Annotated in this window: 56 protein-coding genes (2 of these 56 cut by a window edge); 31 read left to right on the top strand and 25 right to left on the bottom strand. The window is 59.1% G+C overall.

Going from position 1 to position 56,670, the window contains the following annotated elements:
- Together HCG46_RS24265 and fba are read left to right on the top strand one after the other, a co-directional pair.
- Positions 1–778, top strand: partial view of a class 1 fructose-bisphosphatase gene (locus HCG46_RS24265; RefSeq protein WP_023001424.1) — the 3' portion only. The gene continues 209 nt to the left of window position 1, outside the view; only the last 778 of its 987 coding nucleotides appear in the window; the start codon falls outside the window, past its left edge; it ends in the stop codon at positions 776–778.
- A gap of 10 nt (positions 779–788) precedes the next feature.
- The gene (fba, locus tag HCG46_RS24260) at positions 789–1,826 is read left to right on the top strand and encodes a class II fructose-bisphosphate aldolase (protein WP_055660946.1); all 1,038 of its coding nucleotides are present in this window, start codon (positions 789–791) and stop codon (positions 1,824–1,826) included.
- A 54-nt stretch (positions 1,827–1,880) separates the two neighbouring features.
- Here the strand turns inward: fba and HCG46_RS24255 are convergent, their stop codons facing one another.
- The gene (locus tag HCG46_RS24255; RefSeq protein ID WP_168687676.1) at positions 1,881–2,774 is read right to left on the bottom strand and encodes a LysR substrate-binding domain-containing protein; all 894 of its coding nucleotides are present in this window, start codon (positions 2,772–2,774) and stop codon (positions 1,881–1,883) included.
- Positions 2,775–2,843: 69 nt separating this feature from the next.
- Between HCG46_RS24255 and HCG46_RS24250 the strand changes: the two genes are divergently transcribed.
- Both HCG46_RS24250 and HCG46_RS24245 read left to right on the top strand, forming a co-directional pair.
- Positions 2,844–3,797 carry a DMT family transporter gene (locus tag HCG46_RS24250; protein WP_168687675.1) on the top strand — a complete coding sequence of 318 codons (954 nt, stop codon included), beginning with the start codon at positions 2,844–2,846 and terminating at the stop codon, positions 3,795–3,797.
- A gap of 2 nt (positions 3,798–3,799) precedes the next feature.
- Positions 3,800–4,420, top strand: coding sequence for a LysE family translocator (locus tag HCG46_RS24245; protein ID WP_209009608.1), 621 nt, complete (start codon positions 3,800–3,802; stop codon positions 4,418–4,420).
- 23 nt (positions 4,421–4,443) lie between these two features.
- Here the strand turns inward: HCG46_RS24245 and HCG46_RS24240 are convergent, their stop codons facing one another.
- The 8 genes from HCG46_RS24240 to HCG46_RS24205 form a co-directional block, all read right to left on the bottom strand.
- Positions 4,444–6,438, bottom strand: a complete 1,995-nt coding sequence (locus HCG46_RS24240) for an alkaline phosphatase family protein (RefSeq protein WP_168687673.1) — start codon at positions 6,436–6,438, stop codon at positions 4,444–4,446.
- A gap of 202 nt (positions 6,439–6,640) precedes the next feature.
- Positions 6,641–7,468, bottom strand: a complete 828-nt coding sequence (locus tag HCG46_RS24235; protein ID WP_023001418.1) for a carbohydrate ABC transporter permease — start codon at positions 7,466–7,468, stop codon at positions 6,641–6,643.
- Complete coding sequence (locus HCG46_RS24230) at positions 7,465–8,346, bottom strand: sugar ABC transporter permease (RefSeq protein WP_023001417.1); 882 nt, start codon at positions 8,344–8,346, stop codon at positions 7,465–7,467. The genes HCG46_RS24235 and HCG46_RS24230 overlap by 4 nt, the downstream gene beginning before the upstream one ends.
- 90 nt (positions 8,347–8,436) lie before the next feature.
- On the bottom strand, positions 8,437–9,708 hold the full coding sequence (locus tag HCG46_RS24225) for an extracellular solute-binding protein (protein ID WP_168687672.1): 1,272 nt from the start codon (positions 9,706–9,708) through the stop codon (positions 8,437–8,439).
- Positions 9,709–9,782: 74 nt separating this feature from the next.
- The gene (locus tag HCG46_RS24220; protein ID WP_168687671.1) at positions 9,783–10,853 is read right to left on the bottom strand and encodes an ABC transporter ATP-binding protein; all 1,071 of its coding nucleotides are present in this window, start codon (positions 10,851–10,853) and stop codon (positions 9,783–9,785) included.
- Positions 10,854–10,866: 13 nt separating this feature from the next.
- Positions 10,867–12,378, bottom strand: coding sequence for an alpha-N-arabinofuranosidase (locus HCG46_RS24215; protein ID WP_023001414.1), 1,512 nt, complete (start codon positions 12,376–12,378; stop codon positions 10,867–10,869).
- Between the two features lie 151 nt (positions 12,379–12,529).
- A complete protein-coding gene (locus HCG46_RS24210; RefSeq protein ID WP_168687670.1) occupies positions 12,530–13,459 on the bottom strand; it encodes a winged helix-turn-helix transcriptional regulator in 930 nt (309 codons plus the stop codon).
- Positions 13,460–13,625: 166 nt separating this feature from the next.
- The gene (locus HCG46_RS24205) at positions 13,626–14,531 is read right to left on the bottom strand and encodes a LysR family transcriptional regulator (RefSeq protein WP_055660965.1); all 906 of its coding nucleotides are present in this window, start codon (positions 14,529–14,531) and stop codon (positions 13,626–13,628) included.
- Between the two features lie 182 nt (positions 14,532–14,713).
- Here HCG46_RS24205 and HCG46_RS24200 point away from each other — a divergent pair, with 182 nt between their 5' ends.
- The 10 genes from HCG46_RS24200 (at position 14,714) to HCG46_RS24155 (ending at position 23,926) form a co-directional block, all read left to right on the top strand.
- Entirely contained in the window at positions 14,714–15,757 is a 1,044-nt protein-coding gene (locus tag HCG46_RS24200) for an ABC transporter substrate-binding protein (protein ID WP_168687669.1), read from the top strand.
- Between the two features lie 4 nt (positions 15,758–15,761).
- Positions 15,762–16,559: an ABC transporter ATP-binding protein gene (locus HCG46_RS24195; protein WP_055660967.1), complete on the top strand. Its 798-nt coding sequence runs from the start codon at positions 15,762–15,764 to the stop codon at positions 16,557–16,559.
- Positions 16,559–17,368, top strand: a complete 810-nt coding sequence (locus HCG46_RS24190) for an ABC transporter permease (protein ID WP_023001409.1) — start codon at positions 16,559–16,561, stop codon at positions 17,366–17,368. Before HCG46_RS24195 ends, HCG46_RS24190 begins: the two co-directional genes overlap by 1 nt.
- A 77-nt stretch (positions 17,369–17,445) precedes the next feature.
- On the top strand, positions 17,446–18,813 hold the full coding sequence (locus HCG46_RS24185; protein ID WP_168687668.1) for an FAD-dependent oxidoreductase: 1,368 nt from the start codon (positions 17,446–17,448) through the stop codon (positions 18,811–18,813).
- Positions 18,814–18,827: 14 nt separating this feature from the next.
- The gene (locus HCG46_RS24180) at positions 18,828–19,994 is read left to right on the top strand and encodes a CoA transferase (protein WP_168687667.1); all 1,167 of its coding nucleotides are present in this window, start codon (positions 18,828–18,830) and stop codon (positions 19,992–19,994) included.
- Complete coding sequence (locus tag HCG46_RS24175) at positions 19,991–20,767, top strand: enoyl-CoA hydratase-related protein (RefSeq protein WP_055660974.1); 777 nt, start codon at positions 19,991–19,993, stop codon at positions 20,765–20,767. The genes HCG46_RS24180 and HCG46_RS24175 overlap by 4 nt, the downstream gene beginning before the upstream one ends.
- Before the next feature lie 14 nt (positions 20,768–20,781).
- Positions 20,782–21,129, top strand: coding sequence for a ferredoxin family protein (locus HCG46_RS24170; RefSeq protein WP_168687666.1), 348 nt, complete (start codon positions 20,782–20,784; stop codon positions 21,127–21,129).
- On the top strand, positions 21,126–21,989 hold the full coding sequence (locus HCG46_RS24165) for a dihydrodipicolinate synthase family protein (RefSeq protein ID WP_168687665.1): 864 nt from the start codon (positions 21,126–21,128) through the stop codon (positions 21,987–21,989). Before HCG46_RS24170 ends, HCG46_RS24165 begins: the two co-directional genes overlap by 4 nt.
- Positions 21,990–22,002: 13 nt before the next feature.
- Positions 22,003–23,439, top strand: a complete 1,437-nt coding sequence (locus HCG46_RS24160; RefSeq protein ID WP_168687664.1) for an aldehyde dehydrogenase family protein — start codon at positions 22,003–22,005, stop codon at positions 23,437–23,439.
- A 10-nt stretch (positions 23,440–23,449) separates the two neighbouring features.
- Positions 23,450–23,926: a deaminase gene (locus tag HCG46_RS24155; protein ID WP_168687663.1), complete on the top strand. Its 477-nt coding sequence runs from the start codon at positions 23,450–23,452 to the stop codon at positions 23,924–23,926.
- Positions 23,927–23,967: 41 nt separating this feature from the next.
- On the opposite strand, the gene HCG46_RS24150 is transcribed toward HCG46_RS24155, so the two are convergent.
- The 3 genes from HCG46_RS24150 to HCG46_RS24140 form a co-directional block, all read right to left on the bottom strand.
- The gene (locus HCG46_RS24150; protein ID WP_228873401.1) at positions 23,968–24,444 is read right to left on the bottom strand and encodes a VOC family protein; all 477 of its coding nucleotides are present in this window, start codon (positions 24,442–24,444) and stop codon (positions 23,968–23,970) included.
- A 96-nt stretch (positions 24,445–24,540) separates the two neighbouring features.
- Positions 24,541–25,215 carry a glutathione S-transferase family protein gene (locus HCG46_RS24145; RefSeq protein WP_168687661.1) on the bottom strand — a complete coding sequence of 225 codons (675 nt, stop codon included), beginning with the start codon at positions 25,213–25,215 and terminating at the stop codon, positions 24,541–24,543.
- A complete protein-coding gene (locus tag HCG46_RS24140; RefSeq protein ID WP_168687660.1) occupies positions 25,212–25,937 on the bottom strand; it encodes a DUF1428 domain-containing protein in 726 nt (241 codons plus the stop codon). Before HCG46_RS24140 ends, HCG46_RS24145 begins: the two co-directional genes overlap by 4 nt.
- A gap of 100 nt (positions 25,938–26,037) precedes the next feature.
- On the opposite strand from HCG46_RS24140, the gene HCG46_RS24135 reads away from it, so the two are divergent.
- From HCG46_RS24135 to HCG46_RS24105, 7 genes are all read left to right on the top strand, one after another.
- Positions 26,038–26,697, top strand: a complete 660-nt coding sequence (locus tag HCG46_RS24135; protein ID WP_168687659.1) for a winged helix-turn-helix transcriptional regulator — start codon at positions 26,038–26,040, stop codon at positions 26,695–26,697.
- 125 nt (positions 26,698–26,822) lie between these two features.
- Complete coding sequence (locus HCG46_RS24130; protein ID WP_168687658.1) at positions 26,823–27,707, top strand: MurR/RpiR family transcriptional regulator; 885 nt, start codon at positions 26,823–26,825, stop codon at positions 27,705–27,707.
- Between the two features lie 140 nt (positions 27,708–27,847).
- Positions 27,848–29,104, top strand: coding sequence for an ABC transporter substrate-binding protein (locus tag HCG46_RS24125; protein ID WP_168687657.1), 1,257 nt, complete (start codon positions 27,848–27,850; stop codon positions 29,102–29,104).
- A 70-nt stretch (positions 29,105–29,174) separates the two neighbouring features.
- Positions 29,175–30,044, top strand: a complete 870-nt coding sequence (locus tag HCG46_RS24120) for a sugar ABC transporter permease (protein ID WP_023001394.1) — start codon at positions 29,175–29,177, stop codon at positions 30,042–30,044.
- Complete coding sequence (locus tag HCG46_RS24115; protein WP_168687656.1) at positions 30,034–30,843, top strand: carbohydrate ABC transporter permease; 810 nt, start codon at positions 30,034–30,036, stop codon at positions 30,841–30,843. Before HCG46_RS24120 ends, HCG46_RS24115 begins: the two co-directional genes overlap by 11 nt.
- 12 nt (positions 30,844–30,855) lie before the next feature.
- Complete coding sequence (locus tag HCG46_RS24110) at positions 30,856–31,605, top strand: glycerophosphodiester phosphodiesterase family protein (RefSeq protein ID WP_168687655.1); 750 nt, start codon at positions 30,856–30,858, stop codon at positions 31,603–31,605.
- Complete coding sequence (locus tag HCG46_RS24105) at positions 31,602–32,630, top strand: ATP-binding cassette domain-containing protein (protein WP_168687654.1); 1,029 nt, start codon at positions 31,602–31,604, stop codon at positions 32,628–32,630. Before HCG46_RS24110 ends, HCG46_RS24105 begins: the two co-directional genes overlap by 4 nt.
- 37 nt (positions 32,631–32,667) lie before the next feature.
- Here the strand turns inward: HCG46_RS24105 and HCG46_RS24100 are convergent, their stop codons facing one another.
- The 7 genes from HCG46_RS24100 to HCG46_RS24070 form a co-directional block, all read right to left on the bottom strand.
- Positions 32,668–32,967 carry a CcdB family protein gene (locus HCG46_RS24100; RefSeq protein WP_075283422.1) on the bottom strand — a complete coding sequence of 100 codons (300 nt, stop codon included), beginning with the start codon at positions 32,965–32,967 and terminating at the stop codon, positions 32,668–32,670.
- Positions 32,967–33,200, bottom strand: coding sequence for a type II toxin-antitoxin system CcdA family antitoxin (locus HCG46_RS24095; RefSeq protein ID WP_152507871.1), 234 nt, complete (start codon positions 33,198–33,200; stop codon positions 32,967–32,969). Before HCG46_RS24095 ends, HCG46_RS24100 begins: the two co-directional genes overlap by 1 nt.
- Before the next feature lie 254 nt (positions 33,201–33,454).
- Positions 33,455–33,850: a DoxX family protein gene (locus tag HCG46_RS24090; RefSeq protein ID WP_077294634.1), complete on the bottom strand. Its 396-nt coding sequence runs from the start codon at positions 33,848–33,850 to the stop codon at positions 33,455–33,457.
- Positions 33,851–33,861: 11 nt separating this feature from the next.
- Positions 33,862–34,326 (bottom strand): SRPBCC family protein, encoded by a 465-nt coding sequence (locus HCG46_RS24085; protein WP_055661001.1) that lies wholly within the window; start codon positions 34,324–34,326, stop codon positions 33,862–33,864.
- 71 nt (positions 34,327–34,397) lie between these two features.
- Positions 34,398–35,651, bottom strand: a complete 1,254-nt coding sequence (locus HCG46_RS24080; protein ID WP_168687653.1) for an RNA polymerase sigma factor — start codon at positions 35,649–35,651, stop codon at positions 34,398–34,400.
- Positions 35,638–36,015: a YciI family protein gene (locus HCG46_RS24075; RefSeq protein ID WP_168687652.1), complete on the bottom strand. Its 378-nt coding sequence runs from the start codon at positions 36,013–36,015 to the stop codon at positions 35,638–35,640. The genes HCG46_RS24080 and HCG46_RS24075 overlap by 14 nt, the downstream gene beginning before the upstream one ends.
- Positions 36,016–36,110: 95 nt before the next feature.
- Positions 36,111–36,632, bottom strand: coding sequence for a MarR family transcriptional regulator (locus tag HCG46_RS24070; protein WP_168687651.1), 522 nt, complete (start codon positions 36,630–36,632; stop codon positions 36,111–36,113).
- 117 nt (positions 36,633–36,749) lie between these two features.
- On the opposite strand from HCG46_RS24070, the gene HCG46_RS24065 reads away from it, so the two are divergent.
- Complete coding sequence (locus HCG46_RS24065; protein ID WP_168687650.1) at positions 36,750–36,974, top strand: DUF4287 domain-containing protein; 225 nt, start codon at positions 36,750–36,752, stop codon at positions 36,972–36,974.
- 579 nt (positions 36,975–37,553) lie between these two features.
- Positions 37,554–38,261 carry a response regulator transcription factor gene (locus HCG46_RS24060; protein ID WP_168687649.1) on the top strand — a complete coding sequence of 236 codons (708 nt, stop codon included), beginning with the start codon at positions 37,554–37,556 and terminating at the stop codon, positions 38,259–38,261.
- A 272-nt stretch (positions 38,262–38,533) separates the two neighbouring features.
- Here HCG46_RS24060 and HCG46_RS24055 read toward each other — a convergent pair whose 3' ends face one another.
- The 6 genes from HCG46_RS24055 to HCG46_RS24030 all read right to left on the bottom strand — a co-directional run bounded on the left by HCG46_RS24055 (position 38,534) and on the right by HCG46_RS24030 (position 47,123).
- Positions 38,534–39,622 carry a fatty acid desaturase gene (locus HCG46_RS24055; protein ID WP_168687648.1) on the bottom strand — a complete coding sequence of 363 codons (1,089 nt, stop codon included), beginning with the start codon at positions 39,620–39,622 and terminating at the stop codon, positions 38,534–38,536.
- A 339-nt stretch (positions 39,623–39,961) separates the two neighbouring features.
- Positions 39,962–42,985 carry a condensation domain-containing protein gene (locus tag HCG46_RS24050; protein WP_168687647.1) on the bottom strand — a complete coding sequence of 1,008 codons (3,024 nt, stop codon included), beginning with the start codon at positions 42,983–42,985 and terminating at the stop codon, positions 39,962–39,964.
- Positions 42,986–43,284: 299 nt separating this feature from the next.
- Positions 43,285–44,250 carry an ABC transporter substrate-binding protein gene (locus HCG46_RS24045; protein WP_168687646.1) on the bottom strand — a complete coding sequence of 322 codons (966 nt, stop codon included), beginning with the start codon at positions 44,248–44,250 and terminating at the stop codon, positions 43,285–43,287.
- A gap of 10 nt (positions 44,251–44,260) precedes the next feature.
- On the bottom strand, positions 44,261–45,325 hold the full coding sequence (locus HCG46_RS24040; RefSeq protein WP_168687814.1) for an iron ABC transporter permease: 1,065 nt from the start codon (positions 45,323–45,325) through the stop codon (positions 44,261–44,263).
- Positions 45,325–46,338 (bottom strand): iron ABC transporter permease, encoded by a 1,014-nt coding sequence (locus HCG46_RS24035; RefSeq protein ID WP_168687645.1) that lies wholly within the window; start codon positions 46,336–46,338, stop codon positions 45,325–45,327. Before HCG46_RS24035 ends, HCG46_RS24040 begins: the two co-directional genes overlap by 1 nt.
- A complete protein-coding gene (locus tag HCG46_RS24030) occupies positions 46,338–47,123 on the bottom strand; it encodes an ABC transporter ATP-binding protein (protein ID WP_205838667.1) in 786 nt (261 codons plus the stop codon). The genes HCG46_RS24035 and HCG46_RS24030 overlap by 1 nt, the downstream gene beginning before the upstream one ends.
- Positions 47,124–47,235: 112 nt before the next feature.
- On the opposite strand from HCG46_RS24030, the gene HCG46_RS24025 reads away from it, so the two are divergent.
- The 8 genes from HCG46_RS24025 to urtC form a co-directional block, all read left to right on the top strand.
- Entirely contained in the window at positions 47,236–48,543 is a 1,308-nt protein-coding gene (locus HCG46_RS24025) for an NtaA/DmoA family FMN-dependent monooxygenase (protein WP_168687643.1), read from the top strand.
- 483 nt (positions 48,544–49,026) lie between these two features.
- Positions 49,027–50,343, top strand: coding sequence for a cytosine permease (locus HCG46_RS24020; RefSeq protein ID WP_077294379.1), 1,317 nt, complete (start codon positions 49,027–49,029; stop codon positions 50,341–50,343).
- A 57-nt stretch (positions 50,344–50,400) separates the two neighbouring features.
- Positions 50,401–51,423: an alpha/beta fold hydrolase gene (locus tag HCG46_RS24015; RefSeq protein WP_023001373.1), complete on the top strand. Its 1,023-nt coding sequence runs from the start codon at positions 50,401–50,403 to the stop codon at positions 51,421–51,423.
- 65 nt (positions 51,424–51,488) lie between these two features.
- On the top strand, positions 51,489–52,631 hold the full coding sequence (locus HCG46_RS24010; protein ID WP_023014441.1) for a transporter substrate-binding domain-containing protein: 1,143 nt from the start codon (positions 51,489–51,491) through the stop codon (positions 52,629–52,631).
- A 56-nt stretch (positions 52,632–52,687) separates the two neighbouring features.
- Complete coding sequence (locus HCG46_RS24005) at positions 52,688–53,341, top strand: ANTAR domain-containing protein (RefSeq protein WP_168687642.1); 654 nt, start codon at positions 52,688–52,690, stop codon at positions 53,339–53,341.
- Between the two features lie 220 nt (positions 53,342–53,561).
- The gene (locus HCG46_RS24000) at positions 53,562–54,809 is read left to right on the top strand and encodes a transporter substrate-binding domain-containing protein (protein ID WP_023001370.1); all 1,248 of its coding nucleotides are present in this window, start codon (positions 53,562–53,564) and stop codon (positions 54,807–54,809) included.
- An 80-nt stretch (positions 54,810–54,889) separates the two neighbouring features.
- Positions 54,890–55,759 carry an urea ABC transporter permease subunit UrtB gene (gene urtB / locus HCG46_RS23995; RefSeq protein ID WP_023001369.1) on the top strand — a complete coding sequence of 290 codons (870 nt, stop codon included), beginning with the start codon at positions 54,890–54,892 and terminating at the stop codon, positions 55,757–55,759.
- A gap of 28 nt (positions 55,760–55,787) precedes the next feature.
- On the top strand, positions 55,788–56,670 hold the 5' portion of the coding sequence (gene urtC / locus HCG46_RS23990; protein ID WP_023001368.1) for an urea ABC transporter permease subunit UrtC. 236 nt of this gene lie beyond the right edge of the window; only the first 883 of its 1,119 coding nucleotides appear in the window; it begins with the start codon at positions 55,788–55,790; its stop codon lies beyond the right edge, outside the window.

The raw sequence follows: 56,670 nt of genomic DNA, 5'->3' as shown, positions 1-56,670 counted from the left end.
ACTCGACGTCGGTGCCCATCTTCACATGGTCGAGGTGTTGCGGGCAGCGGGTGTCCGCCAGCTTCTTTCGGAAGAAGCCGAAGAGATTATTCTTCTCAATCCGGAAGGCACGCTCGACGTTGCCATCGACCCCATCGACGGGTCCGGCAGTATCGGAACAGGCGCTCCGCTGGGGACCCTGTTCTCGATCCTGCCGGCATCGGACCAGGGTTTTCTGTGCACGGGCAGATCCGTCATTGCGGCGGGATATGTTTCGTTTGGCCATTCCACAGACCTGGGGTTCAGCCTGGGCAACGGCCTTCACCTTGCAGTCTTCGACCGCGCTACGGGCGTGTTCCGCATGTTGCGGGAGAACCATCAGGTGCCCGCTAAATCAAGAACACTGGCCTTCAACGCTTCCAACGCCCGTCATTGGCCGGATGCGGTCCGGCGCTTTTCAGATGACGTTCTGAAAGGCAAGGAGGGGCGTCTTGGCGAAAACTACAACATGCGCTGGCTGGCCTCCGCGGTTGGCGAATTTCACCGGATCCTGCTTCAGGGCGGTTTGTTCTTTTATCCCGGCGACCGGCGGCCCGGCTATGAGAACGGGCGCCTGCGTCTGGTCTATGAAGCGGTCCCGATCGCGTTTCTGATCGAGCAGGGCGGCGGCAAGGCGACGGACGGGCAAACGCCTATCCTCGACCTGATGCCCGAGAGCCTGCACCAGAACATTCCGTTGATTTTCGGGTCACCCGAAAACGTCGACATGTTCATTACCTATTGCACGGACAACACCTAAGGAGCTTTTGATGGCCCGCATCACTTTGCGTCAGCTGCTGGATCACGCAGCTGACAACGGCTACGCTGTGCCTGCGTTCAACATTTCCAACATGGAACAGGGCATGGCTGTCATGCGCGCCGCGGCCGATTGCGATGCGCCGGTCATCCTGCAGGCAAGCAGGGGCGCACGGGCCTACGCCGGTGACAGGGTGCTTGCCCGCCTGATTGATGGTTTCGCCGAAACCTATCCCGATATTCCCGTCTGCATGCATCTGGACCACGGCAACAACCTGGCAACCTGCGTGACAGCTATCCAGCATGGCTTCACCTCCGTGATGATGGACGGGTCGCTGGAAGCGGATGGCAAGACGCCTGCCAACTATGCCTACAACGCGGGCATCACCCGGCAGGTCGTGGACATGGCTCATGCGGCCGGTGTTTCGGTGGAAGGCGAACTTGGCGTGCTCGGCTCGCTCGAAACCGGAATGGGGGATCAGGAAGACGGGCATGGCGCGACCGAAAAGCTGAGCGAAGACCAGCTCCTGACCGATCCGGCAGAGGCTGAACGCTTCGTTGCCGACACGGGTGTCGATGCGCTTGCCGTTGCCATGGGCACCAGCCACGGCGCCTACAAGTTCACGCGCAAGCCGGATGGCAGCGTTCTGGCAATGAACGTGATCGAGGCCATTCACGCCCGACTGCCGAACACGCACCTCGTCATGCACGGATCGTCTTCGGTGCCGGAAGATCTCCAGGAAATCATCAATTCCTACGGCGGTGATATTCGCCCGACCTGGGGCGTTCCGGTCGAGGAAATACAGCGCGGCATCAAGAGCGGTGTGCGCAAGGTGAACATCGACACCGACAACCGCCTGGCAATGACGGCAGCCGTACGCAAGGCCCTGACGAACGATCCGTCCGAATTCGATCCACGCAAATACCTGAAGCCGGCCATGGAATTGATGGCGCAGGTGTGCCGCGACCGTTTCGAGGCTTTCGGAACAGCCGGCCACGCCAGCCGCATTCGCCCGTTGCCGCTGGAAGCGATGGCGCAGCGCTACAACTGAACAGGATGCGTTCTTGACCTGGATAAACTCGGGTTCCCACAGGGCATCGCCGAGTTACGCCAGCTCTGCGCGGAGCCAGGCGATCAACTGGTCGACGGCATTGTGCCGTGACTGTTTGGTGCCTCGGTAAACCGAGATTTCGCTTGGTCTCTTCAGGGCAACATCACAGATGGAACGCAACTTGCCTTCGTCGACCAGGCCGTCCACCGTGCGCTTCCAGCCGAGGGCAACACCCTGACCGGCAACGGCGGCCTGAAGAACAAGCGGGTAACTGTCGAAATAGATGACCTTCTTGTGGGCGGATCGCGGAACGCCGACAGCTTCGAACCAGTCCGGCCAGTCGAACCAGTCCTGCGGCACCACCCGGTGCGACAGGAGCGGCAAGGTGGAGACCTCTTGCGGTGTCAGCGGCAACGAAACGTCCTTCAAGAGTGCCGGAGCGCAGACCGGGAAGATCTCGTCGGATGCCGTGAACACCAACCGTGCCGCTCCGGCCGCCCGCCCGGTGGTCTGAAGGGCGACGTCAAATGGTTCGCGAGCTTCCGTCAGGGGTTCCAATGCGCTGACCAGTTGAAGCTGGATTTCAGGATGTGCCGCGTGGAAAGCCGAGAGACGCGGCATCAGCCAGTAGAAAGCTTCGCATAGCTGGCATCGCAGGACGATGGTATCTGGATCGCCTGTCCCGCGGATGGCGGCAACTTCCGTGCGGATTGCCCTGAGTGCTTCTCCGACAACCTGGCCCAGGCGTTTTCCTTCCTCGGTCAGGAACACCGCGCGGTTGCGCCGCTCGAACAGGCGGACACCCAGTTCCTCTTCAAGCTGACCAATTTGCCGGCTGATGGCCGTCTGGGTCAGGCCGAGTTCATCGGCCGCGCGTGTGAAACTTTCATATCGCGCAGCGGCCTCGAACGGTTTCAGGCGGGCCAGTGAGAGGTCGTCCTTATGCATGCGTTTCAGTCATGTATTTCTCGAAATTTCTCATTTTTACAAAGATAGGAGAAATGCTTCCATGCTGAAATGATATCTTTATTTCTGCCGAAACAACAAGCTGGATCGCTCCTTGCCGGGATCATTTCGATTACCGGAGCAGTGCTGTTGCTGTCCTTGTCCGACGCCTTGGTCAAATTGAACAGCGGCGGTATCGCGCTTGGGCAGTTGCTTCTGGTTCGCTCACTCGTTGCAGCCATTCTGCTTGGGCTGGCATTCGCGTACACCGGGCGCCCATCGCAGCCGCTTCTTGCGGTAAACGCCTGGGTCTGGACGCGCAGCGTTTGCCTTGCGCTGATGTGGGGCTGTTACTACGCCGCATTGCCGCTGATGCCGCTGTCACTTGCGGCAGCCTGCTATTACACCGCGCCCCTGTGGATGGCCATTCTGACATCTGTTTTTCTGGGAAGGCCCGTCGGTGTGAAAGGCACGGTTTCAATTGTCCTCGGGATGGCGGGAGTTGTCATGCTCCTGCGGCCGGGAATTGACGGCATATCTGCGGCAGTGGTCTTGCCCTTGCTGGCAGGCTTCTTTTATGCGCTTGCGGCAGTCGTCACGTCGGCCAGGTGCCGGAACGAGGCTCCGCTGGCAATGGCGTTCAACCTGAACCTGGTGCTTGTCCTGGCGGGCGGTGCCTATGTGCTGGGGCTTCATCTCTTTTCCGTCCCTGCCGGGGCAGGGTTCCTGCTGAGCGCCTGGCCAGCTCTTTCAGCTGCTGCCTGGGGTCTTCTGATCCTGCTGGGTTTGCTGCTTGCCCTCATCACGGTGGCCGTGGCATTTGCCTATCAGTTGGCACCGGCGCCACTGATCGGGCTTTTCGACAATGGTTATCTCGTTTTCGCGGTGGTTTGGGGTGTCGTCTTCTTCGCGGATATGCCAGACAGGGCAGATCTGGCTGGCATAATCCTCATCGGGTGTGCCGCGCTCCTCGCCTCACTGCCTCTTGCTGCAACCCGCCGCTGCCTGACCCCAAGGGAGAGTTGAACGTGTCTCTGGAAACCTGGCTTGCCTACACACTCGCTTGTGTCGTTCTGACCATCATTCCGGGACCGAGCGTCATGCTGGTTGTCGGGCAAACCTTGATGCGCGGCAAAACCGCTGCTGTGATGTGCATTCTCGGCGACGTTGTCGGAAGTATCGTTCTGACGGGCCTTTCCTTCGCAGGTGTCGGCGCCATTCTGGCCGCGTCCACTGTGCTGTTCCAGATCGTGAAATGGACAGGCGTCGTCTATCTCGCCTGGCTGGGTTACAGCCAGATCAGGGAGGCACGTCGCGACAGCGTTTCCCTTGAACCGGGCGTACGCACAGGGTCTGCGTGGGGCAGTTTCTGGGCAGGTACCTTGACGGCTATCTTCAATCCCAAGGCGATTGTCTTTTACATGGCCTTCCTCGCCCAGTTCATCGACCCTGCCGCGGACATGACGGTTCAACTCGTTGTGCTGACGCTGACCTCGAGCGTTGTCGTCATGGTGTTTCTGGCGGGCTATGCGTTGATCGCCGCGCGTGCGCGCAAACTTTTTCAGACACGCCTCGCCCGGCGCCGCATGGGCTATGCCGGAGGCGGGTTCATGATCGGTGGAAGCGCCTTGATGGCGGTAACGCGCTGAAGCAGAACCGTCCGCCGGAACGGTCAGTCGTCCCGGGCTTCGGCTTCACGGCGTTCAAACGACACCAGCGAACCGTCCGGCAGAACCTGGTGAATGTCGACGGGCGCGCCTGTCTCGTCCAGCTCCACGAGGCCGATCCCCGACGCGTTCAGGATCCGGCGGCCATGTGGCGTTCCAACGGGTTTGCGCGGAATGACACGCATACCACGGCGCTTGGTGAACCAGTTCAGCGGCGAACGAGGGGAAAAAGCCCATCGGTTGCCGCGATCCAGGATCTTGATCAGCTTGTCCGGCCATTTGTTCTTTATCCCGCTGCTGCAGATCTGCCAGATCTTCGGACCGTCGTCGGTTGCACCGGACAGGCTCGGTGCGGTCTGGCGCAGTTCGACGTCATAGACGAACGAGTAGTGCACATCGCCGGAGAGGATGACGAAGTGCTGGGGGGTGCCGCGGTGACCGAACACATTCAGGATCGCACTGGCGGTTCCCGCATGCGCCATCCAATATTCCGCGTCGACAGTCAGCGGCTTGCCGGCCAGCGTGAACATCTTCTGCACCGTTTCGATCAGCTTGACGCCGAAGATCGGGGCAGCGGACACAAGCAGAACGGCGTCCTTGCCTTTCAGGTGGGTCTGAAGGTCGGTGGCCGCTTCCCAGTCCAGAAGGCCAGACGGATTATGCGCATTGCGTTCTGACCGCCAACGCCGCGTGCGCGTGTCCAGAACGATCAACGGCGGGGACGTCTGCCACTGGTAGTCCCACTCCTCGTATTCAAGCAGCGTGGTGATCGCGGTCTCATGCGCCTCGGAACCGGGATCGGCAAGCGCGGCCTGCACGGGCGGAAGAATGTCCGGACCGATGGTGCGTGCCCGGTTTCCCCAGGCCTGGTTCAGAGCATAGGCGACCAACGCATTGCCGATAACCCGGCGCGACAAGGGGTGGCTGTAAGCGGCCTGCTCCCACGCAAGCGACAGGTTCCAGTCGTCGGTGATGTCGTGATCATCAAAAATCATTGCCGTCGGAAGATGCGCCATGACCCGTCTGCAGGCAGGCAGATCAGCCCGGAAATCCTTCAGCGTCGCCGTCTCTTCGGCGTACATTTCCGCGTCCTTGGCCTCCAGGCCTTCCGGCGCTTTCAGCTCCGGCATGCCTTGCCACGACGCCGGCGACCAGACCAGCAGATACATGGCCAGCATTTCGCCAAGTGTGACGAGGTGGTTGCGGGCGTGCTGGGTTGTGAAAACCGGTTTTTCGGTGCCACCGAACAGGACGTCGAACACGGTTTTGTTCTTGTAGACCCGGGGCAAAAGCGTATCGCGGTGATAGAGCAGATTACCGACATTCCGCAGTTCGTTGCCCGACGCCGGCAGGTCAGGCTCAACGCCGTCCAGCGGTTCGTCCGGCAGGCCCAGTTTTTCGACAAGCAGGCTGATTGCCTGCAACATCGGTCCGGCAACGTCGTCGGCATAAACCTGGTCACCGCTCATCACGAGCAGCGATGGCAAGGCGGGACTGCCGGCTGTGGTTTCGCCCTCAGGGCCGAGGGCCTGCCTCAGGACAAGGTCGGCTCCGGCAAGGCCGTCAGGGGTTCGCGCATGCGGCTTGCGGCAGGACCCGTGAAACAGGGAGGTGATACGGTCCGGCACCTTGAAACAGGGTAGGTCACGTCCCGGATAGCAGAGATCGGGCGCCCAAACCGTGTGATCCTGCCAAGCTGTCCCTGCTTCACCAGTCGGCTTGACGCTCAGGCGATAGGAAATCAGGACATCGATGGGGAGCGAAGTGCCCAGTTCGATATCGACGAGATGATAATAGAGGCTCTCTCCCGCCTTCAGAACCTGCCAGTCCTGATCGCCGGTTTCATAGGTCTGGTTGAGGTCCGGCTGTGCTTCGGGGAAAAACTCAAATCGAACATCGCAATGTCGGGATGTGGCGAGCCAGACGCTAACGTTGTTCGCCGTTATATGGCGCAGGATCGGTCCCGCCAGGACTATCGGGAGACCGGCTCCAACTGTCATTCTGAACTCCTCATCCGTCTGCCAAACACACACGGTGTGAGTGCTCAACTGTCTTCGTCATGCTGATCTTGTTGACGTAGACATATGAACTGCGGCGCCTGCATCCAAGTGCCAGCAGAAGACCGATTGCCCCGCGACATTGTTCGCGGGGCTGAGGAGGTACAGAAAACCGGAAGAGGAAATGCTCTCGAAAGGGCAGGCTTCAGCCTTTCACGCCCGAGGAGATCATGACGGCTTCCGTCACCTTCTTCTGGAAGATCAGATAGGCAACGGCGACGGGCATGGCACCCAGAAGCGCGACGGACATCAGACGGGCGTAATAGACGCCAAAGGCATCGTTCACCTGGGTGATCCCGACCGGGATCGTCATCTGGTTCTCCGTTGTGATGACGAGGAAGGGCCAGAGAAACTGGTTCCAGGCCATGATGAAGGTGATGATTGCCAGAGCGGTCGTGATACCCCAGTTGAGCGGCAGGTAGATCCTGAACAGCAGCGTATAGTCACCGCCGCCATCCAGGACGACGGCCTCGCGCATTTCCTTCGGTACGGCGTCAAAGAACTGCTTGTAGACGATGATCACCACCGGAACGATGAGCTGCGGCAATATGATGCCGGCCCAGGTGTTTATCAGGCCCATGTCGTTCATCAGGATGAACTGCGTCACCACAAGCGCCTGCGAGGGCACCATGAAACTGGCGAGCACCACGCCGTAAAGCAGCCTCCGGCCGGGAAAGCGCATCTGGGAAATGGCATAGGCGCACATCATGCCGGAGACAATGACAACCAGCGTGATGATCACGGATGTGCCGATGGAGTTCCAGTACCAGTTGAGCAGCTTGGTATCGAACAGAACGTCGATATAGGAGGTCAGGTTGAACTCGTCGGGAATGACACCCGCGCCTTCGCTGACGACCCTTTCCTCGGTGCGGATCGAGGTGATGAACGCCCAGTAGAGTGGGAAGATCCAGATGGCCGCGGCCAAGAGGCTGCCGATGCCCAGAACCCAGTTTTCCAGTTTGCGGGTCTTCATTGCTTGTTCCCTCCCGCGCGCAGCAACTGAAACTGCAGCACCGACACGACCACGATCAGCACAAACAGAACAAGGGCGATGGCAGAGGCATAGCCGCCGTGGTTCAACTGGAAGGCTTCCCGGTAGACCATCAGAAGCAGAACGTAGGACGAATTGAACGGCCCACCGGACGACAACAGGTAGATCTGGTCGAAAATCTTGAGCTGCAGGATCAGCTGAAGGGTTAGGACAAGAGCGGTTACCGGCCAGAGCAGGGGCCAGGTGACCTTGGTGAACAGTTGCCAGCGTGTCGCCCCGTCCAGTGCCGCTGCTTCATAATAATCGCTGGAGATGTTTCGAAGGCCCGCGATGAACAGAAGCACGTTGAAGCCATTGGTCCACCAGATGGTCACCGTGGCGACTGTCGGCATGACCCAATAGGGGTTCTTGAAGACAGGTACCGGTTTGCCGGTAAAAAATGCGAACACCGGCTGCAGCACGCCAAACTGGAAGTCCAGCATCCAGGCCCAGATTTGCGTCACCACCGACACGGGCAGAATGTAGGGAAGAAAGAAAAGCGCGAGGATCAGCGCCTGAAGCGGCCCCTTGAGGCGCGTGATCATCATTGCAATGGCAAGGGCCAGTGCGGTCGTTGGAACGACGGTCAGGAGAACGAAATAACCGTTGTTCTTCAGAGATGTATAGAAGAGGTTGTCGGTAAGCAGCCGTTTGAAATTGGCAAGGCCGACCCATTCCCCCGGACCGATCAGGGGCGCGTTGGTGAAGCTCAGCTCGATCATCCGGATCGTCGGATAGAGAAAGACCAGCACGAAGGTCAGGACAAAGGGCGCGATGAGCGTCATGGCGACCGCCACTTCCCTGCGCCGGTTGGTAATCATGGCCACTTGAGTAATCGTCCTTTTCTCGCCACAGGAGACGCCAGCCGCATATTGTGTGCGTGCGGCAGGCGTCCCGGGCAAAGCCTTCGTCTATTGAAGCTTCGACTGAAGCTCGTCTTTCATCTGCTGTGCTGCCTGTGCAGGCTCCAGATAACCATGCATGGCGGGCGAGATGATGTTGATGGCTGCGTCATAGACAGGCGAGGCTACCCCTGCGATCGGCGACCTTGGGTCGTAGGCCGCGGTTTCGGCGAGTGACGAATAGGTGGCGTTGGGTTCCATTTCCCCGAATTCATCGCTGGTCGCGACAGGCTTGTAGGCTGGAATATGTCCTGCCCCGGCCCAGGAGATCGAGTTCTTCTCCATCCAGCCGATTGCGGTCATCACCGCCGCGCGTTTTTCCGGGCTCATTTCCGTTCCCTGAGGAATGGCGAAGGCGTGGGAATCCGCCCAGGTGGCCGTGGTTCCAAGCAGCGTCGGAATTTGTACCGCACCCCAGTCGAACCCGAGCGTTCCCTTTTTCGCCATGTCGACCATGGTCGGCACTTCCCAGACGCCGTTCATGTGAAAAGCGGCCTTGCCGGACGTGAACAACGCAACCGAGGCTTCGTATTCGGCCTGCTCCGGCTGCCAGCCCTGCTTGTGCCAGTTGGTCATGATTTCGATGGCATTGGCGGCCTTGTCCAGATTGTCGCCTGCCAGAACCTCGCCATCGGTGATCAGCTCGCCGCCTTGCTGCTTGAGCAGGGTGAAGAAGACCCGGTAGGTGCCGCCGTCGTCACCCGTTGCGTAGGAGACGGGTGCTTCGGAGCCGTTTTCCTTGGCAAGCGCAAGCGCTTCCTCGAAATCGGCGAGGCTTTCAATGCCGGTCAGGTTGCCCTGATCATCGAGGAAGCGGGATCCTTCGAAATAACTCTTGTTTACGTAGAGCACGATCGCGTGGATATCGAACGGCACTGCGTGGAGCTTGCCGTCCGCATCGCTCGCGGCGGCAATGGCTGCCGGGAAGAAGTCATCCTTGCTGAGACCGGCGGCGGCAAGATCGTCATCACTGATCACGTCCAGCACATTTTCTTCAAGCCCGAGCGGCATGCGCGACAGGTGATAGGTCATCACGTCCGGGCCCTGGCCAACGGCAACGGAAGTGCGCACCTTGGTGTAGAAGGGCACGCCCCATTCCAGAGTGGTTCCGTTGATCTTGATGTCCGGATGCTCTTCGTTGAAGCGTGCGATCAACGCTTTCATGCGAACGCCGTCACCACCGCTCAGAAAGTCCCACCAGGTGATGTCCTGCTGGGCAAATGCCGGCAGGCTGGCAAGGCTCATCGCCCCCGCTGCCAGAAGTGTCTTAAGGTATTTCATCGACTCTTCCTCCCGTATGAAAAACCGGCATTTCCCATCAAGGCCGGTTCAAAGGTACCAGGCAGACAGAGGGTCTACCGAATACGCTGGTCCTGCTCGTTGAAGACCAGAACCTGTTCCGGCGTGCAGGTGAGCTTGATTGCTTCACCGCCCCCGGCATGGCGGCTGCCGCGCCATTCAACGACAATCTCGCGGCCGTCCGGCATATGCGTGTGCAGGTAGGAAACACCTCCCAGGTCCTCCGCCATTTCCACGGTCACGGGAATGCCCGTGTCCGCGCTGGTCAGGTGTTCCGGACGCAGTCCGATGGTGACCCGGCTGTCGGCCGGAAGATCGCCGGAAACTTTCGCCAGCAGGACTGCATCCGTTCCGTTGATGGCAATGCGCAGGCAATCGCCTTCCCGGCCGAGCACTGTTGCCGGCAGAAAGTTCATGGCCGGCGATCCGATGAAACCGGCGACGAATTTGTTGTCGGGGTCGTCGTAGAGATCAAGCGGCTTTCCGGCCTGCTGCACGACACCCTGTTTCAGGACGAAGATCCGGTCGGCCAGTGTCATGGCCTCCACCTGATCGTGGGTGACATAGATCATCGTCGCGCCGATCTGCTTGTGCAGCCGGGCAAGTTCCAGCCGCATCTGGACGCGCAATTCCGCATCCAGGTTCGACAGAGGCTCATCAAACAAAAACACCTTGGGCTGGCGCACGATCGCCCGTCCGATCGCAACCCGCTGACGCTGGCCTCCGGACAGTTGAGACGGTTTCTTCTGCAGATGTTCCTCAAGCTGGAGGATGCGGGCCGCTTCCATCACCTTGTCGTGCACGTCCTGTTTCGGCGCCCGCTTCAGACGCATGGAAAAGGCCATGTTCTCGAAGACGGAAAGATGCGGATAAAGCGCATAGGACTGGAAGACCATGGCAACGCCGCGTTTGGCCGGTTCCTGCCAGGTCACATCGGTGCCTTCGATCGAGATCTTGCCGCCGCTTGTGTCCTCAAGGCCTGCGATCATCCTCAGCAATGTCGATTTTCCGCAGCCGGAGGGACCGACAAAGACCGCGAATTCACCCGTCGGAATGTCCATGCTGACATCATGGATCACCCCGACCGGGCCGAAGACCTTGCGTATGTTGCGAAGCTGAACCCCCATTGCATGGATCCCCTCAGCCGACGCTCAACCGCAGGACATGATAGGAAAGCGGCGCAAGCTTGCCCTTGAGCTGACCATCCTCCACGCCAACACCTGTCCCCTTGCCGGGAACCACGTTGTCCGGCTTGTCCGGACCGTTGGTGTCATTGAGGCCGTAGCCTTCCATGGACAGATGTTCGGCCAGGGACGGCGAGCCGAAACCCGTCAAGGATACGTCGAGATCGGCCGTTTCGGTCAGATGCCGGTTCAGGACGAAAAGCGTCAGTGTGCCTGCTGCCTTGTCGTGTACCCCGGCAACGTCGAGGTAGCAGACGTCGTCGGCAACGGAGCAGTCGTAGGTAGGTGCATCCACGGCAACGTTCAGTGCATCACCGCGGCCGTAAAGAGACGCGAACTGATAGGGGTAATAGATGGTCTGACGCCAGGCGGGACCGCCCTTTTCCGCCCGGATCGGGGCGATTACGTTGACCAGCTGGGCAATGCAGGCAATACGCACACGGTCGGAGCGGCGGATGAACTCGTTGAGCAGGCCGGCGACGAAGAGGGCGTCCTCGAAGTTGTAGTTCTCCTCAAGCAGCGGGGGTGCTTCCGGCCAGTCCCATTCCTTGATGCGGCGGCTGTCGTCCTCGCGGATGTGGTACCACACATTCCACTCGTCGAAGCAGATATGGACGTCGTTCTTCGCACGCTTCTTGGACTTCACGTAATCGATGACACCGCCAATGGTCTGGATGTAGCGGCCGGTTTCCTCGATCTTGCCGAAGTAGTTGAGCGTGTCCTTGCTCTTGTTGCCGAAATACTTGTGCAGCGAGATGTAGTCGACGTTCTCGTAGCACTCTTCCAGGACTTCGCGTTCCCATTCGGGATAGGTGGGCATGCGGTCGTTTGAACTGCCGCAGACGACCGCCTCGATTGTCGGGTCAAAGCCTTTGAACGCCTTGGCCGTCTCGTTGGCCAGCCGGCCGTATTCCGTGGCTACCTTGTGGCCGATCTGCCAGGGGCCGTCCATTTCGTTGCCGAGGCACCACATCTTGACCCCGTAAGGATCCTCGCGGCCATTGGAACGGCGCAGGTCGGACCATTGGGTGCCACCGGGAAAATTCACATATTCCAGGAAGTTGCGTGCCTCTTCCAGACCACGCGAACCCAGGTTGACGGCCAGCATCATCTCGATGCCTGCCTGTTCCGCCCAGATTGCGAAATCGTCGATGCCGACCTGGTTGGTTTCCTTGCTGCGCCAGGCAAGATCGAGGCGGACGGGGCGCTTGTCCTTCGGGCCGATACCATCTTCCCAGTTGTAGGCGGAAACGAAGTTGCCGCCCGGGTAACGAATGGCCGGGATCCTGAGGTCCTGTACGAATTTCAGCACGTCCTTGCGAAAGCCGTTGGCATCGGCCTGCGGATGGTCAGGTTCATAAATGCCGGAATAGATCGCCCGTCCCATGTGTTCAATGAATGCGGAATAAAGCCGCTCATCGATGGAACTGATCCGGAAATCCCGATGCACGGTGACGCGTGCCTTCATTCGCATTCTCCCAGAAATATATATCGAATAAATCGATATGAATCTTTATTTCTGATAAGAATGCGAGCTTGGCGAAAATTGTCAACTGGACAATGTTGTTGCGGTGCAACCAGAAGTGAATGTCCCCACGTCTTTTCAAGTGCAGTTTCGGTCAATTGCGGGTGTGCAGCCGCAAAATAATGTCCTGATCGTAATTGCCGAAACCGCGGCCGAAGACGTTGATTCCACCCGGGTGCCGTCCTTCGGCCTTTACCTCGATCTTCAACCGGACCGACCGGTGTTCATCGAGCTGGAGGTCTTCCGTCTTGATATCGGAGATCTTGTGACCATCCACGAAGGTGCCGTTCCTGCCCACGCTCCAGGTCTTCAGCATGCCGTATTGCGAACCGGAAAGCTTCCACCAGTCGGGTGTGTAGGCCCCGCGCTTGTCGCCGAAATCACCCGGGGACGTCCAGACGCCGATCTCCTTGCCGTTGATCGACAGGACGATGTCGGAGGGCCAGTTGCTCATGGTGCCCGGCACCTCGGAACTCACCTCCATCACGACGTCCAGACCGTCGATCTGCTTGCCCGTCAGCTTGGCGTTGTTGGGGAACTGATATTCGACGAAGCCACTGGTAAACCACAACAAAGCCGTTTTCATCCGCTCCGGATCCATGAAAGTTTCCGGCACATCGAGAAGGCCGATGATCCCTTCGGTCGAGCAGATGCCGCAAGGAGCAGTGACGAGGCTGTTGGTGTAAAGGCCGAGCGGCATCGATACTTCGATCTGGTTCGGCTCGATGCGTTCTTCCGACGAGCGGAAGGCCAGGATGATCTCATCGTAGATGGCGAAGGTCGTCTTTTGGCTGCCCTTCTTCGCCCGCTGCACTTCCGTTCGCACCAGGCCAGCTTCTTCCAGAACCTGGATGTGGGTGGAGACGGAGGATTGCGGCATGCCGGAAGCTTCCGAAAGCGCGTTGATGTTCATCCCGGGTGTCCGTACCAGCTCCTGCAACAGGTGCAGGCGAGGCTGGGAAGCGATCGCCTTCATGGCGACCTTGTCCTTGACGGGATCGACGATCAGAAAATTTGCGCGCATGGGTTGTTCCTGGCTGTAAATCTGGAACAGTTATTTGTATCGCTTTTTTCGATAATTACAATTGCTGTTTCACTGCGCCGGTTCGCAAGACCGATTTTAGCCAATCGGAAAAAAAAGCAGTTCACGGACAACAGGTCTTCAGCTGAGAGGCAGTGTTCTTGCAAACTCAGGAATCCAGCCGCAGCTGGGTGAGGGCGCGCTTGATTTCGTTGCCGAGCAACCGTTCGGGCGGCGAGATGCCGGAAGAGGCGGACATGACGACGCCAATGCGCAGGTTGGACAGGATGTCATGCATCAGCGGCACGAACCGGAGAATGCCCTGGTCGATTTCGTCGATGAAACCGATCTTGGTGTAAAGGCCGAGGCCACGGCCGGCCAGGATCATCTGTTTTGCCACGTGCAAGGTGTCGGTAAAGCAGTTGGTCGAGAGAGCGGAGGACATGCCCGAGATTGCCTGGTCGATGATCGAATTGCGACCGCGCGCATCCACGGTGCGCACCATTTTCTGGCCGGAGAGTTCCTCTATGGCAAGGTTAGTTCGGCCTGCGAAGGGATGGTCGGATCGCATGATGATGCCGATCGGCGCGGTCTTGTCGGAGATTACCCGAACGTTTGGATGCAGATCGAAGGTGAAGGTGATGCCGATATCGGCGATCCCGCCCGCGACAGCGGTAATGATCTCGTCCGGCTGCGCGGTGGTGATTGAATAGGTGACCTGCGGATAGATCCGGTTGAAGTCGAGCAGGATACGAGGCAACAGGCCGTAGGTTACGGAATCGATGGCGGCAATGTTGAGGTGCCCGGACCGAAGGTCGCGGATATCGTCCAGCATGGTGCGGGTGCGTTCATAATCCTGCAGCGTCTTGCGGCAGTGTTCCAGGACGATGGCCCCCGCATCGGTCAGCGTCACGCCTTCGGGGGTGCGCTCGAACAGGCGAACACCCATCTCGTTCTCGGTGCTGATGATCTTCCGGTTCACCGTGGTGGAAGACACGTTCAAAACCGCAGATGCCTTGCGGATGGAGCCCTGGCGGGCGACTTCGTCGAAATAACGCAGAAAATTCGAATGCACGATGTCCCCCCGGACAGAGTGGCAAACAGTGCATCACAAAGTGCGGTGCATTTTATGCATCACCGTTAGCATGTTTTTGCACTTTTTGCACCGTGCATCTTCCCGTTAGAGTTCACTGTGAAGTCGGCAAGGGGAACAGTCGGCCACAAACCGCCCAATCTCAAATGAGGGGGACCAACAGTATGTCATACCTATTCTCGAATGGATTGAACCGCCGCTCGATGCTCAAGACCATGGCCGCGGGCGCTGGTCTGGCAGGCGCCGGAACACTTGTGAATATCGTACCAGGCTTTGCTCAGGACACCTTCAAGGTCTCCATGCAGCTCGGCTGGCTGGCCGGTAACGGCAACCTGGGAGAAATCGCGGCCGACAAGCTGGGCTATTTCGCGGAAGAAGGTCTTGAATTCGAAATCGTGCCGGGGGGGCCGAATGTCGATGGTGTGGCGTCCGTCGCTTCCGGGCGATCCAATCTCGGCCAGGTGTCTTCCAGCCCCTCTCTCATGCTGGCGCGCTCGGCGGGTATTCCGGTGAAATGTATTGCCGCCGGTTACCAGCAGCATCCCTACACGTATTTCTCGCTCAAGAAGAACCCGATCAAGACACCGCAGGACATGATCGGCAAGACCATCGGCACCCAGGCGACCGGACGGATCCTGTTCCGCGCGCTTCTGGCCAAGAACGGCATATCCGAGGACCAGGTTGAACTGAAGGTCATCGGCAGTGACATGGCGCCGCTGCTGACGGGGCAGGTCGATGCGATTACCGGCTGGAAGACAAACGTCAACGCGCTTTCGATCCTTGGGGACCAGCGTGTCGACATGTCCCTGTGGGATGCCGGCATCCAGCTTTATGCCAACCCCTTCTACACCACGGACACTGTGCTGAACGAGCATGGCGACAAGGTGCAGGCCATGGTCCGCGCCATCTCGCGCGGCTGGGGCTGGGTTCGTGAGAACCAGGAAGAAGCCGTCAACTATCTGGTCGAGCGCCTGCCGAACCTGGACAGGGAAAGCGAACTGAAGGCGGTGCCGCTGGTGGTCGGATATTCCTTCAACGAAAAGACCGCCGAAAACGGCTGGGGCACCATGACCCGCGAAAACTGGCAGGCCCAGATCGAGACTTACGAAAATCTCGAGCAATTCGCGAACGGGGCGCCTGCCGTCGACGATGTGATGACGCTGTCGGTCCTGGAGAGCACCGCAGACAGCCGCCCGAAGGTCGGTTAAGGCCATGGAAGCGGTATTGGAAAATCTGGACGCAGGCACGTTGGTGCCTGCAGCCAGCCTGCGCAATGCCTGGGTCAAGTTCGGTCAGTTCACCGCGATCCAGGACATCAGCCTGGAGATCGAGGCGGGAGCCTTCTATTCCATTCTTGGTCCGTCGGGGTGTGGCAAGTCGACCTTGCTCAGGCTGGTGTCTGATCTCATCCCGCCTGCATCCGGGGACGTGTCGATCTTCGGCAAGACGACCGAGGCTGCCCGCCTGGCACGGGAATTTGCCTTCGTGTTTCAGGACGCGACACTGCTGCCCTGGCGCACGGCCTTGGAGAACGTCCAGCTTCCCCTGGAAATGGGGCAGAGCCGCGGGATCCAGATCCCCGTCAGCGACAAGTCGCCGATGGAGTTGCTTGAGCTGGTCGGGCTCAAGGGCCGCGAACACGCACTGCCGCACGAGCTTTCCGGAGGCATGCGCCAGCGTGTGGCGATTGCCCGTGCACTGGTCTGCAAGCCGAAGCTGTTGCTGATGGACGAGCCCTTCGGTGCGCTCGACGAGATGACCCGCGACCACCTGAATCTTCAGCTCCTGAAGGTCTGGGAGGAAACCGGCGTGACGATCCTGTTCGTAACCCACTCGATCCCGGAAGCGGTCTTTCTGGGGCAGAAGGTGCTGATGCTCAAGGCGCATCCGGGCCGCCTGCACGAGATCGTCGATATCGATCTGCCATATCCGCGCACCACCGAGTTGCGGGATACGGCGGAATTCACCCGATACTCCGCGCATTTGCGCAAACTTCTGGAGGCGTGCTGATGACTGCCGTCGACGAAACGATGGGCATGCCGGTGGATGATGACGCTGCCGAAAAGGCCATGGCGCGCAGGGCACGGCTGACTGCTGTCGCGACCCCGGTGCTGACTGCGGTCGGCCTGATCGCCACCTGGGAAATCGGCGTCCGGGCCTTTGGAGTGCCGAGCTACATCGCCCCGGCTCCGAGCGAAGTCGCAACAACGCTGGTAACCGAATTTCCGCAGTTGATGCGGAACTTCTGGCCAACACTGTTCGAAAGCGTGCTCGGCTTTGTCGTCGGCAATGTGGCTGCAGTGCTGATCGCGATCGCCTTCGTGCACAGCCGGATGGTGGAGCGGGCGTTCTTCCCGATCGCGGTGTTCATCAACACCATTCCGATCCTCGCCATTGCCCCGATCCTGGTTCTGATCTTCGGAGCCGGACTGACCGCAAAGGTCGTCATCGCTGCCCTGATCTGTTTCTTCCCGACACTGGTCAACATGGTACGCGGCCTGCAGTCCGTCAGCCCTCAGGCACTGGAGCTGGCACGGATCCTGTCCGCCTCCAAGTCGGAAGTGTTCTGGAAGATCCGCCTGCCGTCTTCGCTGCCGTTCCTGTTTTCGGCACTGAAGATCGCAGCCACCACCTGTGTCATCGGCGCCATCGTCGGGGAATGGGTTGGCGCGGATGTCGGGCTGGGTGCGTTGATCATCGATGCCACGTTCAATTTCCGCTCCGCCTTGCTCTACGCGACAGTCTTCCTGTCGTCGGGCCTGTCGGTGTTGATGTTTGCCGCTGTTTCCATTGCCGAACGCATGATCGTGCGGTGGTGAAGCGGATCTGAACCAAACGAAAATCTGAACTGAAACCGGGCCGTCGCTTGGCGGCCCAACGGGAGGAGTGCGCCGAAATGAGCACCAACACAACGCAGATTTCCTTGACCCGCAATGAGCAGGTTCCGGTCGTCGCAGACTGCGACGTGGTCGTCATCGGCGGTGGCCCCGCCGGCCTGAGTGCCGCCGTATCGGCCGCCAGAAACGGCTGCTCGGTGACCCTGCTCGAGCGTTACCACCACCTTGGCGGCATGGCCTCCGGCGGAATGGTTCTGGTGCTCGACGACATGGTCAACGAGGGCAATGAAATCGTCACGACGGGCATCGTCAACGAATTCGTCGACCGGATGTCGGCTCAGGATGGCGCAGTTTTTCCGCCGCCGGAAGATTGCCTGACCAACTGGGAAATGTGGAAGAAGTGGTCCCGTTGGGGCTGCATCGATTTTCACAAGACCGGCATGCCTCAGCCGATCATTCACGCAGTTGCCTTCGACCCCGATTGCTGGAAACGGGTGAGCCTCGACCTGGCTCGTGAGGCAGGTGTCAATTTGCGCCTGCACTCCTGGTTTTCCGAAGCAATGGTGGAAGACGGCCGTGTGACCGGCGTGATCTGCCAGACCAAGCTTGGCCGTCAGGCGATCAAGGCGAAGATGGTGATCGATGCCAGCGGCGATCTGGATGTTGCATCCTCCGCAGGGGCGTCTTTCCAGACCGGACAGTACATCGTCACGACCGTGTTCCGCCTGTGCGACGTCGACACGGACAAGGCAGAAGCCTTCGAGTTCGAAAATCCGAAAGAATACAAGGCTCTGGACCGTCAGGTGCGCCGGGTGATCGGTGGCGCCTGGGGCATGTGGTGGCTGAAGACGCCGCTGCCGGGCATCGTCTGGTGCAACTGCCCGCACATGCCGGGATATGACGGTCTGTCGCCGGAACACATGCTGGCGGCGGAAGTCGAAGGCCGTGAGCGCATGATGAAGCTGCTTGCCTTCGTGCGCGCCAATCTGCCCGGTTTCGAAAACGCCAAGATGCTGGGTGCTGCGGAACAACTCGGCATTCGCCAGACCCGTCTGTTGCAGGGTGAATATGTGGTCACCCGCGATGACGTGCGCTCCCGCCGTCATTTCTCCGACAGCGTCTGCCGGGGCAGGGACTACTACACGCCTTACAGGGCGCTGCTGCCCAAGGGCATCGACAACATGATCGTTGCCGGTCGCCACTACTCGGTTGAGAGCGAAGCCCAGAAGCTTTCGCGGGAAATTCCGCCGTGCATGGCGCAGGGCGAAGCGGCCGGCGTCGCCGTTTCAGTCGCTCTGGAACAGAACTGTGCACTGCGCGACGCCGACGTTGCCACGATCCAGAAACGCATGCGTGCCCAGGGCGCCGACCCCGGCGACATCCCATCAGCAAATGCGCTCGTCGAAGGCACCGTCGCGGCAGAATAAAAAGGATAACAAACGTGAATACCCAAGCTTTCCCACTCTCCGGTGTCCGCATTCTGGACTTCACCCAGGTCATGCTGGGGCCATGTGCAACCCAGATGCTGGCCGACTTCGGCGCGGACGTCATCAAGATCGAGCGCCCCGGTGCAGGCGACCTGTCGCGGCACTTCTTCGACGTGCGGTCGGAAGAGGGCATGAACAATGCCGTCTTCTCGTCGCTGAACCGCAACAAGCGGTCTGTCGAGATCGACACCAAGTCCGATGAGGGCAAGCAGATGGTGTACGATCTGGTGCGCAACGCGGACGTGGTCGTCGACAATTTCCGCGCCGGTGTCATGGACCGTCTGGGCTTCGGCTATGACGCGCTCAAGGCGATCAATCCCCGCATCATCTGTGCATCCGGAACGGGGTTTGGCGAGAAGGGCCCCTATGCCCACAAGGGTGGGCAGGACGTTCTGGCCCAGGCGATGAGCGGTGTCATGGAAAAGACCGCTGACCCGTCTATCGAGCGGTCCATCTATCCCACCACCTTGTGCGACTATACGGCAGGCATGCACCTGGTTCAGGGCATTCTGGCGGCCTTGCTGGCACGGACGAAGACCGGTCGCGGCCAGAGGGTCTCCGTTTCGCTCTACGATTCCATGATTGCGATGCAGATGCAGGAAGCCGCACAGTGGACCAAGCACCGCGAAGTGCTGAACTGGGCCGCAATGCCCTTGACCGGTGTCTTCGACACCACTGACGGTGCTCTGGTGGTGGTCGGTGCCTTCAAGGCTAATCCGTTGCGCGACATCTGCACCGCGCTTGGCATCGAGGACCTTTCACCCACCTATCCGGACCTCGCCAGCCAGCGTGCCAACAAGCCCTATCTGCAGGACCGGTTCCGGGCCGTCTTCGCAACGGACACGACGGCGCACTGGATCGCCAGGCTGGAAGAGCAGGACCTGCTTTGCGCACCCGTGCGGGCGCTCGGAGAAGCACTCGAAGACCCGCAGACCGCCATCAACGGCATGCTGCTGGATTTCGACCATCCGGTCCTTGGCCCCGTGAGGGTCGTGGGGTCACCCGTGCACTTGAGTGAAGCACCCCTGAAACTGCGGCACGCGCCGCCGCGCCTGGGTGAACACACCGACGAAGTCATTGCGGAGTTCGGCCTGCAACAAGTGGCAGGGGCGGCGGAATGAGTGTCCTTTTCACCCTCGAAAACCATGTCGCCCGGGTTGTCATAGACCGCCCGGAGCGCATGAACGCGGTCGACAGGGCAACTTCGGACGAGCTGGAAACCATCTGGCGGAAGATCGAAGCCGATCCGACCGTGCGCTGCGTGGTGTTGACCGGTTCGGGTGAACGCGCCTTTTCCGCCGGTGCGGACCTGAAGGACAGCAACGGACTGAGTGGGCTTGAATATTGGGCGTCCGCAAACCCGCTTGGGTTCGGCGGCATCGCCCTGAGGCGCTCCTTGAAGGTGCCGGTGATTGCCCGCGTCAACGGTCTTGCGCTCGGCGGCGGCATGGAAATGGTTCTCGGCTGCGACATCGTGATTGCCAGCGATACGGCCAGGTTCGGCCTGCCCGAAGCAAAGGTGGGCAACCTTCCGCTGGCAGGCGGGATGACGCTGCTTCAACGTCTTGTCCCACGCAATATCGCTGTCGGACTGATGATGACCGGCCGGATGGCAAGCGCGGTGGAGATGGAGCGCTACGGGCTCGTCAATGCCGTCGTGCCGCAGGACGAACTCGATGCGGAAGTGGACCGCTGGATTGCCGACATTCTGGCAAGTGCGCCGCTTTGCGTGCAGGCGATCAAGGCCACAGTACGCGAAACCGGTGAAATGCCGCCCGACCAGGCACAGGCCGTGCGGTCTCCCGAACTGATCGCCGCCCTAACGTCAGAGGATTCCCTCGAAGGGGTTCGGGCGTTCCGGGAAAAGCGCGCGCCGGTCTGGCAAGGCAAATGAGTTGAGAGATCAAGATGGCGCTGATCATCAAGAGCGAATGCATTGATGTGAAGGACGGGATCTGCACCACGTCCTGTCCGGTCGACTGCATCTATGAAGGCGAGCGGATGTTCTACATCCACCCCGAAGAATGCATCGAATGCGGCATGTGCGAGAGCATCTGCCCTGTCGACGCGATCCGCTACGACGACGAGGCGACCGGTGCGGACCGGGCGTTCATCGAGATCAACAAGGATGTGTTCCAGGGTCCGGACGGAGGGCTGGTTTCGCCGGGTGGCTGGACCAGGGGCGATACGCCTTTCCGCGATCACCCTGCGGTGCGGGATTTTTTCAAACGCGATTTTGAGGAACAGACGACATGAAGGGGATAGTTGCGGCGGTGCCGACACCGCTCGATGCGCATGGCGCACCGGTGAAAGATACCTTTCTGGAACATTGCGCCTGGGCGCTGGCCAACGGGTGCGATGCCCTGAACATCCTGGGAACGACCGGTGAGGCGAATTCTCTCGGTCTGGCCCATCGCAAGCAAGTGATGGCCTGGGCGGCCGAGGCCTTTGACACAAGCCGTCTTATGGTCGGCACGGGTCTCACGTCCCTTGAGGACACGCTGGACCTCACGCGCGCAGCTGCCGACATGGGCTATGGTGTCGCGCTGGTCCTGCCGCCGTTCTACTACAAGCCTGTCACCGAAGAGGGGCTGGTTGCCTGGTACGAAGCGCTGGACCGGGCACTCGGCGCGACACCGATCGAGATCTATTTCTATAATTTCCCGCAGATGACGGGCTTGAAGATACCCGCGGATGTCGTCGAGCGTCTAGCAAAGACACATCCGAAAAGGTTCACGGGCATCAAGGATTCTTCCGGCGATCTCGACTATTGCCGGGAGCTTGTCCGGCTGCTGCCAGACCTGAAGGTGTTCCCAAGTTCTGAAACGGCACTCGCGGAGGGGCCTGGAGCCGGGTTCGCAGGTTGCATTTCCGCCACCGTGAACATCAGCGCGCCCCTTTGTGCGCGGCTCCTGCAGGATCCTGCAGACAAGGCAGTGGCTGGCCGGGTCGCCAGCATACGGGCGGACATTGCTGCCCACCCGCTGGTGCCTGCGGTCAAATATCTTGTCGGCCGGCGCGCTGATGAAAGTGCCTGGAACCGCGTCCTGCCTCCCTTTCAACAACTGGACGATGCCGCATGCGGGTCTCTCGACCGCATTGCCGAAACCCTTTGAAACCGGAATTCCAATGACAAAGCACGATAATCTGATCGGCGGCAAATGGCTGCCTTCCAACACCTATTCCGAAAACCGCAATCCTTCGAACACCGATGACGTCGTTGGCCTTTATGCCCAGGGAAGCGTTGACGATGTCGATGCCGCCGTCACGGCAGCGCGCAAGGCCGCGCCGGGCTGGGCAGCGGCAACGCCGCAGACACGCCATGATCTGCTGGAAGCGGTTGGGCGAAAGCTGGCGGAACGGGCCGAAGAATATGGCCGTCTGCTGTCGCGCGAGGAAGGCAAGACGCTGGCGGAAGGCATCGGCGAAACCATGCGCGCCGCCCAGGTTTTCAAGTTCTTTGCCGGTGAAGCGCTGCGCGTGACCGGCGATATGCAGGCCTCCGTGCGGCCCGACATCGACGTTGAGGTTACGCGTGAGCCGGTCGGTGTGATTGGCCTGATCACTCCGTGGAACTTTCCCATCGCCATTCCCGCCTGGAAGGCAGCACCTGCGCTGGCCTATGGCAATTGCGTGGTTTTGAAACCGGCGGACCTGACGCCGGGCTGCGCTCATGTGATCGCAACTCTGCTGGATGAATGCGGCTGTCCGCCCGGTGTCTTCAACCTGGTCATGGGGCGCGGTTCTGTTGTTGGCGAGGCCATCGTCACCCATCCGGATGTTGATGCGGTTTCCTTCACCGGTTCCGTTGCCACGGGAAGCCATATTGCCGAAGTGTGCGGACGGCTTAAACGCAAGTGCCAGCTTGAAATGGGTGGCAAGAACCCGATGGTGGTGCTGGATGACGCCGATCTGGATGTCGCCGTTTCCGCATGCCTGAACGGGACATTCTTTTCCACCGGCCAACGCTGCACCGCGTCCTCGCGCATGATCGTGCAGGCGGGCATTCACGACGCTTTCGTTGAGAAGCTGCAAACAGCGATGCTGGCCTTGAAGGTTGGGGATGCGCTCGATTCCGCTACCCAGATTGGACCGGTGGTCGACGAAAAGCAGCTCTCTTCGAACCTTGCCTATGTGGACCTCGCCCGCAAGGAAGGAGCAAAGGTGATTGGCGGCGAGCGGCTCGAACTTGCCGTGCCCGGCTATTTTCAGGCCCCGGCACTGTTTCTCGAGACGACCAATTCCATGCGCATCAACCGGGAAGAGATTTTCGGTCCCTGTGGATCCGTCATCAAGGTGGCCGACTTTGAGGAAGCCATTACAGTTGCAAACGACACCGAATTCGGCCTGTCAGCCGGTATCTGCACCACAAGCCTGAAACATGCCCGCGACTTCAAGCGGCGTGCCAGGGCCGGTATGGTGATGGTCAACCTGCCGACCGCCGGTGTTGATTTTCACGTTCCCTTCGGCGGCACCAGGGGATCGTCTTTTGGGCCACGTGAACAGGGCCGCTACGCGGCGGAATTCTTCACCACGGTCAAGACCAGCTACCTGTTTGCAGGCTAGGAGAAGCACATTGGGCAGCAATTCCGGCAAATGGCGCAACCGGTTTCTCGGGCTGTGCGATCACATCGCACAATGGTCTGAAGATCGCGACTTCAAGGTGGGCGCAGTCATTGTCGGACCTGGCCAGGAAATCCGCGCGACAGGTTACAACGGCCTGCCGCGCGGGGTCTCCGGAACGGACGAAACCCGTCTCGACCGCCCGAGCGGTGAAAAGTTCTTCTGGGTGGAACACGCCGAACGCAATGCGATCTACAACGCAGCCCGCGCCGGTGTAGCGCTTGCCGGTTGCACCCTCTACGTCAACCGGTTTCCCTGTGCGGACTGCGCGAGGGCGATCATTCAAAGCGGGCTGTCCTGTGTGGAATGCCCGCCCAGACCGTCGCATGACGGCAAGCTCGATCACAGTTTTGAGGTTTCCGAGATCATGCTCAAGGAAGCTGGAATAAAGATGACGCTCGCTAAGCCGACTGCCGGCGGCTCCAGCTAAAACCGGGAGTTCCTTGGGTGGGCGGGCCGGTTTGGTGGTGTTCAGTCGCCCCGGCGGGCCGCTTCGATGGCAGCTACGTCGATTTTCTTCATCTCCATCATTGCGCCAAAGGCGCGCTTTGCTTCGCCGCCGCCGGCAGCCAGGGCTTCCATCAGCGTGCGTGGGGTGATCTGCCAGGAAATGCCCCATTTGTCCCTGCACCATCCGCAGGCGCTTTCCTCGCCGCCATTGTCGACAATGGCGTTCCAGTAACGGTCGGTTTCTTCCTGATCCTCGGTCGAAACCTGGAAAGAGAACGCTTCGCTGTGCTTGAATGTGGGGCCGCCGTTCAAGCCGAGACAAGGAATGCCCAGCACGGTAAATTCCACGGTCAGAACGTCGCCCTCTTTCCCGGAAGGATAGTCGCCGGGGGCGTGGTTGACGGCTTTCAGAGCACTGTCTGGAAAGGTTTCAGCGTAAAATCGTGCCGCGGCCTCGGCGTCTTTTTCGTACCAGAGGCAAATCGTGTTCTTTGCAATCGACATTGTTTCCAGTCCTGGAGTTATACCGTCGCCCCGGATGGCTGTACTCAAAGATCCAGAGGCGACATGACATTGTTTGCGGAAAAGCCCGCGTCAGCCCGTTCTACGTTTCGCTTGTTCGGCGTCCGCCGCCTGCCAATGCTGCATGTGATCTGCCATGGCCTTCTTGAAAGCGGGGCGGGATGTTGCCCGTTCGACATAGGCTGCAAGATCCGGATGGGCATCAAGGGCCTCTTCGGCCGCGACCACGCGCAGCACGTCCACCATCGCGATGTCGGCGACGGAGAAGTCACCGGCGAGCCACTCCTTGTCGCCCAGAGCCTGCTGTAGCGCAGTCAGCTTGGTATCCATGTCTGCCTTGGCGTGAGCCGTGACGTCGGCTGCCGGAGGAGGGCCAAAGAATTCCGGGACCCGCTCGGCCAGGATCATGCTGACCCAGTGCATCACCGACAATTCAACCGTGTTCAGCGCGGCGAACAGCCACTGCCAGATTTCCGCTTTCCGGTCGTCCGGCAGCAACGGGGTGCCTTCGCAAAGGTAGACAAGGATCGCTCCGCTTTCGAAAAGCGTCTGCTCACCGTCCTGGATTACGGGCACTTGCGTAAATGGCTGCAGCTTGCGGTGTTCGGCGCTCTTGGGGTGTGCGGGCACGGTCGCAACCTGGTAGCTGCGACCAATCTCCTCCAAGCCCCAGCGGACCCGTAGATCCCGCACGAACCCGCGTGGAAACTCCGGCAGCCAGTCGAAGGTGTAGAGGGTAAGGGTCATGCGGCTTTCTCCGAGTCGAAGAGCGGATCGAAGCCGGCCCACATCATCCGCATTCCGTCGAAAGGCATTGCGGACATGTCCATGTCGGCCATCCCCGCTTCCATTTCTTTGGCAGCGGCATCACATGTGGCGCGGTCCGGCCAGGCAACCCAGCTGAAGACGGGCACTTCGGTGTCTTCCACCTTGGAGGCCCGGTAGAAATCGGTCTTCTGGCCGCGCGGTACATCCGTGCCCCAGTTTTCGATCATCCCGAGAGCGCCGAATTTCTCGAACATCTTCCAGCCTTCGTCCGCCATCTCGGCGTAGGCCTTCTTGTTCGTTTCGGGCACTGCCAGCAGAAACCCCTGATAATAGCCAGCATCGCTGTGTCTGCCTGCCTCGTAGACAGGGGCAAATCCGCCGAAGATCATCCGGCTGCCATCGAACGGCATTTCCGGAATTTCCTTCATGGCAGGGTCGTTCTGCATCTTTTCCCAGGAAGCATCGGCAGCAGCCTTGTCTGGCCATTCGATCCAGGAAAACACGATTGCCTCGTCTTCCTTGGCGTCGACGGCGCCGTAGAAGTCCGTAACCTTGCCCTTCGGAACATCAACACCCCAGGTTTCGATCATGCGGGTGGCGCCGTAGGATTTGAACAGAGGCCAGGCAGCGGCGATGTGGTCGGCATATTTCTGCTTGTTTGCGGCCGGCACAGCCGCTACCGCACCTGTGAAATAGGACATGGCGATCATTTCCTCCTTTTTGTCGGGATGATGGGAACATCCCGGTTGCAGCATTATCGTGACAGCGTTAGTATGAAAAAACAACTGCCAGTATGAAAAAATGACCAAAGAGACAAAAACAACAACGCGCCTTCGTTATGACGAGGGGTGCCTGGCCGCCCACGCCCTGAACCTAATAGGTGACAGGTGGGCTCTGCTCGTTGTGCGCGAGCTTATGTTTTCCGCTAAACGCTTTCAGATGATCCGCGCCGGGTTGCCGGGCATAACCGCGAGTGTTCTGACTGGCCGTCTTGCACAGCTTGTAGAGGTCGATGTTATCGAACACGACGAGCGACTGGGGGTGTATTCCCTGACGGAGGCGGGCCAGGCTCTGCTGCCTGTGCTGGAAGCGCTGTGCCGGTGGGCGTTGCTGGTGCCCGGTCACGATCCGACGCGTTTCATCAGCCCGTCTGCCTTGATGATATCCATGGGTGTCAACGTCGTTCCGGAGGCTGCGGCGCAAACAGACGCGCTTGCCGGGTTCGATTTCAAGGGCGAGGCATTCGAGATGCAGCTGATCTCCGGCAAGGTTCACACCAAGGCGGTTTCCCGTCCTGACGCGCCCTTTGTGCTTTCCGGCAACGGCAACCGGATGGCTTCAGCCGTTTATGGCTCAGTTCCGCTTGCGGATCTGATCGCCAAAGGCGTGGTCGAGGTGTCGGGAGACGCGTCCCTTGCTGCTGAATTCGTCTCGCGGTTCAAACTGCAACGAAAGACCTGAGTTGGCTGGACGGCTGTCCGGCGGTGCGAGCGCCTGTACCGGCGTCTGTACCGGCTCCGGGGTTTGTAATAAAAATTTCATCGAACTGTAGCCTGCAATTCAAATTGCAAAACTAGAACGATGGCATGTCAAAACCTGTGCCATCCTCCGGTTTCCTGTCCGATCTCATCACCCGCAACGCCTCCCGGCTGACGGGGTCCGATACCCGTCTACTCGATGTGCTGGTCAAGGACCCGATCCGAGCCGCCATCGAAAACGGCAAGGAAGTGTCCCTTCGCGCGGGCGTGCATCCCGCTGCAGCGGTGCGTCTGGCCAAGCGGCTCGGCTTTGAAGGTTATCCGGAATTTCGAGCCTACCTGCAGGCAAATCTGGTTGAGGAAGGCAACGACTTCGAGAACCCGGCCGCCCGCATGGCGGCCCGGCTGGTGCGGGCGGGAGAAGGGCAAGTGCTGTCGTCCGTGCTCGACAGTGAAATTGCCGCCCTCGAGGCCTTGCGTACTGCCGTCCCCGACAGCGATATCCGCGCCTTCTCCGAAGCCCTGCGCGATGCCCGCAAGATCTTCATTTTCGGTCGCGGTCATGCCGCGAGCCTGTCCTCGCTGATTGCCCTGCGCTTGCAGCGCTCCGGCTATGATGCCGCCGACCTTGGCGACCGCACCCATCACTTTGCCGAGATGCTGAACAGGCTCTCACCGGACGATGTGGTCTGGCTGCTCGCCTTCCGCCGCCCTTCTCAGCAAATCAGCGATGCAAACGGGATTGCGTCCATGCGCGGCGCGACAAGGTTGGCGCTGACGGACCTGCTCGCGGCCCGGTTCGACCCCGCGCCCGATCATCAGATCTGCGCCTCGCGCGGTGAGGCGGGCGAATCCCAGTCGCTGGTTGTGCCGATGACCATTGCCAACGCGGTCATTCTCGATCTCGCCGGTATCGATGGCGGTAGATCAATCCGGTCCCTGGAGGAATTCAAGGCATTTCGTCAATCACTGCAGCCACGCTGGCGCAGATGAGTTCGCCAGCAATCCTGCCCCTTCCCGGAAGCGGGGCCGGACACGGAATTCGCTGAACAAACCAAAAAAGACCGCCGTTGGAACCGGCGGCAAAGTCTCGTGCGCAAACGGAAATAGTTCACTCTGACAAGGATGACTCCATGTTGAAGAATTTGAAGAAAGTGCTGTTGGCGGGCCTGATCGGCCTTTCTGGCAGCGTCGGTGCCGCGCAGGCGGACGTCACGGTTGAATTCTGGCACAGCTTCGATGGGAGCGGCGGCGAAGCGCTTGGCGAGATCATCGAGAACTTTCAGGCTGCCAACCCTGATATCAAGATCGATGCCCAGTTCATCGGCAACTACAATGATATCGTCGCCAAGCTCCAGGCTGCCATCCCGGCGCGCCGGGCGCCGGACGCGGTGATCATGGAAGTTACCCGGTATGGTCTCTTCGCTGACCGCGGCGTGCTGTTGGATCTGACCGAAAAGGTCAACAACGACCCGCTAAAGGACGACCTGTTCGATTTTGCCCGCGAAGTCGGCGTCTTTGAGGGCAAGAACTACATCGTGCCGTTCAACTCTTCCACGCCGGTGCTCTACTACAACAAGGAGATCTTCGAGCGGGCCGGCTTTACCGAAGAGCCGGCGCTCAAGACCTACGACGATCTTCTGGCGGTATCCAAGCAGATTACCGAGAAGCTGGGCGACGAAGGCATCACGGGCATTGCCGCACCGGGCCAGTTCGCACGCTGGGGTCTCATCATGGACAACGACAGTGACCTGATCGACAGCAAGACCGGCGAGATCCTGATCGACAGCCCGAACACGATCGAAGCCTATGAATGGATGGCCTCGCTGGTACATGAGCACAAGGTTGCTTCTGCCGACGGCGTGACCAAGGAAAACAACGGCAGGGATGCCTTCCTGGCCGGCAAGGTCGGCATCATGTTGAATTCAACCGGCAACTACGGCCGCTCCAAGAAGGCGCTCGGCGATAACCTTGCCGTTCGTCCGATGCCTTGCAACAAGGTGTGTGCCGTGCCGATCGGTGGGGCAGGTATCGGCATTCTGTCGTCAGCCGACAAGGAAACCCAGGACGCCGCCTACAAGTTCATCAGCTTTGCCGCCTCACCCGAGTCCAACGCCACCTGGTTCTCCGGCACCGGCTACATGCCGATCAACAAGAATACCGCCAAACAGCCGCTGGCCGCCGCCGCCGTTCAGGACAAGCCCGGCATCACGGTTGCGATCGACCAGCTGGACTTCGCCCGTGGCCGTCCGCGCCCGCCGGTGGTCACCTGGATGCGCGCAACCGAATACGACATGTGGCAGGCCATGGCCCTTGGTCAGCGTGATGTCACGGAAACCTTGAAGGATTTCGCGGACCGCACCCGAAAGGAAGCCGAGCGCACCAACTGATCGCCCGATTTTCTTTCGACATCAGCACCGGGCTTCCAGAAGAAGCCCGGTGTCTCCGGAGCACTTTCCGATGCTGTCCCGCCTGACACCCTATATTCTGGTGCTACCGCTGATCTCCTTCATCGCGGTGTTCACCTACATTCCGATTGCAGCCAGTCTCAATCTCAGCTTCCGGGAATGGGATTTCCTGTCGCCGACGATGCCCCTTGTCGGCTTCGAAAACTACCGGCTGCTGTTCTCGTCCCACGAGTTCTGGAATTCGCTCAAGGTGACTGCGATCTTTGCCGTCATTTCTGTTCCGATCCGGCTTTGCCTTGCGCTTGTGGTTGCAAGTTACCTGGTCCGGGAGGCTCTGCCGTCCCGTATTCTGCGCGGCGCGCTGTTCCTGCCGTCAGTTACGTCCACCGTTTCCATCGCGGTGGTGTTTTCCTGGCTGTTTGCGACGGACTACGGCATGATCAATGCCTTCCTGCAAACTCTCGGCTTCGGCAAGGTTCCCTGGCTTCAGGACCCGCAGCTCGCGCTCTGGGTGCTGATCATCGTCAACACCTGGAAGCAGCTCGGCTACGATATCGTCATCTACATCGCCGGGCTTCAGGCAATCCCGCAGGAACTTTATGACGCCGCCGCCGTCGATGGCGGCAGGAAAGGCCGCGTCTTCCGCCGTGTAACCGTTCCGCTGGTAATGCCGACAACCTATTTCCTGCTTGTCGTCTCGGTGATCGAGGCCTTTCAGGTGTTCACCGTCGTGGACGTCATGACCAAGGGTGGTCCGGCGGGGGCCACCGACATGCTGGTCAACATGCTCTACCGTGTCGGCTTCACGCTGTTCGATATCGGTCAGGGCTCTGCACTGGCCGTTGTGCTCTTCGTGCTGCTGATGGCATTGGCCCTCTTCAAGGCACGGGTTCTGGGCCGGAGGGTGCATTATGAAGCCTGACAGCCGCATCCTCGCAGCGCTTGCACTGATTGCCGGCCTTCTGTTCCTGTCTCCGGCGCTCTATTCGGTCTTCATGTCGTTCCAGACGGTGGACGCCTATTACACGGGCAAGTTCGAGTTCACACTGGAGAATTACGAGCTGGCCATCGGGCAATACCATTTTGCCCGCTATCTGCTGAACAGCGTCGTCGTATCGGGATTGGTCACATTCATTGCCCTGACGGTGTCGACAATGGCCGCATTTGCCTTTGCCAGGTTTCGTTTTCCTGGCGGCAACCTGCTGTTTGCGGCCGTGGTGGCAACCCTGATGATCCCCAGCCATATCTCGCTGATCCCGAACTACCTGACCCTTGCAAAGGTGGGGCTGCTGGACACCTATGCAGGGCTCATTCTTCCGGCGATTTCCAACGGCTTCGCGGCTTTCTTTTTGCGGCAGTACATCCGCGGCATTCCGATCGCCCTGGATGAAGCGGCCTATATGGACGGAGCAACACCGCTCAAGGTGCTCTGGCGGGTGATCGTGCCGATTGCCCGCCCGGCCATATTCTCCATGGGGCTGTTCATCTTCATCACGGAATGGAACAGCTACATCTGGCCGCTGGTGGCAGTTGGTGATGAAGACCTCTACACGCTCCAGATCGGTCTTGCGCGTCTCTACCGGGTCAATCCGGGCGAAGACGTGGTCAATTGGCCGCTGGTGATGGCGGCTTCCACCATCACAATTCTTCCCGTCCTGCTCGGTTTCATATTCGTCGAACGGCACCTGGTGCGTGGCATCACCATGGGTGCGGTCAAGTAAATGGAAGTTTCAATGACACGTATTGCATCTCATCGCGGCGGCACCCTGGAGTTTGGCGACAGCACACCGGCGGGCTTCGAAGCCACTGCGCGGATGGCGCTTGAGGAAGTCGAATTCGACCTGCACCCGACGGCAGATGGCGCCATCATGGTCCACCACGATGCGACACTCGAGCGAACGACCGACAGGTCCGGCGCGATCTGCGATCTGCGCGAGGCCGAGGTTCGCTCGGCAACGATCGATTACGGCGCGGGAAGCCATCCTCTGTCCCTCCAGGAGCTCTGCGCGATTTACCGGCGCAGTGCCGTTGGCTTCCGCTGCGAGATCAAGCCTGGTCCGGATCGCAGACCCTATGCCGACTTCGTTCCGAAGGTGGTCGCAATGCTTGCCGCAGAAGACATGCTGGAGCGTACGGTGTTTTCCTCCTTTCTGGTCGAAACACAGGACGAGCTGGCCAGGGCAACAGAGCGGCCAAGACTATGGCTTGTCAGCCCGCCGGTTCTTCAGCAACTGGGAACCGCAGGCACGCTCGAAGTGGCAAAGGCTCACAGGATCCCGGAAATCGGTGTTCATGTCGATTGCGCAGATGAAGAGTTGATGACTGCTGTCGAGAACGCCGGACTTCAGTTCGGCTGCTGGGCAGCACATACCTGTGCGCAAATCGAAAAGACGCTTCGGCTCGGTGTGAAGGTTTTCACCACCGACCGGCCCAGCCTTGCGATCGCGATCCGGAACCGCTGGCAGGGGGAGGGGCGGTCATGAGCGGGATAGAACTGACAGATATCCGCAAATCCTATCCTGGCGGGCCGGAAGTTCTGCATGGCGTTTCGCTGGATATGCAAGCCGGGGAATTCGTCGTGATCGTCGGCCCTTCGGGCTGCGGAAAATCCACGCTGCTACGCCTCATCGCCGGCCTGGAGAAATGCGATCAGGGCGATATCCGCATCGGTGGCAAACGCGTCAATGACGTTGCGCCGCAGGATCGGGACATTGCAATGATCTTCCAGAATTACGCCCTCTATCCGCATATGAACGTGCGCCAGAACATCGCCTTTGGTCTGGAGTTGCGCGGCGTCGCCAAATCGGAGCGCAACGCCCGGGCAGAGGAAGTAGCCAGAACGTTGAAGCTTGATCCTTATCTCGACCGAAAGCCGGGCGCCCTGTCCGGCGGCCAGCGTCAGCGGGTCGCGATGGGTCGGGCCATGGCGCGCAACAGTTCCATCTTCCTGATGGACGAGCCGCTGTCCAATCTGGATAACGCCCTGCGGGTTGCCATGCGCTCGGAAATCAAGGAGCTCCACCGGCAACTGGGGGCGACTGTCGTTTACGTAACCCACGATCAGGGGGAAGCCCTTTCCCTGGCGGATCGGATCGCCGTCCTGAAAGATGGAGATCTTCTGCAGTTCGACACGCCCGGCACGATCTATGACCGGCCGGCGAACCGCTTCGTCGCCGGGTTCCTCGGAATGCTGCCGACGAATTTTCTGCCCATTGAAACCTTGCCCTTCTGGTCCGACAGAACAGGCCTCACTGTCGGCATGCGGCCGGAGCATATGAAGGTACACACCTCGTCACCGGACGTTCCCGCGATCCCCGCACGGATTGTCTTTTCGGAGATGACCGGTGCCAATCTGGTCCTGCATTGTGAAAGCGACGTAGGCAGGTTGATCGTGACCGCCCCGCGGCATGACATGACCTCCGGAGGCGAAACCGTCTGGATCGGTTATGACACCGATCAGGCCATCTACTTCGATGCCGCATGTGAAAGCCGGGTGGAAATGGCTTGAGCGGTACGGTGTCTTTTGAAACTGGTTGAGCCGGTAATCAGAAGCCCTGGAACAGGGTGTCCAGCGCGCGGGTAATTTCCGCAAAGTTCTCGTCGAGGCTGCCGATCGGGTCTCCCAACTGGGAAACCGCCACGGCGGCGAGGAATTGGGTCGCCATGACGTATTCCTCGCCCTCCCAGCCGAATGTCGGGTTCAGGTAGGCCGCGGGCGCCGGTGCGCGAGACCTGGGCAAAAGCGGCACGACGACGCGTGTGTTGAGGCTTTCCAGAAGGTCCGCCTGCACATCCAGCACCAGAACGCTGTCCGGTTTCAGCCGGTAGAGCTGATTTCTGGCCATTAAAACAGGCGTCTCGCTTCAAGCGGCAGGCCGTGTTCGTCGACAAAGTCGTTGGAGCTGTTCAGGGCTGCCCTGTTTTCCAGTTTCCACCGTTCCGCACGGGCTTGTGAAACCGCGCGCCGGATACCTTCTTCGGCTGCCTGGGAAATATTCACGCCCAGTTCCTTCGCCGAACCGACCAGCGTCATATCAATTGTCAAATTGGTCGCCTTGCGTGCGTGAACGCGTGCCATCGTGTTTCCAAACCATTCATATCCGGTACCCGGATAATAGCCGCATGCTTACGCATTTTCAATGCGCATCATAAATGCGCATTATCACACTGAGAGACCGATGGCCTCGAGAAAGACCTGTCCAACGCGAAGCGCCCTTACTGTCCGGGCAGACGAGTATCCTTTCACGAAGGGCCACCGGGAAGGGGACAAGGCCAGTGAGCGGCAAGAGTTTCCCTTGGACAGGTCTTTCTCGATTGATCGGGAGTGTCAGTTCAAGTCCATCCCCGTAACGGGAACAGCCTGCGCAGGTCCGGAGCGCGTAACCACAGGCCACCCCACATGAATAGGCCCAGATAAAGACTGAACAGCACATGGCTGAACAGGGGTGACCCGGCCCGGATTTGGGTTGCCATGGCACCGCCGAGCAAGCCCATCATCAAGATTGCTCCTAATACGCTGGTGCGCGGAATGAGGTAAAGAACAAGGCAGGCCAGTTCGATCAAGCCAATCGGAAATGCGTACCCCGCAGGCCAGCCAAGTTCGGCCAGCGTGTCTTCGGCAACAGGCAGATGGAGCAGCTTCGGCGCAATGGAAGCGCCCAGCATGAACAGGGCGAAAAGGCCCGTCAGAATGCGGCCTGCCCAAAGCATGGTTGTCCCGTTACTCATTTCGCGCTCCATCAGATTGACTTGGCAAGTTCTTCAAGCTGCTTGGCAGCCTTGCCCCAGCCTTCGTGAAACCCCATCCGTTCGTGTTCTTCCCTGGCTTCCTTCGTCCAATGAAGAGCCTGAGCGTGGTAACGGGTCCTGCCCCCCCCCAGATCTTCAAAGGTTACCTCAGCCACCATGAAGGGGCGACCGGTTGGTTTCCAACCAGGATGGAATGCGTCGGTGGTGACCAGACGTTCGTTTGGAACGACTTCCAGAAAGACACCGGTATTTGGGAATTCCTCGCCGTTTGGACCATGCATGCGACAGGAAAACTCGCCGCCAGGCCGCAGATCAATACGGGCATCGGAGACATACCAGGGCTTGGGACAGAACCACTTTTCAAGCAGTTTCGGCTCCGTCCAGCAACGCCAGAGTTTTTCTCGCGGAGCATCCAGGTCAAGGATCAGTTCGAGTGCATGCTGTTGTTCTGACATCTGATTTCGTCCATTGCGCTGTTGTTGATAGCTCAAGGACGAATGAAGGAGGGCACGTGCGACAAATGAGTTCAGTTTTTTTCAAGGCCCATCATCTGGTCGAGCTGTTGGCGAATATGAGCGGCTTCCGCGACCGTCCCGGCAAGTGAAATGGCCTGATCAAATGCGCAGCGTGCCTCGCTTGTCCGCCCCAATTGCTTGAGCAGCGCCCCACGCGCGCCATGATAATAGAAATATCCGCGAAGTTTGACTGCGAGCGGTTCGATCATCTGCAACGCAGCTGCGGCCCCTTCCGTTTTCGACACCGCAACGGCACGGTTGAGTGTGACAACGGGAGATGGCGAGCGACGCTCGAGTGCGGCGTAAAGCTGTTCGATCTCTTTCCAGTCGGTGTCTTCCGGTGTCGCGGCACGCGCATGCAGAGCAGCGATTGCCGCCTGTATCTGATAGGGCCCCGGTCCGCGGCGGAGCATCGCCTTGTCTATGAGGACAAGGGCTTCGGCTATCATGGGCCGGTTCCATAGTGATCTGTCCTGATCTTCCAGGAGGACCAACAGGCCGTTTGCGTCAACTCGCGTCTCTTGACGGGAATGCTGCAACAGCATGAGCGCAAGCAGTCCCATGAGTTCAGGGTCGGAGGGAAACATCCGCAGCAGCAGCCTGGCCAGGCGAATACCCTCGTGGCACAGCCCCGAGCGCTCGCCAGCCGGATCAGGGTCGCTGTAGCCTTCGCTAAAGACGAGATAAATCATCGCGGATACAGCCGCCAGGCGGTTTGCCCGCTCTGCCTGATCGGGTGTCTCGAACGGCACGCCAGCGTCGGCTATCGTCGCCTTTGCACGGGTGATCCGCTGCCGCATCGCGTGTTCGCCGACCAGAAATGCCCGGGCGATGTCACCAACCGGAATGCCGGATACGATGCGCAATGCAAGCGCGATCTGCTGGGTAGCCGGCAGCTCCGGATGACAGCAGATAAACAGAAGGCGCAGGATGTCATCACGGTAGTCCGCCGTATCGAGCCGTTCAACCAGGTCCGGTTCGGCATCCTCCACGTTCGACAGAACGTCTTCGGGGGGCAGACCGGAGGTCCTTGCCCCGCGTTTCAGCACATCCAGCGTCAGGTTGCGGCCGACGGTGATCAGCCATCCTTCCACGTTTCGTGGCGGTCCGTTGTCCGGCCAGTTTTTCAAGGCGCGCAGGCAGGCTTCCTGAAAAGCTTCTTCGGCCAGATCCAGATCACGAAAATACCGGAGCAATGCGGCCATCACCCGTGGCCGCGAGGCAGTCAATTTGCTGTCAATCCATGTGAGATCAGGCGGTTGCATTGTCGGTGTCAGTCGTGGTTCCCGGGTGGAAGCTCTTGACCGGCCTCAGTTCATAGGCTCCACCGGGGTTGGCTTCGGTAAGGTCTCTGGCAAAGTCCAGGGCCTGCTGCTGATCCTCAACCTCGACCAGATAAAAGCCGAGCAGCTGTTCCTTGGTCTCCGCATAGGGGCCATCGGTAACGAGATTTTCCTTCTTGTGGAGGGTAGAGGCCGTATTGGTGGGCATGAGGCGGGCAGCCAGCTCATACTGATCAGCCCATTTCTCGTGGACGACCTGCAGCCGTTTCATGACAGCAGCGTCTTCCTCGTCACTCCACGCGGAGGTGACCTCTTCATCATTATAGCAAAGCAGCATGTACAACATGAAAAACGGTTCCATAGTTACAAGGACGGTTCTGACATTCGAATTGCGACATTACGGATAGTTTTTTGGCAAGAGCAGTAAGGCTGTTCGGCCTTTCAGCTCTTGCGACCGCTTCCCGGTCCTTCCAGAGCCTTCGTCAACTTCCCCAACAATGCCGAAAGCGTGCTCTGTTCCTCATCTGTGAGGCAGTCGATCAATCGGGCTTCGTGAGCCATGTCTTCCTTGAAAGCGGACCGGATGAGGTCCATCCCCTTCTTGGATAGGCGGACGGGAGAGCTCCGGCCGTCTGCAAGGTCCTTTGGCCTTTCGATCAATCCAGCCCTTTCCAGGCGTGCCAGAATGCCGGTTAGCCCTCCTGAGGTGAGCATCAGGGAATTGAACAGTTCCGTAGGGCGAAGCTGGTAAGGTGATCCGGAGCGCAGCAGCGTCGACAGCACGTCGAATTCCCGGCTATCGAGGCCGTGTCTTGAGAAAATGGCCTCGATGCCCGGCCGGGCCAAATGGGTGATCACCCGCGCGCGGCCAAGGATTGCCATGCCGCGCGTATCAACCTCCGGCAACTCCAGCTCCCATTGCCGACGTCGGCGTTCAACGTGATCCGTATCGTTTTTGCTCATTCTCGATTTTATCTTGCGTGCGAGACAATTCAGTTTATCTTTCGCGCAAGATAAATCAACCCGGTGACGTCAGGTGCTTGGTCTCGGGCGTCGCATACATCACGAGAGGAGAGTGCGGTGGCTGAAAAAGATCAGGTCGCCAAGGTGAAGGGGCCTGCGTCGTACTTTCCGTCTATCGAAAAGAAATACGGCAAGCCTATCGGCGATTGGCAAGCTCTCGTGCGTACCCAGGCCGGAAAGAAGCACATGGAAATTGTCGACTTTCTGAAAACAGAGCACGGACTTGGGCACGGACATGCAAATGCGATCGTCGCGGCCACGCTCGCTGAAGACAAGAAGTGATCGATTGCTTGAGTGGTGATGCGCCTGTTTTCAAGTGCGCGCCGCTAAAGACGAGACCGCCTCCGCCATCCAGGATGTCGCCAGCGGAGCGACAGGCAAAAGCCGGCCAGTCTTCACCGATTTGTTTGTTTGCTGGTTGTGCTTCTCACGCATTTTAAGTGCCACGCGGAAGTAGGTAAGACTTTAGCGTTTAAGAGGCGGTTTGAAGATATATTGCCAGTCGAATTCTCCGGTTAAATATTTGCCTGGAGAAGTGTTTGATCATAATCAAAACCTACATGAAAAAAACAATAAAACAGAGGTGAGTTCGACTGTAATTGCATTAAATATGTTCGTCCGTGTCGAGCGTTGCTTTTGGTGAAGGCTTTTGTATTCAGAATAAAAAGAAGAAGTTGCGGCGATGATATCTGTGCGATTAGATATAATGATTTATGTCACTGATTTTTTCCCCGGTGTAGACTAATTGCCCTAAAATGTTGGCTGGAATTTAAAATCCATTGATCCTTTTTAGCCGAGTCATGACTTGAAATTCCTTTACGTAATCAATAGAGCTGGTCATGGTCCTTCGGGAGACGTTCAATGTCCAAGCATTTGCGTTACTTATTTTTTATAGGTCCCAGGGACAAATTGCCTAAACCCTTGGAAAATTCATTGGTTCGGGAGCTGCCGGGTCTCGTTGTGCAGGTTTCAACTGACTGGGATGTGCTGGTTGAAAAGGCCGAACAGGAAGGGATTTTGCCTTCTCTGATCCTGGTTGATGAAGCCTTTGGCGCCACGAATGCCGATTTGTTGCAAGTGTTCCAGGACTCGTATCCCAATGCCATCCTGTGTCTAACCTTTAACGGTGAGTACACGTCCAGGCTGCACATTCGAAAATGTCTGAAAACCGGTATCATCAATAACGTCATACCCATGAACCTCCGGCTGGATCTTTGGCTCTATGCGATCCAGATCATGCTGCATGGTGGTTCCTACATGCCGCCGGATCTTGTCGAACTTCTCGAGATCGACAGGAGCGTGCAGCTGGAAAAGGCGCGCAAGGCGACTGCTGCCACCGGCGTGTCCGGGGCGCACATCGTAAGTTCGCTGACACCCCGAGAGCGGGAAGTACTGGAGTTGATCGCACGAGGGCAGCAAAACAAGCATATTGCTGCAAATCTCTCGCTGTCGGAGCACACGATCAAACTTCACATTCACCACATCATTTCGAAGATGGGCGTATCAAACAGGACTGAAGCAGCCGCCGCATATCTTCAGATACATCGATCCGCCGGCGGTCACGGTTAGGCTGAAATTCGAAAACTCTGCCAACGACCGGGAATGGTCCAATCTGCTGAATGTAAATTGGCAGAAACAAGTCTATGGATGCTGCCGAGTCCTGGTGTGAAGATTATTGAGAATTGTATCTATACGTATGGTTATTTCATATGGATACAACTTGCCTCATGCTGCGGTTGTCCGGCGGCATTGAGAGCGGGGTCGCGGTGTCCGTCACGCCTCGTTGTTTCATTGGTCCTTTTTCAGGGCGCTCCTGACGGGCTTTGCCGCTTCGAACCCGGTCAGGCCGGGGCGGCCAGTCTTGCTAACCGCTCATCGCGGAAGGAGACAAGGCGCCTTGCGTTTTCATCCCACAGGACCAGCTTCACGCAGCCAAGACTCTGACGCAAAGTGAGCCGGCTGACATTGCGCAGTTCCGGATGTTCCTTGAGGACTTCAGATAGCCGGTAGAAGGGAATTTTGGGAGACAGGTGGTGCACGTGGTGGATGCCGATATTCCCGGAGAACCAGCGCAACAGGGGCGGCAGGTCGTAGTGTGAACTGCCTTCAAGCGCAGCATGTTGGAAATCCCAGTCACTTTCTTCAGACCAATGGGTCTCTTCGAACTGGTGCTGGATATAGAAGAGCCAAACGCCGGCGCTGGCTGCCATCAGAGTGATCGGGACCTGCACAAGGAAAAACGTGCTTGCGCCGACCAGCCAGATCATCAGCGCAAACGGTGCCGCGATCCCGAGATTTGTAGCAATTGTCGACACCCAGGGCTGCATTCCGGCGCGCATCAGGCCATAGGGAAGCCGGTATTGGGCGACGAACAGCCATGCTGGTCCCAGTCCGAACATGACGACCGGATGCCGATAGAGCCAGTAGCGCAGGCGGCCCCAGCGGGACAGGGCTCTGTATTCGCGCACGGTCAGCGTATCGACGTCACCGACGCCGCGGCGGTCGAGGTTTCCTGCGGAGGCATGATGGATGGCGTGAGTTCGGCGCCAGTAATCGTAAGGGGTAAAGGTAAGTACCCCGATGACCCGGCCGATCCAGTCGTTCATGCTGCGCCGGGCGTACAAGTTCCCATGGCCGCAATCGTGCTGCAGGATGAAAAGCCGGACCAGAAACCCTGCCGCCGGGACCGTCAGGATCAATCCGAACCAGTAGCCGTGCACGACGAGTGTCGCGGTAATTCCCCACAGTGCAATGAAGGGGAGGACCGTGATCGCGATCTCGAAACTGCTGCGGCGCGCACTGATGTTCCGGAATTTGGCAAGAGCTGCGATCCAGGACCGGCTCTGGCGATCGGCAGTCGAATTTTTCAGCGACGAATTTTCAGAGCCTTGGCGGAGCTCGGCCGCGGTATTATTAGAGGTTACGGTCATTCATGCGGCCTTCCACGCAGTATTCCGGAGTTTGATCGTTTCTCCAGGAATGACGTCCGTGGATATCGAGCAGCGATTAAACCGACGTTGCCGGTCAAGTTGGTCTGCAGGTTTTCTGCCGCATCTACAATCATATTTTTGCATTTACGGAAAACTATTCAGAAAAATCGACGGAAGATCCGCCGATTATCAAATTCATTTCAGAAATTCGACGTCTCGCGCCAGCGTGAAACGGAAGTCAGCCCAACCGGAGGCGGTCAGCGATTTCGGGAGCTGTGCCTGAGGCCGGGGACCTTCGGGCCGTCAGCCCGAAGGTGTTTTTCCGATGATGTGGGAAGGTCAGGTCCTGGCCAGTTGGGAAATTTTCATGTTCGAGGCATCTCCACGCGAGAATTGCGTGAACATTGACATGACGGATGCGCGGATTGCGTCTACCTGCGCAGGTGAATAACGCCTGGCCTGGTAGCTCATCAGCACGCGGATGGCACGGTTGCCGTCGATGACCTCTTCCATCACTTCAAATTGCAGTCCGAGATGGGATTCATGCTTGTCCGGGTCGACCTGGCGAAACGCGATGGTACCGCCATCCGGCGCTGGCAGGTTGCCGTTCAACTTGTTTTGCGCATGGATCTGAATGAACACATCGAACAGGTGGTCCATTCCAGGCGTCATGCCAAGGGCATCTTCCACAAGGTCGATCGGAATGTCGGTAAAGGGCATCGATCCGTTGATCATGTCCTTGATGTTGCCGATCAGGGTGCCGACAGTCGGATCGTTTCCGAAGCGAACCCGGTGGGCGACGACAGTGGTGAAATAGCCGATCGTGTCGAAATAGTCGGGGTCCGTACGGCCCGCGGCAGAGGTGCCGATCACCAGATCGGACAATCCCCCAAGGGCCTGAAGCGCGGCGGAAATCGCGCCATAGACGACGTTGAAAAGGGAAGCGCTGTTTTCCTTGGCAATGGCATAAAGCCCCTCGGAAACGTCGCTCTCCAGCCGCATTTCAACCCAGCCGCCTGCGACCGAACAATCGTCAGTGGCGGGTTCATCGAGGAGTTTGGGTTCGTTGGTGAAGAGAACCAGTTCCCTGGGTGCATCACCGAGCATGTCCGTCCAGAAGGCAAGGTGCCGGGCATTGACGCCCAACTGCACCTGCTTGCGGGCAAACTCGTGAAAAGGTGCTGGTTCGTCCGGCCATTCGGGCGCAACGCCAAGGCTGCGTGCGCGGTAGGCTTCAACCAGTTCGTCCATCATCAGGTTGACGGACCATTCGTCGAGCGCAAGATGGTGGAACAGGAACGAGAGCACTTGCCGACCTGTTTCCGGATCGGTGAGAAACCGCAACCTGACCGGCAATTCCTTTGCAAGGTCGAAGCAATAAATGGCTTCGGCATTGCGGTCCGCACTGGTGCTTTCCGTGCTGGTCCAGAACCATTTGTAGGTCGCCAGTTCCTCAACGGGAACAACCTTCTGCAAGACATCACCTTCCTCCGTTTCGAAGTAGAGAGTCCTGAGGGCGGCATGCCGTTTCATCAGGTCACCAAAGGCGGCTTCGAAAACGGTTTCGTCCACGGGGTCGAGAAAATCCAGGGCAAACGGCAAGTTGAAAATCTCGCGGTATCCAAGCGCGGAATAGATCTTCCACAGCGACATCTGCGCCAGAGCAAGAGGTGTGGCAGCGTCTCTGGCCTTGCCGTTTCTGATCTCGACGTTGTGGTTCCCGACGCTTTCGCCGGCGCCATCGACCAGTGTTGCGTGCCGGGCAAGGCCTGCTGCTGTGGGGTTGCCGAAAAGATCGTTGAAACGAACCTCTATGCCATGATCATGAAGCAGGCGGCCGATGATCCGGGTGGCAACCAGCGAATGTCCGCCGAAATCGAAAAAGTCGTCATCTGGTGCGAGATCTGCAACAGCGAGCGCATCCCGAAACTCCTGCAGGATGGCCGCCTGAATGGCAGTCACGTTGAGGGAGGTTCCTTGTCCTGCGTGGAGAGAAGCGTCAGAAACACGGGCACTTTCGCTCTGGAGAAGCTGCTGGCTCACCGCGATTGAAAGAACCTCCGGGTTCCGGAGATAACCGGAAAACAGATCCAGCACCAAACTGCCGGCATGTCGCCTGATCCTCTGTCCCGTGACCAGTTCAAGAATTGCCCTGCCTTCTGTGTCAAAGTCCACGGCCAGCTCGAAATCGGGGTGCGCTTCATATGTTGGCAGGGGTATCCGGTCAAAGGCGAGTGTGTCTGTCGGGACGATGGTTTTCGGATCGGCGAGCCGATGGATCCAGACCTTTGGAAGGTCTGCTGCCAGTGTGTTGTTGTCGTGTTTTTCCGATCTGGAAATCGCATTCAGATGAGACAGAACTTGCCGTTCACCCTCTTCGGGAGCCATGTCCCGTCCAACCGAAACAGCAAAGCTGTCGGAACGGGCAAATCCGCCGCAAGGATCAGTCAGGCTGTCTGTCTGCCGTGCCGGGAAAATGGCTTCGATCCGTTCGTGACCGCCGAGCTTGCACAGGAACTGCGCGAAACGAACCCCAATCTGTGCTAGCAATGTGGTGTGGTCCGAAGAAGGGTAACCCTGGTCATGATGGAGGACAGGTTCGAGCAAGGTTCCGAACCTCAGCGCGAGCCGGTCGCCCGTTGGCAGAAGACCAGGTGTTCCGTTGAAATCGATAACGGCCGTATCAGCCAATCCTTCGCCCCGTCGCAACCAGGTGACCGGCGCAAGGCCGGGAAAATCAGGCTCGAATTGCTTCACTTGACGCGGCGCCGGTGCAGCAATGACCTTGCTGTCATAGGCTGCCCGAAGACTTCTCAGGACATCTTCCGGTGAACAGACCTCCTCGAGAATTCGGTGCATGAGCAGGCCCAGGATCACCGCTTGACCGCAGAGGATCAGCAGCGCCTTGAAAGGGGGTTCGGCTTCGCTGTCCCAATGTGCTTTCTGGGCGGACAGGACAAGTGAAACGGCTTCCTGCTGGTTTTCAGCTTTGATGATTTCAAGTGTTCCGTCCGGCCCGTGCGAGGGGGACTTCACGAGTTCTCCCTCGTCACTGAAGCAATAGCGCATCGCCAGCTCGGGAAGGGCTTCGACCATCGCGCTGACGGCGCGGGCGAGGCGTGCGATATCGGGTGTGCCACCGAGCCGGTAGGTCTGGGCATGTCGCAGCACCTTGTCCGGATCTTGCTGTTGCGCCAGCCAGATCCGTTCCTGATGCTGCGTGACGGTGTGCGGCTCCCGGCCTTTTTCCGGCAAACGGCCAGCCGGAACGGCAGGCTGGGTTGACCCGTCCAGGGATTTGAGTTCCGCGTCGAAACGCTCGAACTCGGTTGCTGTCAACAGGCGGTCGAAACCTCCGGTCATGTCAGTCTCCCGATACTCATGTGTCGTGCTGATTGCTTGCCTTGGGAGCTCGTCCGCAGCCATTCAGACCGACGACGCGGGGGCTCACTGAGTAAGCGGATATGAGTTGCATTTGTTAGCAGGCACAGCCAGCGGGAGCAATTAAACTTGTATCAAATACTCATGTTTTTTAAGTCCGGGTATCCAGGTGGGCCGGATATGATTTCTGGACGGGAGAAGGCAAGACACCCGGGCAAGCACTCGGTGTGCCGCCCGGGCCTGTTCGATGCAGAAAACCGATAGACGGAGCAGTTCCGGTTTTACTGCGTCGCCTCGTTCCAGCCTGCGATCGCATCCAGCATGTGTTCAGCGCTTGGAACGCTCGGGGTAATCACCTTGGCGGGGTCGACAAACAGGATCCGGTTTTCCCTGGCCGGTTTCATGAATTGATCCCAACCGGGAACAATCTTGCTCAGCGAAGCACGGGTTCCGGCCTCATCGCGGCCGCCGGCCATGTAGCTGTTGAGCAGGACAAGAACATCGGGATCGAGCTTGCCGAATTCCTCCGCACTCAAAGGCATGAGCATCATGGAACCGCCTGCCGGAGAAGCGCCACTCGGCGCGCCGACTTCCAGACGGCTGTATCCGAGATCTTCCAGTGCCTGAACCATCCCGGAGGAATCGCCCACAACATTGAGCTGGTCGGTCAGAAAGACGGGAAGGTAGGTCCTACCGGCAGGATCGAAGGGCAGTTTGGCGCGCAGATCTTCCACGCGCTTTTCATAGGCCGCCTTGCGGGCGGCAAAGACATCTTCCCGGCCGACGAGAGCTGCGAGGTCTTCCTCGACATCAAAACCGTAGACCTTCGAGCTGCCGACATTCTGCAGATAGACCGGCGCGACAGTGGCCAGTTGATCGGCTTTGCCGGCATCCAGTTCGCTCGCGACGATCAGATCAGGTTCCAGCGCTCTCAGTTTTTCAAGGTCGAGCTGCCCGACGGGGCCGAAACCCTTTGGTTTTGTTTTGCCTTCGCCGAGAACGGTGTCAATGAAGTCTACCGCGATAACGAAGCTGCCGTCGTCCGCCCGGCCGAAGCTGCCGGTAAGATCGAGCCCGAGATCCATCAGAGGAATGCCGAGCAACGGCTCGTGCATGACGACGATATGTTTGGGCTGCTCCGGTATCGTGACCTTCCGGCCCGTGTCGTCGGTGACTGTGCGCTCGGCTGCAAGGACCGGACTTGTCGCCAGTAGGGCTGCGATTGCGTAGGAGACGAGAAAACGCATGAAGATCCTTTCAGTGTGACTGGAGTTTGCGCAGCGCCTGCAGACGCAGCGCGAAGATGAAGAGCGGCACGCCGACCATCGTCAGGCTGAGACCGAGCGGCATTGGCAGGGAGCCGCCAAGCCCGCGTGTCAGTGCATCGGCGATCAGGACGAGGATCCCGCCCATCAAGGCGGACAGGAAAAGCCGCGCCCGGGCGACGGCCGGTGAAAGAAAGCCGGCGATGTGAGGTGCCAGCACGCCGAGAAAGACCAAGGGCCCAACCGCCGTTACGGCAGCGGAGCTCAGCACAACGGCAGTGAGCAGGATCAACGGGCGGGAACGGCCAACAGGTTCGCCCAATGCCATCGCCATTTCGCTGCCCAGGTCATAGGTCGCCATGGCAGGGCCGAGAACGAAGATTGCCGCGAGGCTGAGAACGAACAACGGCGCAAAGGCGGCGATGACTGTCCAGTTGGCCTGGAACAGCGAGCCGGCCAGCCACTCGGAAAGGGCGATGGAGGTCTCGGTCGGCAGATACAGGATGAGAAGCGATCCGAATGAGGACAGGACCGTCTCGATTGCTATCCCCGTCAGGACGATGGAAAGGCCGCTGGATCGCTCGCTGCCGACAAGCCATAAAAGCAGACCGGCAACCGTCAGCCCACCGGCGAGCGCAGCAAGAACCACAAGGCTCTTGGGTGCCGCCGGCAGGAAGACCAGCAGCAACATGATCATCGTCATCGACCCCTGGCTGAAGCCGAAAAGTCCCGGGTCAGCCAGCGGGTTCCTGGCAACCGACTGAAGCATTGCCCCGGCAAGTGCGACCGCCCAGCCGACCATGAACCCGAGCAGGATCCGAGGCAGGCGGACCGTCCAGAGGGCATAGTTCTCCGCACCCGGCAAACTTTCACCGGCAAGCGTTCGGAAAAGATCGGTTAGCCCGGTGTCCGTCAGCCCGAGGCCGGTGGCAAGAGCTGCAAGTGCAAGCGCAGCAGCCACAAGGCAGGCTCCGGCAAGCAGATTGCCGGTCCTCATCTGAAGTCCGCCGGTCAGACGCAGAACCCGTTTGCCGTCGATTGCTCTACCGCCTCTGATCATGAGACCTCCCGGCTACCGGAGGAGAGATAGAAGCGTTTGACGATCACGATGAATACGATCCCGCCGATCAGATCCGTAACCAGGCCGGTGTTCACGACGTAGGGGTAAAAGGCTTCCCGAGCGATGAGGTCCGCAGCCAGACCGACAATCGCGCCCACGATCAGGGAGGCCGGCAGGGCGTGAACAAGATTGTTGCCCATGAAGGGGCGCACGATATGTGGCACGACCAGCCCGACGAAGCCGATCGGACCGCACACCGCAACCGCGGAACCGGACCCGAGCACGGCTGCTCCGATGGCAAGACGTGAGACAAGAGGAACGTTGACACCAGTTGAGGCGGCCTTGTCGGCGCCCAGCAGGATCAGGGTCAGCGGCCGGGCAAACAGCAGCAGGATTACGACGGAAAAGGCCCCGATCCACCAGAACATGGCAAGGCGATCGATATAGACGTGGTTGATATTGCCGGTTACCCAACTCAGGAAATCGGCGCGGCGGGCCGGGTCGGACAACAGCAAGGCGTTGGTCATGCCGGTGAACAGCATGGAAACCAGGGCGCCGGACAGGATAAGGGACAATCCGCGCGGGTCGTTCCGGCGCCCTGCGAGCCGGGCAACCGCAAGGCTGGAGAGAAAACCGGCAAGTGCTCCGGCCAGTGCCGCAACGCCCTGCAGCTCGGCGCTGGCGCCGAACAGGAGCGCACTGGCAACCAGAAACAGAGCCGCACCAGAATTGACGCCCAGTGTGGCCGGGGAGGCCAGGGGATTGCGCACCAGGCTTTGCAGGACGAAGCCGCTGGCCGCGGCGATGCCGCCGGCATAAATCGCAATCAGGGTGCGCGGCAACCGCTGGAACAGAAAGACCGCGTCTTCGTAACTTTGAGCTTCGAAACGCTGGAGCGCGGCAATCAGGTTCGGCAGATCGGCCGCGTGGAAACCGAAGAACAAATGCACCACCAGCACGATGGCAAGCATTGCAAGGATGAGCAGAAGGTGGAGACTACGCCGGTCCATCAGGCTACCGATGTGTGCCCAATGCGCTCCGGAAAGCAGACGAGGCGCCCATTGCGTGGAAAGATCTGGGTCCTGAGGCCGAAGACCTGTTCGATGTTGTCACTGGTGACCGTGTCCGCAACCGGTCCTGCCGTAATGCACCGGCCTGACTGCATCAGCACGACCTCGTCGGCGAAGGCGGTGGTCAGGTTCAGGTCGTGCAGAACGGCAATCACCGTCTTGCCGTGGGTTTCGATCAGCTCCCTGACAAGTTCGAGAACGGCGAACTGGTATTTCATGTCCAGATGATTGACTGGCTCGTCCATCAGGATGACATCGGTATCCTGTGCCAGAACCATTGCGATCCAGGCGCGCTGACGCTGACCACCGGACAATTTGTTGACGGGAAAACCAGCCCGGTCGCTCAGGCCGACCGTCTCCAGAACCTGTTTGAAGAGATCACGATCCTGCGCCGACGGACCACCCGTCAGTGAATACCGCGAATAGCCGGCAAGCTCGATCAGCTCGCCAAGTGTCATGTAATCCGGGCAGAAGCAATCCTGAGGCAGATAGGCAATCCGGCGGGCAAGAGCTTTCCGGTCGATGCCATGGAGAGGTGCGCCTTCCAGCAGAATGTCGCCGGCGCTGATCGGCAGGAAGCTCATGATGGCTTTCAACAGGCTGGACTTGCCGCACCCGTTCGGCCCGACGATCGCCGTAAGCCGGCTTTTGCTGAACCGGACGGAGACATCACTGAGCACATTCAAGGGTCCGTAAGCCGCGCTTACGTGTCTCGTCTCCAGCAATTTCGACCTCTTGACCTTCTGCAATGCAGAAGTCTTTATACTATCCGAAACGAGCCAGCAAACCCAAAGCCAGCCCTCCAACTCGTTTCCAATCCAATCAAGAGCGGATTTGATGACCCCCTCAAAGAAATTGCATATCGGCATGTCGCTCGCCCCGACATGGCTCAGCGGCGACGCGTGGCGTCGTGCGGACAGTGGCGTGGAAGGCCTTTACGGCAGTGATTTTTATCTCGACGTCGCACTGCGCGCGGAGCAGGCCAAACTGGACTTTGCGTTTCTGCCGGACTCGCTGTTTCTGAACACCGGGCTGCTGGCATCCGGCACCGGGTTTGCCAGCCTTGACCCAACATTGCTGCTGGCCTCGATCGCGCGCGAGACGTCGAAGATCGGGCTCTTGTCGACAGCGTCGACGACCTTCTTTCCACCCTATATCGTCGCCCGGCAGATCCAGTCGCTGAACTGGCTCAGCAACGGACGGGCCGGCTGGAACATCGTCACTGCGCTGGACGGCAACGCGAATTTCGGTCTGTCCGAAATGCCGAGCCCGGAGGAACGCTATGCACGGGCCGCCGAATTTACCGAAGTCGTCCGGCTGCTCTGGGAGAGCTTTCCTTATGAAGCTCTCAAGCTCGACAGGGAAAACGGGCTGTTCGCCGATGCGGAACTCGTCAAACCGGTCGACCACGAAGGTTCGTTCTTCAACGTGAAAGGCCCGCTCAACTTGCCGCGCTTCGGCAAGACACGGATACCGCTTGTGCAGGCAGGGGCATCGGGCGCAGGCCGTGACTTTGCCTCCTCGGTGGCGGACGCGATCTTCGCCTCGACACCGGACAAGGCTGCAGCCGTGGACTTGCGGGCCGATTTGCGCAAACGGGCCGAACAGCGCGGACGAAAGGGCGACGATATCCGGGTTTTGCCGGGGTTGAGCCTTTACCTTGCGCCGACCAGGGCGGAGGCCGAGGAGCTCTTTGCCGAAACCAACGCACGCGTGAGCCGGGACAGGTGCCTGGCAACAGTTCTGGAAATGACCGGGCTCGATCTTTGCGACTGGTCGGCAAAACGACAGGTGAAAGCCACGGACCTGCCCCCGCCACCGGAAACGGTGCGCAGCCGCACCCATTCGCAACTTCTGCGGCGGATGATCGAGCGGGACGAACCGGCCGTCGAAGACCTGTTGCGCCGGCCGGAGGTTATCGGCTCGGCCCATTGGCTCGTCGTCGGCACACCGTCCGATGCGGTCGCACAAATCAAGGATTGGGCAGCGGCAGGTGCCATCGACGGTTTCGTCGCCTTTCCGGGCGGATCTCAGGACGCGGTACGCTTGCTCCTGGAACAGGTGGTTCCTGCATTGGGTGATCTGGGCCTTTTCCGGAAGGACTATTCAGGCTCGACCTTCTTCGAGCATCTGACCCAGGAATAGGCATCGAGACAAACGCAGAAGCGCGTCACCGCAGGCGGACTACGAAGTTGAAGAGGCCGATGTTGCGCCATTTTCGAAAACTGGTGTCGGGGCTTGGCGAAAGAAAATTCCAACCCCTGACATCGCGAAACAGCAGCCCGAATAGAGTGCTTTGATGTTTGTCTGACGGGCGCTTATGTGATGAATGTTCCGTAATTAATTGAAATTAATAAGAAAAATCTTTTAGGTGGTTGGTCAAAAATTCGGCAGAAACCGTGTGTCGATTTTGTTGACAGAAGTAAAACCTCTCGATAACGTTTCAATCTCCAAGTGATTGGAACGTGGCAACGGGGCCACTTTAAAATTCGCAGGCGAAAAGGCCTCTCTATGTCTTCGGAAACGAAGCTGTAGGGAGGCCTTTTCTTTTGCGCTCAGCGATGTGCCGCGTGAGAAACCCCGAACAACTGCCGGGGCGCGGCAGAACAATAAAAATGAGGGGTAAAAATGAGCAAGTTACACGGCGAGGCGGAAGCCTTGGACGAAGTGGATCATGTTCTCGGAGAAGAATATGAACACACGCCGGTCCCGATGTCGGCCCGCAGGAGCACCTTTTCGGTCACGACTGTCTGGATCGGTTTTCCAATGATCATCACCGGCGCCATGACCGGGTCCCTCCTGGTTCTGGGCATGGGCTTCACAAATGCGGTCTGGGCCATGCTCCTGGGCAATCTGATCATGTTTGCCTATGTCGGCCTGCTGGGGGTTCTGGGCACGCGCAGGGGCATGAATTTCGCACTTCTCGCCAGCGTGGTCTTCGGACGGAAGGGATACATGCTTGCCTCCGGCCTGCTGTCGACCTTGCTGCTCGGCTGGTACGCGGTGCAAACCGGCATCACGGGATCCTTGATCAGCTCGGCCTACGAGCTGAACTATGTCGCGATGACCGTGATCGCCGGCCTGCTTTACATCGGCATCACCTTCGTCGGCGTACACGGGCTTCACCTGATCGGGCTGGTGTCGGTGCCCTTGTTCGTGCTGCTTGGCGGCTGGGTGGTTGCCGACAGCCTGTCGACGACAAGCTGGGCGGAAATCGCGGCTTATCCCGGCAACAACGGCGCGGCGACCATGTCGATGGGTGTCGGATTGACAGTGGTCATCGCCCTGTTCATCGATGCCGGGACAGTGACAGCGGACTTCAACCGTTGGGCAAAGGATACCAAGGCATCCGTCATCGCAACGTTCAGCGCCTTTCCGTTCGCCAACATGTGCGCCATGCTGGTCGGAGGGATCATGACGGCAGCCCTTGCGGTTCCCGATGCCAATCCCTTCGGCACGGACAACATGTTCGGCTACATGAACGGCAAGCAGCTGACCTTTCTCAGTGTCCTTGCCTTCCTCTTTCTCTACTGCAATCTCGGCTCTGTCTGCGCTCATTGCCTTTACAATGCCGCAACCGGCTGGTCGCGTATTCTCAACAGTCGCATGCGGTTGATGGCGGTTGTCCTTGGTGTCATCGGCATCGTCATTGCCGCCGGCAACGTCTGGGCATTCTTCATTCAGTGGCTTTCCCTGCTCGGCATCCTGGTTCCGCCCATCGGCGCGATCATTCTGGTTGACCAGTATCTGCAGCGCCGCAACGCCACGATCGACCGTGACTGGCGCCCAACCGCATTCGCCGCCTGGGCGGCAGGTTCCATCGTTGCGGTGATCGTCGAGTTCTATGCGCCGCAGTTTTCGACGGCAATTTCCGCAGGACTTGCCGGTGGGGTTGCCTACCTCCTGTTCAACCGGATGCCAGAGGCCGCAAGGGCCGGTGCCTGACCCATTTCCGGCGGCTCAGGCCGCCGGACAATACCAAAAACCAGAGGATAGCCTTCCATGGCGGACTACGAAATTTACGAACTGGGTGACTTCACCTTTCAGAGCGGCGCAACGCTTCGCGAGTGCAAGCTCGCCTACAAGACCTTCGGCAAGCTCAACGCGGCCAAGGACAACGTCATCGTTTACCCGACCTGGTATTCCGGCCAGCACGTCGACAACGAATGGTTGGTCGGCAAGGGCATGGCGCTGGATCCCGATGAGTATTTCATCGTGATTCCGAACATGTTCGGCAACGGCTTGTCATCTTCGCCGTCCAACACGCCTGAGCCCTACAACGCGGCGCGGTTTCCGAAAGTGACCGCCTATGACAACGTCCGCGCACAGCACCAGCTCATGACACAGAAGTTCGGTGTCGAGCGCATCAAGATGGTCACGGGCTGGTCCATGGGGGCCCTGCAAACCTTCCACTGGGGCGCGATGTATCCCGACATGGTCGAGCGGATCGTGCCGTTTTGCGGGTCCGCCAAATGCTCCCGGCACAACTTCGTGTTCCTGGAAGGGGTGAAAGCGGCCCTGACAGCCGATGCCGCCTTTCTGGAAGGCTGGTACGAGAAGAAGCCGGAACGAGGGCTTCGGGCGATGGCGCGTGTCTATGCCGGTTGGGGGTTCTCGCAATCCTTCTACCGGGAAGAGCTGGACCTGAAGACGCTTGGATATTCCTCGCTGGAGGATTTTCTGGTTGCGTTCTGGGAAGGATTTTTCCTTCCCAAAGACGCCAACAACCTGCTGGCCATGCTCTGGACCTGGCAGAATGGCGATATCAGCGCCAACGACATCTACCATGGCGATTACAAGAAGGCGCTGGGGGCAATACAATCGAAGGCATATGTGATGCCCGGCCGAACGGATCTATACTTCCCGCCGGAAGACAGCGAAATCGAAGTCGCGAACATGCCGAATGCGACGTTGATTCCGATTGAATCCATATGGGGACATTTTGCAGGTGGGCCGGGCACCAGCCCGGTTGATGTGGCGTTTCTGGACGGGAAGCTGAAGGAAATACTTGCGGGTAGTGCCTGACAGGCAAGGCCAGTCCGGCCGGCCGCTTTGGCGGCCGGCGCAGGACTGAAAGGGGAGAGTTTGGGTTGACCAGTTCATGCAAAACTTCCGAACCGTGGCGCGTCGGTGTGCTGTTCTCGCAGTCCGGCTACATGTCGGTGATCGAGGAAACCCAGTTGCGCGGGACGTTGACGGCGATCGATGAAATCAATGATAGCGGCGGGATCAACGGACGGCCCATCGAGCCGATTATCTATGACCCGGGTTCGGACTCGCGCAACTACGGGCTTCTTGCAAAGAAGCTTATGGTCGAGGACGGCTGCAGCACGATATTCGGCTGTTACACCTCGTCCAGCCGCAAGGCCGTTCTGCCCGTGGTTGAGCGACTGAACGGCCTGTTGTGGTATCCGACGCTTTACGAAGGCTTCGAGTTTTCCTCCAACGTGATCTACACGGGAGCAACACCCAACCAGAACAGTGTCCAGCTGTGCCGGATCCTGATGGAGCTCTACGGAACGCGGTTCTATTTCGTGGGGTCGGACTACATCTATCCGCGCGAATCCAATCGCATCATGCGGGAGCTGATCCGCAACAATGGCGGCAGTGTCGTCGGCGAGAGTTATGTCCGGCTGGGAGCGGACAGAAATTCCTTCGTACCAATCATGCGCGAAATCCGGCAGGTGCAGCCGGACGTGATCTTCTCCACGGTGGTCGGCAACACGACCACATATCTCTACCAGGCCTATGCCGATCTCGGCATCGACCCGAGGGTGATGCCGATCGCCAGCCTGACGACCACTGAGGCCGAGATCCGGGCGATGGGATATGATGTCGGCGACGGCCATCTGACCGCCGCTTCCTATTTCCAGGGTGTCGGTAACGACCGCAATGCGACCTTCATCGACCGTTACAAGAAGCGCTACGGCGAGGACGAGCCGACCAACATGTGTCTGGAGGCGTCCTATTTCCAGGTGAATGTCTTCGCCAAGACCCTTGCCGAGACCAACTCCATGGACACCTCGATGATCCGCCAGTCGGTCATGGGATCGGAATTCGATGCCCCGCAGGGCGAAGTTTCCATCAACCCCGTGTGGGGCCATGCCGACCTGTGGACCCGCATCGGCCGCGCGAACCGCAGCGGCCAGTTCGATATCGTTTTTGAATCGCCCTCCAGCGTGAAGGCGGATCCTTACTTGATTGGGTACGGCCGATGCCTCGAATACAGCTGACACAAACCTCCCGAAGAACCTGGACAAACAAGCAGACAACCGGGGAGACACTGGAAATGGACACAACCGCGGCGGCCAAGACCAAGCGTCCGCTTTCGCAACGAACGTCGGCAGCGGCTGCCATGCGCAAGAACGCCACCGCGACAACTCCGCATCAGAACCTCAGGATCGTAGTAATCGTCGAACCCGATGCGGATGGCGAACGCCTGATCCGGGAGTTGCAGCGCCTGCGTTGCGAGGTGCGCCATATCTGGCCGATCCCGCCTCAGTTGCCTGTCGATTGCGATCTTGTGTTCTGCACGCTGGTCGAGGACATGCCCAAACGTATCCCCTGGTTGCCGGGAGAGCCGGAAGCCGGTCTGGTGTTGGTGGATCGGGGTGTCAGCAATCTGGATCTCAAGCTGATCCATAATTGCGCCGCCCATGGCGTGCTGCACTATCCGGTCGTCCAGCGCGCGGTCCAGACTTGTGTCGCTCTGGCGCGCGAGCACTTCCTTTACGAGCGTCGACTAAGAAACCGGATCGATAAACTTGATGAAAATCTCAGAACAATGCGCCTTGTTGAGCGTGCAAAGTCTCTGTTGGTTCGCGTCAAGAATGTAAGCGAAGAGGAAGCTTACAACTATTTGCGCCGACAGGCGATGGAACGGCGTGTAACTATTGGCGCAGTTGCAAATGCGATAATTGACTCGCACGAACTTCTTAGCTAATCTTTCAGAGTTATTCGTGGCAACAGCGCCACGTACATCCGGGTAAAAGAGCCCCACGGTTTTCGTCTTGGCGGAACGTGGGGTTTTTTGTTGTCTGAAATTCAGACATTTCCCTCAGCGGCACCATAGCCGCGTTCACAAAAATCAGAGGCGACGATGCCCCGAACGAGCTGCCGCAAGGCAGGGCGGACGGGGCTTTTTTTGTTTATGGAGCAGCAACGTGAAAACCAACAGGCGCAATTTTCTTCTCGGGTCGGCGGCTTTCGGGGCAGCCGGTCTCGGCACCTTCCCGCATATCTGGAGCAAGAACAGCGGACTGGCGCGCGCCGCCGGCGGCCAGATCAAGGTGGGGGTTCTGTTCTCCCTGACCGGGACGACTGCGATTATCGAAGAGTCGCTCAACAAGGCGACGATCATGGCGATCGAGGAAATCAACGCCGCCGGCGGTGTGAACGGCATGGAGATCGTTCCGGTGGTCGAGGACCCGGCTTCTGATCCGGCGACTTTCGCGGAAAAGGCGCGCAAGCTTGTCCTCCAGGACAAATGCGTTTCGGTCTTCGGCTCCTATACCTCGGCCAGCCGGAAGGCCGTGCTGCCCGTGTTCGAAAAGCGGGACAATCTCTATTGGTATCCGACCCTCTACGAGGGCCGCGAGTGCTCGAAGAATGTCATTTACACAGGTGCTGTTCCCAATCAGCAGCAGGACGAGTTCGTGCCCTGGCTGGTGAAGAATTTCGGCAAGCGCTGGTACCTGATCGGGTCGAATTACATCTATCCGAAGGAAGAGAACAACTACTGCAAGAAGTTGCTGGCCGAACTTGGAGCCGAAGTCGTTCACGAGGAATATGTGCCGCTCGGCCATTCGGAATTCTCGTCCGTCATCAACAAGCTGAAGGCGGAAAAGCCGGACGTGATCTTTTCGACGGTGGTCGGCGATTCCGTTGTCGCCCTGCACCGGCAGTATCATGCGGCCGGTCTCGACCCGGAAAAGATGCCGATGGCGAGCCTGACCACCTCGGAAAACGAAGTGGCGGCGATGGGCGGTGCCGCTGCCGCGGGGCATTTCACCTCCGCACCATATTTCATGGTCTGGGATTCACCGGAAAACCAGAAATTCGTCGAGGCCTACAAGTCCCGCTGGGGCGGCGACAAGGTCACGCATTTCGTCTCCGAGCCGTCCTATTTCCAGGTGCATCTGTTCAAGCAGGCCGTCGAGAAACTGTCGCCGGACGATATCGATCCGACCACGATCCGCGAGGCCGTCAAGGGTGAGCAGTTCAACGCGCCGCAGGGACTGGTCAAGATCGAGGGCGAGAACCTTCATACCTGGCTGAGACCGAAGATCGGCCAGTGCAAGTCGGATGGCCAGTTCGAGATCCTGCAACAGTCCGCCGACTGGCTCGAGCCCATTCCCTACAAGGCCTACGACGGCCAGGTCTGCACCGCTGACGGTCTGAAGAGCAGCTGACACGCGCAAACGGGCGGCGTGTCGTCACGCCGCCCGGCTTTTCCGTGACCTGATGTTTTCCAGACCTTGAAGGCTTGCAGATGGAACTTGTCGTCTCCCAACTCCTGACCGGTCTCAGTATCGCTTCGATCCTGATGCTGGTCGCCCTTGGCCTCGCCGTCATCTACGGCGTGACCGGGGTCATCAATCTTGCGCATGGCGAATTCGTCATGCTGGGCGCCTATTGCGCCTGGTTTCTGCAGTCCCAGCTTGGCATGGGATTGCTGGAAAGCCTGATCCCGATCTTTTTCATTCTTGCGGTGTTCGGTTGGGCCGTGGAAGCCCTGGTCATCCGCCATCTCTACGACCGGCCGCTCGACACCATCCTGGCGACCTGGGGCATTGGCGTGATGGCGCAGCAGGCGATCCGGCTGATTGCCGGCGGCGAGCTGCGTTATGTCGAGATCCCGGCGTTCCTCAGTGGCAGCGTGTCCCTGTTCGGTGCAAGCGAGTCCGCCTACCGGCTGTTCATCCTGGGTCTTGCGCTTGTCCTCTTCGGGCTCACCTGGGTCATCTACCGGCGCACCAGCTTCGGGCTGAAACTGCGCGCGATTACCCAGAACCGGGAGATCGCCTCCAGTTTCGGCATCAATTCCGCCCGCATCTACCGGTCGACCTTCGCCTATGGCGCCGGCATCGCCGGTCTCGCCGGTGCGCTCGTGTCGCCGCTGAAGAGCGTCTCTCCGGAAATGGGGACGACCTACGTTGTCGACGCCTTCATGGTGGTTGTCCTTGGTGGTGCCCAGAGCCTGCTCGGCACTGTCGCAAGCTCCGGGATCCTGGGTGAACTTTCGGGTTTCCTGGCCTTCCACAGCAACGACACCCTGGCCAAGGCGCTGGTCCTGCTGGCGATCGTCATCCTCATCCGCTTTCGGCCCGAAGGCCTGTTCTCGACCCGTGTGCGCTCGTGATCACGGCCGGAAAAAGGATCGCAATTCAATGAACCTGACTGGAAAATCAACAGCACGGCTGGTGCTCTATCTGGCGTTCTGTGCAGCCATCTTGCTCGTGCCGTCCGTGCTGGACGATGCGTTTCTCCTGAACAAATATTCCCGCTACCTGGTCTTTGCCATCCTGGCAGTCTCGCTCAGCCTCTCCTGGGGCTACGCCGGAATTCTCAATCTCGGCCAGGCAGCCACCTTTGGCCTGGGGTCCTATGCCATGGCCATGGGCCTCAAGCTTCGCACCGTGCCGGTACATACCGGCAGCGAAGGGCTTCCGGACTTCATGGTCTGGAACAATGTCACCGAACTGCCCTGGTTCTGGGCGCCGTTTCACTCCATGACCTTCGCCATTCTGGCGGGCCTCCTGATCCCTGCCGCCTTTGCTGCGCTGCTCGGCTGGTTCATGTTTCGCGGGCGCATCACCGGTGTCTATGCGTCTATCATCACGCTGGCCGTTCTGGTGGTGGTCAATCTCCTGATCATCGATCAGCAGCGCTACACCGGCGGCTTCAACGGCATCACGGATCTCGCCCAGTTCGAAGTGGCCGGTTTCTTCTTCGACGCCTATTCCGCGACAACCTATTACCTGGTCGCGCTGTGCCTGTGTGCCGTGCTGCTCCTGTCGCTCGCGGTTACCCGCAGCAAGACCGGCATGATCCTGCAAGCGATCCGTGATCAGGAAAACCGGGTCCGCTTCTTCGGATACGACGTCGCGCTCTATCAGATCTTCGTCTTCTCGCTGTCGGCCGGCATCGCCGGTCTGGCAGGCATGCTCTACACGATCGTGATGGAATTCGCCTCGCCGACATTCCTTAGCGTGCCGCTCAGCCTTTCCGTGGTGATCTGGGTCGCCGTGGGCGGCCGGCAGAGCCTTCTGG

Origin of the sequence: Labrenzia sp. PO1 (assembly GCF_012273635.1) — a bacterium.
In the GTDB taxonomy this organism is placed as follows: domain Bacteria; phylum Pseudomonadota; class Alphaproteobacteria; order Rhizobiales; family Stappiaceae; genus Roseibium; species Roseibium algicola.
This window is presented reverse-complemented; position numbering and strand designations above follow the sequence as displayed.

Excerpts from the sequence above, each read along its gene's own strand:
- HCG46_RS24235 (WP_023001418.1), bottom strand. The coding sequence starts at position 7,468 with ATGAAGACCCGCAAACTGGAAAACTGGGTTCTGGGCATCGGCAGCCTC.
- HCG46_RS24215 (WP_023001414.1), bottom strand. The coding sequence starts at position 12,378 with ATGAAGGCACGCGTCACCGTGCATCGGGATTTCCGGATCAGTTCCATC.
- HCG46_RS24220 (WP_168687671.1), bottom strand. The coding sequence starts at position 10,853 with ATGGGGGTTCAGCTTCGCAACATACGCAAGGTCTTCGGCCCGGTCGGG.
- HCG46_RS24050 (WP_168687647.1), bottom strand. The coding sequence starts at position 42,985 with ATGACCGGAGGTTTCGACCGCCTGTTGACAGCAACCGAGTTCGAGCGT.
- HCG46_RS24185 (WP_168687668.1), top strand. The coding sequence starts at position 17,446 with ATGAGCACCAACACAACGCAGATTTCCTTGACCCGCAATGAGCAGGTT.
- HCG46_RS24035 (WP_168687645.1), bottom strand. The coding sequence starts at position 46,338 with ATGGACCGGCGTAGTCTCCACCTTCTGCTCATCCTTGCAATGCTTGCC.
- urtB (WP_023001369.1), top strand. The coding sequence starts at position 54,890 with ATGGAACTTGTCGTCTCCCAACTCCTGACCGGTCTCAGTATCGCTTCG.
- HCG46_RS24250 (WP_168687675.1), top strand. The coding sequence starts at position 2,844 with ATGATATCTTTATTTCTGCCGAAACAACAAGCTGGATCGCTCCTTGCC.
- HCG46_RS24230 (WP_023001417.1), bottom strand. The coding sequence starts at position 8,346 with ATGATTACCAACCGGCGCAGGGAAGTGGCGGTCGCCATGACGCTCATC.
- HCG46_RS24060 (WP_168687649.1), top strand. The coding sequence starts at position 37,554 with ATGTCCAAGCATTTGCGTTACTTATTTTTTATAGGTCCCAGGGACAAA.
- HCG46_RS24110 (WP_168687655.1), top strand. The coding sequence starts at position 30,856 with ATGACACGTATTGCATCTCATCGCGGCGGCACCCTGGAGTTTGGCGAC.
- HCG46_RS24135 (WP_168687659.1), top strand. The coding sequence starts at position 26,038 with ATGACCAAAGAGACAAAAACAACAACGCGCCTTCGTTATGACGAGGGG.
- HCG46_RS24145 (WP_168687661.1), bottom strand. The coding sequence starts at position 25,215 with ATGACCCTTACCCTCTACACCTTCGACTGGCTGCCGGAGTTTCCACGC.
- HCG46_RS24195 (WP_055660967.1), top strand. The coding sequence starts at position 15,762 with ATGGAAGCGGTATTGGAAAATCTGGACGCAGGCACGTTGGTGCCTGCA.
- HCG46_RS24005 (WP_168687642.1), top strand. The coding sequence starts at position 52,688 with ATGGACACAACCGCGGCGGCCAAGACCAAGCGTCCGCTTTCGCAACGA.
- HCG46_RS24140 (WP_168687660.1), bottom strand. The coding sequence starts at position 25,937 with ATGTCCTATTTCACAGGTGCGGTAGCGGCTGTGCCGGCCGCAAACAAG.
- HCG46_RS24115 (WP_168687656.1), top strand. The coding sequence starts at position 30,034 with ATGAAGCCTGACAGCCGCATCCTCGCAGCGCTTGCACTGATTGCCGGC.
- HCG46_RS24120 (WP_023001394.1), top strand. The coding sequence starts at position 29,175 with ATGCTGTCCCGCCTGACACCCTATATTCTGGTGCTACCGCTGATCTCC.
- HCG46_RS24125 (WP_168687657.1), top strand. The coding sequence starts at position 27,848 with ATGTTGAAGAATTTGAAGAAAGTGCTGTTGGCGGGCCTGATCGGCCTT.
- HCG46_RS24175 (WP_055660974.1), top strand. The coding sequence starts at position 19,991 with ATGAGTGTCCTTTTCACCCTCGAAAACCATGTCGCCCGGGTTGTCATA.
- HCG46_RS24045 (WP_168687646.1), bottom strand. The coding sequence starts at position 44,250 with ATGCGTTTTCTCGTCTCCTACGCAATCGCAGCCCTACTGGCGACAAGT.
- HCG46_RS24100 (WP_075283422.1), bottom strand. The coding sequence starts at position 32,967 with ATGGCCAGAAATCAGCTCTACCGGCTGAAACCGGACAGCGTTCTGGTG.
- HCG46_RS24105 (WP_168687654.1), top strand. The coding sequence starts at position 31,602 with ATGAGCGGGATAGAACTGACAGATATCCGCAAATCCTATCCTGGCGGG.
- HCG46_RS24255 (WP_168687676.1), bottom strand. The coding sequence starts at position 2,774 with ATGCATAAGGACGACCTCTCACTGGCCCGCCTGAAACCGTTCGAGGCC.
- HCG46_RS24020 (WP_077294379.1), top strand. The coding sequence starts at position 49,027 with ATGAGCAAGTTACACGGCGAGGCGGAAGCCTTGGACGAAGTGGATCAT.
- HCG46_RS24070 (WP_168687651.1), bottom strand. The coding sequence starts at position 36,632 with ATGAGCAAAAACGATACGGATCACGTTGAACGCCGACGTCGGCAATGG.
- HCG46_RS24160 (WP_168687664.1), top strand. The coding sequence starts at position 22,003 with ATGACAAAGCACGATAATCTGATCGGCGGCAAATGGCTGCCTTCCAAC.
- HCG46_RS24130 (WP_168687658.1), top strand. The coding sequence starts at position 26,823 with ATGTCAAAACCTGTGCCATCCTCCGGTTTCCTGTCCGATCTCATCACC.
- HCG46_RS24015 (WP_023001373.1), top strand. The coding sequence starts at position 50,401 with ATGGCGGACTACGAAATTTACGAACTGGGTGACTTCACCTTTCAGAGC.
- HCG46_RS24055 (WP_168687648.1), bottom strand. The coding sequence starts at position 39,622 with ATGACCGTAACCTCTAATAATACCGCGGCCGAGCTCCGCCAAGGCTCT.
- HCG46_RS24240 (WP_168687673.1), bottom strand. The coding sequence starts at position 6,438 with ATGACAGTTGGAGCCGGTCTCCCGATAGTCCTGGCGGGACCGATCCTG.
- HCG46_RS24075 (WP_168687652.1), bottom strand. The coding sequence starts at position 36,015 with ATGTTGTACATGCTGCTTTGCTATAATGATGAAGAGGTCACCTCCGCG.
- fba (WP_055660946.1), top strand. The coding sequence starts at position 789 with ATGGCCCGCATCACTTTGCGTCAGCTGCTGGATCACGCAGCTGACAAC.
- HCG46_RS24190 (WP_023001409.1), top strand. The coding sequence starts at position 16,559 with ATGACTGCCGTCGACGAAACGATGGGCATGCCGGTGGATGATGACGCT.
- HCG46_RS24090 (WP_077294634.1), bottom strand. The coding sequence starts at position 33,850 with ATGAGTAACGGGACAACCATGCTTTGGGCAGGCCGCATTCTGACGGGC.
- HCG46_RS24085 (WP_055661001.1), bottom strand. The coding sequence starts at position 34,326 with ATGTCAGAACAACAGCATGCACTCGAACTGATCCTTGACCTGGATGCT.
- HCG46_RS24200 (WP_168687669.1), top strand. The coding sequence starts at position 14,714 with ATGTCATACCTATTCTCGAATGGATTGAACCGCCGCTCGATGCTCAAG.
- HCG46_RS24225 (WP_168687672.1), bottom strand. The coding sequence starts at position 9,708 with ATGAAATACCTTAAGACACTTCTGGCAGCGGGGGCGATGAGCCTTGCC.
- HCG46_RS24210 (WP_168687670.1), bottom strand. The coding sequence starts at position 13,459 with ATGCGCGCAAATTTTCTGATCGTCGATCCCGTCAAGGACAAGGTCGCC.
- HCG46_RS24095 (WP_152507871.1), bottom strand. The coding sequence starts at position 33,200 with ATGGCACGCGTTCACGCACGCAAGGCGACCAATTTGACAATTGATATG.
- HCG46_RS24025 (WP_168687643.1), top strand. The coding sequence starts at position 47,236 with ATGACCCCCTCAAAGAAATTGCATATCGGCATGTCGCTCGCCCCGACA.
- HCG46_RS24170 (WP_168687666.1), top strand. The coding sequence starts at position 20,782 with ATGGCGCTGATCATCAAGAGCGAATGCATTGATGTGAAGGACGGGATC.
- HCG46_RS24080 (WP_168687653.1), bottom strand. The coding sequence starts at position 35,651 with ATGCAACCGCCTGATCTCACATGGATTGACAGCAAATTGACTGCCTCG.
- HCG46_RS24165 (WP_168687665.1), top strand. The coding sequence starts at position 21,126 with ATGAAGGGGATAGTTGCGGCGGTGCCGACACCGCTCGATGCGCATGGC.